This is a genomic window from Paraburkholderia sp. SECH2 (assembly GCF_030464795.1).
Lineage (GTDB): Bacteria > Pseudomonadota > Gammaproteobacteria > Burkholderiales > Burkholderiaceae > Paraburkholderia > Paraburkholderia aspalathi.
The window spans coordinates 227,535-281,751 of the sequence record NZ_JALPRH010000008.1; the positions used below are offsets into that span (position 1 = coordinate 227,535).

At 62.5% G+C, this 54,217-nt stretch carries 47 protein-coding genes and 1 tRNA gene; 23 read left to right on the top strand and 25 right to left on the bottom strand.

Annotated features, from left to right (window positions below):
* The first annotated feature begins 32 nt into the window (after positions 1 to 32).
* Positions 33 to 1,688, top strand: coding sequence for a Na+/H+ antiporter (locus M0D66_RS16755; protein ID WP_266211041.1), 1,656 nt, complete (start codon positions 33 to 35; stop codon positions 1,686 to 1,688).
* Between the two features lie 92 nt (positions 1,689 to 1,780).
* Here M0D66_RS16755 and M0D66_RS16760 read toward each other — a convergent pair whose 3' ends face one another.
* From M0D66_RS16760 to M0D66_RS16785, 6 genes are all read right to left on the bottom strand, one after another.
* Positions 1,781 to 3,088: a solute carrier family 23 protein gene (locus M0D66_RS16760; RefSeq protein WP_256455645.1), complete on the bottom strand. Its 1,308-nt coding sequence runs from the start codon at positions 3,086 to 3,088 to the stop codon at positions 1,781 to 1,783.
* 127 nt (positions 3,089 to 3,215) lie between these two features.
* A complete protein-coding gene (locus M0D66_RS16765; RefSeq protein ID WP_266211042.1) occupies positions 3,216 to 4,781 on the bottom strand; it encodes a methyl-accepting chemotaxis protein in 1,566 nt (521 codons plus the stop codon).
* Between the two features lie 465 nt (positions 4,782 to 5,246).
* The gene (locus tag M0D66_RS16770) at positions 5,247 to 6,758 is read right to left on the bottom strand and encodes a sensor domain-containing diguanylate cyclase (RefSeq protein ID WP_266211043.1); all 1,512 of its coding nucleotides are present in this window, start codon (positions 6,756 to 6,758) and stop codon (positions 5,247 to 5,249) included.
* Between the two features lie 207 nt (positions 6,759 to 6,965).
* Positions 6,966 to 7,667, bottom strand: coding sequence for an NAD(P)H-binding protein (locus M0D66_RS16775; protein ID WP_093644811.1), 702 nt, complete (start codon positions 7,665 to 7,667; stop codon positions 6,966 to 6,968).
* A gap of 134 nt (positions 7,668 to 7,801) precedes the next feature.
* The gene (locus tag M0D66_RS16780; protein ID WP_266211044.1) at positions 7,802 to 8,677 is read right to left on the bottom strand and encodes an SDR family NAD(P)-dependent oxidoreductase; all 876 of its coding nucleotides are present in this window, start codon (positions 8,675 to 8,677) and stop codon (positions 7,802 to 7,804) included.
* 56 nt (positions 8,678 to 8,733) lie between these two features.
* Positions 8,734 to 9,306, bottom strand: a complete 573-nt coding sequence (locus tag M0D66_RS16785) for a TetR/AcrR family transcriptional regulator (protein WP_093644815.1) — start codon at positions 9,304 to 9,306, stop codon at positions 8,734 to 8,736.
* A gap of 465 nt (positions 9,307 to 9,771) precedes the next feature.
* On the opposite strand from M0D66_RS16785, the gene M0D66_RS16790 reads away from it, so the two are divergent.
* A complete protein-coding gene (locus M0D66_RS16790) occupies positions 9,772 to 11,496 on the top strand; it encodes a methyl-accepting chemotaxis protein (RefSeq protein ID WP_266211045.1) in 1,725 nt (574 codons plus the stop codon).
* 84 nt (positions 11,497 to 11,580) lie between these two features.
* Here M0D66_RS16790 and M0D66_RS16795 read toward each other — a convergent pair whose 3' ends face one another.
* Both M0D66_RS16795 and M0D66_RS16800 read right to left on the bottom strand, forming a co-directional pair.
* Entirely contained in the window at positions 11,581 to 13,791 is a 2,211-nt protein-coding gene (locus M0D66_RS16795; RefSeq protein ID WP_266211046.1) for a xanthine dehydrogenase family protein molybdopterin-binding subunit, read from the bottom strand.
* Positions 13,792 to 13,793: 2 nt separating this feature from the next.
* Complete coding sequence (locus M0D66_RS16800) at positions 13,794 to 14,255, bottom strand: (2Fe-2S)-binding protein (protein WP_266211047.1); 462 nt, start codon at positions 14,253 to 14,255, stop codon at positions 13,794 to 13,796.
* 186 nt (positions 14,256 to 14,441) lie between these two features.
* On the opposite strand from M0D66_RS16800, the gene M0D66_RS16805 reads away from it, so the two are divergent.
* Positions 14,442 to 15,386, top strand: a complete 945-nt coding sequence (locus M0D66_RS16805) for an AraC family transcriptional regulator (protein WP_266211048.1) — start codon at positions 14,442 to 14,444, stop codon at positions 15,384 to 15,386.
* Between the two features lie 133 nt (positions 15,387 to 15,519).
* Here the strand turns inward: M0D66_RS16805 and M0D66_RS16810 are convergent.
* The 5 genes from M0D66_RS16810 to M0D66_RS16830 all read right to left on the bottom strand — a co-directional run bounded on the left by M0D66_RS16810 (position 15,520) and on the right by M0D66_RS16830 (position 18,150).
* A tRNA-Ala gene (locus M0D66_RS16810) sits at positions 15,520 to 15,595 on the bottom strand.
* Positions 15,596 to 15,683: 88 nt separating this feature from the next.
* Positions 15,684 to 16,034, bottom strand: a complete 351-nt coding sequence (locus M0D66_RS16815) for a c-type cytochrome (RefSeq protein WP_200651905.1) — start codon at positions 16,032 to 16,034, stop codon at positions 15,684 to 15,686.
* A complete protein-coding gene (locus M0D66_RS16820) occupies positions 16,031 to 16,825 on the bottom strand; it encodes a BON domain-containing protein (protein WP_266211049.1) in 795 nt (264 codons plus the stop codon). The genes M0D66_RS16815 and M0D66_RS16820 overlap by 4 nt, the downstream gene beginning before the upstream one ends.
* A 26-nt stretch (positions 16,826 to 16,851) precedes the next feature.
* Entirely contained in the window at positions 16,852 to 17,439 is a 588-nt protein-coding gene (locus M0D66_RS16825) for a phosphoheptose isomerase (protein WP_093644827.1), read from the bottom strand.
* A 228-nt stretch (positions 17,440 to 17,667) separates the two neighbouring features.
* Positions 17,668 to 18,150: a YraN family protein gene (locus M0D66_RS16830; protein ID WP_266211050.1), complete on the bottom strand. Its 483-nt coding sequence runs from the start codon at positions 18,148 to 18,150 to the stop codon at positions 17,668 to 17,670.
* Here M0D66_RS16830 and rsmI point away from each other — a divergent pair.
* Positions 18,149 to 19,027, top strand: coding sequence for a 16S rRNA (cytidine(1402)-2'-O)-methyltransferase (gene rsmI, locus M0D66_RS16835; protein WP_256455705.1), 879 nt, complete (start codon positions 18,149 to 18,151; stop codon positions 19,025 to 19,027). The genes M0D66_RS16830 and rsmI overlap by 2 nt on opposite strands.
* A gap of 210 nt (positions 19,028 to 19,237) precedes the next feature.
* Here rsmI and M0D66_RS16840 read toward each other — a convergent pair whose 3' ends face one another.
* Positions 19,238 to 19,858 carry a septal ring lytic transglycosylase RlpA family protein gene (locus tag M0D66_RS16840; protein WP_093644833.1) on the bottom strand — a complete coding sequence of 207 codons (621 nt, stop codon included), beginning with the start codon at positions 19,856 to 19,858 and terminating at the stop codon, positions 19,238 to 19,240.
* 608 nt (positions 19,859 to 20,466) lie between these two features.
* On the opposite strand from M0D66_RS16840, the gene M0D66_RS16845 reads away from it, so the two are divergent.
* From M0D66_RS16845 to M0D66_RS16855, 3 genes are all read left to right on the top strand, one after another.
* Positions 20,467 to 21,111, top strand: a complete 645-nt coding sequence (locus M0D66_RS16845) for an MBL fold metallo-hydrolase (protein ID WP_093644837.1) — start codon at positions 20,467 to 20,469, stop codon at positions 21,109 to 21,111.
* Positions 21,108 to 21,737, top strand: a complete 630-nt coding sequence (locus M0D66_RS16850; RefSeq protein ID WP_093644839.1) for an exonuclease — start codon at positions 21,108 to 21,110, stop codon at positions 21,735 to 21,737. Before M0D66_RS16845 ends, M0D66_RS16850 begins: the two co-directional genes overlap by 4 nt.
* 90 nt (positions 21,738 to 21,827) lie before the next feature.
* On the top strand, positions 21,828 to 22,286 hold the full coding sequence (locus tag M0D66_RS16855; protein WP_012431468.1) for an Lrp/AsnC family transcriptional regulator: 459 nt from the start codon (positions 21,828 to 21,830) through the stop codon (positions 22,284 to 22,286).
* Between the two features lie 14 nt (positions 22,287 to 22,300).
* On the opposite strand, the gene M0D66_RS16860 is transcribed toward M0D66_RS16855, so the two are convergent.
* From M0D66_RS16860 to M0D66_RS16870, 3 genes are all read right to left on the bottom strand, one after another.
* Positions 22,301 to 23,539, bottom strand: coding sequence for a cation diffusion facilitator family transporter (locus M0D66_RS16860; protein ID WP_266211051.1), 1,239 nt, complete (start codon positions 23,537 to 23,539; stop codon positions 22,301 to 22,303).
* Positions 23,540 to 23,797: 258 nt separating this feature from the next.
* The gene (locus M0D66_RS16865; RefSeq protein WP_054037926.1) at positions 23,798 to 24,100 is read right to left on the bottom strand and encodes an H-NS family nucleoid-associated regulatory protein; all 303 of its coding nucleotides are present in this window, start codon (positions 24,098 to 24,100) and stop codon (positions 23,798 to 23,800) included.
* Positions 24,101 to 24,495: 395 nt separating this feature from the next.
* Positions 24,496 to 25,158: a HugZ family protein gene (locus tag M0D66_RS16870; RefSeq protein ID WP_200651910.1), complete on the bottom strand. Its 663-nt coding sequence runs from the start codon at positions 25,156 to 25,158 to the stop codon at positions 24,496 to 24,498.
* 125 nt (positions 25,159 to 25,283) lie between these two features.
* On the opposite strand from M0D66_RS16870, the gene M0D66_RS16875 reads away from it, so the two are divergent.
* Both M0D66_RS16875 and M0D66_RS16880 read left to right on the top strand, forming a co-directional pair.
* Positions 25,284 to 26,495, top strand: a complete 1,212-nt coding sequence (locus M0D66_RS16875; protein ID WP_266211052.1) for an MFS transporter — start codon at positions 25,284 to 25,286, stop codon at positions 26,493 to 26,495.
* 257 nt (positions 26,496 to 26,752) lie between these two features.
* A complete protein-coding gene (locus M0D66_RS16880) occupies positions 26,753 to 28,333 on the top strand; it encodes a collagen-like triple helix repeat-containing protein (RefSeq protein WP_266211053.1) in 1,581 nt (526 codons plus the stop codon).
* Positions 28,334 to 28,424: 91 nt separating this feature from the next.
* Here M0D66_RS16880 and M0D66_RS16885 read toward each other — a convergent pair whose 3' ends face one another.
* The 3 genes from M0D66_RS16885 to M0D66_RS16895 form a co-directional block, all read right to left on the bottom strand.
* Positions 28,425 to 29,441: a cupin-like domain-containing protein gene (locus M0D66_RS16885; RefSeq protein ID WP_266211054.1), complete on the bottom strand. Its 1,017-nt coding sequence runs from the start codon at positions 29,439 to 29,441 to the stop codon at positions 28,425 to 28,427.
* A 141-nt stretch (positions 29,442 to 29,582) separates the two neighbouring features.
* Positions 29,583 to 30,728, bottom strand: coding sequence for a branched-chain amino acid ABC transporter substrate-binding protein (locus M0D66_RS16890; RefSeq protein ID WP_093644851.1), 1,146 nt, complete (start codon positions 30,726 to 30,728; stop codon positions 29,583 to 29,585).
* 432 nt (positions 30,729 to 31,160) lie between these two features.
* A complete protein-coding gene (locus M0D66_RS16895) occupies positions 31,161 to 32,264 on the bottom strand; it encodes a nitronate monooxygenase family protein (protein WP_266211055.1) in 1,104 nt (367 codons plus the stop codon).
* Between the two features lie 274 nt (positions 32,265 to 32,538).
* Between M0D66_RS16895 and M0D66_RS16900 the strand changes: the two genes are divergently transcribed.
* A complete protein-coding gene (locus M0D66_RS16900) occupies positions 32,539 to 33,237 on the top strand; it encodes a dienelactone hydrolase family protein (protein WP_093644855.1) in 699 nt (232 codons plus the stop codon).
* 232 nt (positions 33,238 to 33,469) lie between these two features.
* Positions 33,470 to 34,990, top strand: coding sequence for an amidase (locus tag M0D66_RS16905; RefSeq protein ID WP_266211056.1), 1,521 nt, complete (start codon positions 33,470 to 33,472; stop codon positions 34,988 to 34,990).
* Between the two features lie 27 nt (positions 34,991 to 35,017).
* Here M0D66_RS16905 and M0D66_RS16910 read toward each other — a convergent pair whose 3' ends face one another.
* From M0D66_RS16910 to M0D66_RS16925, 4 genes are all read right to left on the bottom strand, one after another.
* Positions 35,018 to 36,310, bottom strand: coding sequence for an MFS transporter (locus M0D66_RS16910; RefSeq protein ID WP_266211057.1), 1,293 nt, complete (start codon positions 36,308 to 36,310; stop codon positions 35,018 to 35,020).
* 275 nt (positions 36,311 to 36,585) lie between these two features.
* On the bottom strand, positions 36,586 to 36,897 hold the full coding sequence (locus M0D66_RS16915) for a high-potential iron-sulfur protein (RefSeq protein WP_054037945.1): 312 nt from the start codon (positions 36,895 to 36,897) through the stop codon (positions 36,586 to 36,588).
* 210 nt (positions 36,898 to 37,107) lie between these two features.
* A complete protein-coding gene (locus M0D66_RS16920) occupies positions 37,108 to 38,214 on the bottom strand; it encodes an NAD(P)/FAD-dependent oxidoreductase (RefSeq protein ID WP_093644861.1) in 1,107 nt (368 codons plus the stop codon).
* Between the two features lie 494 nt (positions 38,215 to 38,708).
* Entirely contained in the window at positions 38,709 to 39,686 is a 978-nt protein-coding gene (locus M0D66_RS16925) for an AAA family ATPase (RefSeq protein ID WP_093644863.1), read from the bottom strand.
* A 294-nt stretch (positions 39,687 to 39,980) separates the two neighbouring features.
* Here M0D66_RS16925 and M0D66_RS16930 point away from each other — a divergent pair, with 294 nt between their 5' ends.
* Together M0D66_RS16930 and M0D66_RS16935 are read left to right on the top strand one after the other, a co-directional pair.
* Entirely contained in the window at positions 39,981 to 40,475 is a 495-nt protein-coding gene (locus M0D66_RS16930) for a hypothetical protein (protein WP_093644865.1), read from the top strand.
* A 75-nt stretch (positions 40,476 to 40,550) separates the two neighbouring features.
* Positions 40,551 to 41,348: an endonuclease/exonuclease/phosphatase family protein gene (locus tag M0D66_RS16935; RefSeq protein ID WP_200651918.1), complete on the top strand. Its 798-nt coding sequence runs from the start codon at positions 40,551 to 40,553 to the stop codon at positions 41,346 to 41,348.
* 10 nt (positions 41,349 to 41,358) lie between these two features.
* On the opposite strand, the gene M0D66_RS16940 is transcribed toward M0D66_RS16935, so the two are convergent.
* Entirely contained in the window at positions 41,359 to 42,348 is a 990-nt protein-coding gene (locus tag M0D66_RS16940; protein ID WP_266211058.1) for an aldose 1-epimerase, read from the bottom strand.
* 339 nt (positions 42,349 to 42,687) lie between these two features.
* On the opposite strand from M0D66_RS16940, the gene M0D66_RS16945 reads away from it, so the two are divergent.
* The 10 genes from M0D66_RS16945 to M0D66_RS16990 all read left to right on the top strand — a co-directional run.
* Positions 42,688 to 43,740 (top strand): LacI family DNA-binding transcriptional regulator, encoded by a 1,053-nt coding sequence (locus M0D66_RS16945; RefSeq protein WP_175052178.1) that lies wholly within the window; start codon positions 42,688 to 42,690, stop codon positions 43,738 to 43,740.
* Positions 43,741 to 43,853: 113 nt separating this feature from the next.
* Positions 43,854 to 44,879 carry an ABC transporter substrate-binding protein gene (locus M0D66_RS16950; RefSeq protein WP_200651920.1) on the top strand — a complete coding sequence of 342 codons (1,026 nt, stop codon included), beginning with the start codon at positions 43,854 to 43,856 and terminating at the stop codon, positions 44,877 to 44,879.
* Between the two features lie 394 nt (positions 44,880 to 45,273).
* On the top strand, positions 45,274 to 46,839 hold the full coding sequence (locus M0D66_RS16955) for a sugar ABC transporter ATP-binding protein (protein ID WP_266211064.1): 1,566 nt from the start codon (positions 45,274 to 45,276) through the stop codon (positions 46,837 to 46,839).
* 40 nt (positions 46,840 to 46,879) lie between these two features.
* Entirely contained in the window at positions 46,880 to 47,857 is a 978-nt protein-coding gene (locus M0D66_RS16960) for an ABC transporter permease (protein ID WP_256456488.1), read from the top strand.
* A 29-nt stretch (positions 47,858 to 47,886) separates the two neighbouring features.
* Complete coding sequence (locus M0D66_RS16965; RefSeq protein ID WP_200621027.1) at positions 47,887 to 48,846, top strand: ABC transporter permease; 960 nt, start codon at positions 47,887 to 47,889, stop codon at positions 48,844 to 48,846.
* Positions 48,847 to 49,433: 587 nt separating this feature from the next.
* On the top strand, positions 49,434 to 50,204 hold the full coding sequence (locus M0D66_RS16970; protein ID WP_093644879.1) for a ferredoxin--NADP reductase: 771 nt from the start codon (positions 49,434 to 49,436) through the stop codon (positions 50,202 to 50,204).
* A 434-nt stretch (positions 50,205 to 50,638) separates the two neighbouring features.
* The gene (locus M0D66_RS16975; protein WP_200651922.1) at positions 50,639 to 51,475 is read left to right on the top strand and encodes a sensor histidine kinase; all 837 of its coding nucleotides are present in this window, start codon (positions 50,639 to 50,641) and stop codon (positions 51,473 to 51,475) included.
* A gap of 10 nt (positions 51,476 to 51,485) precedes the next feature.
* Positions 51,486 to 52,142, top strand: a complete 657-nt coding sequence (gene rqpR / locus M0D66_RS16980) for a response regulator transcription factor RqpR (protein ID WP_211706072.1) — start codon at positions 51,486 to 51,488, stop codon at positions 52,140 to 52,142.
* 286 nt (positions 52,143 to 52,428) lie between these two features.
* Positions 52,429 to 53,820 carry an amino acid permease gene (locus tag M0D66_RS16985; RefSeq protein ID WP_093644885.1) on the top strand — a complete coding sequence of 464 codons (1,392 nt, stop codon included), beginning with the start codon at positions 52,429 to 52,431 and terminating at the stop codon, positions 53,818 to 53,820.
* A gap of 196 nt (positions 53,821 to 54,016) precedes the next feature.
* Positions 54,017 to 54,217, top strand: a 201-nt coding sequence (locus tag M0D66_RS16990) for a transposase (protein WP_266211059.1), incomplete at its 3' end; no start/stop codon positions are given.

A 54,217-nucleotide genomic window follows, 5' to 3' on the forward strand; every position in this document is an offset into this window, starting at 1 on the left:
GGACGCACCGCTATATCTCCAGAAATAGACCGATGGATATTGTCTTTACCGTACTGATTCTTTTGCTCGCCGTCGCCGCGTCCGGCATCGTGACCCGGATGATGCGGGTCGCGTTGCCGCTGCCGCTGGTCCAGATCGCGATTGGCGCATTGCTCGCATGGCCGAAGCTAGGGCTGCACGTCACCTTCGATCCGGAAATTTTCATGATGCTGTTCATTCCGCCGTTGCTGTTCGCGGATGGATGGCGAATCCCTAAGCGCGAATTGTTCATGGCGCGCCGCTCCATTCTGATGCTCGCGCTCGGGCTGGTTTTCATGACGGTGCTGGCGGTCGGCTACTTCATCCACGCGCTGGTGCCGTCGATCTCGCTGCCGGTCGCGTTCGCGCTGGCCGCGGTGCTGTCGCCAACCGATGCGGTGGCGCTGAGCGGTATCGCCGGCAAGAGCAAGATTCCAGGGCGGCTGATGCATATCCTCGAAGGTGAGGCGTTGATGAATGACGCGTCGGGCCTTGTCGCGCTGAAGTTCGCGATTGCCGCGGCGCTGACGGGAGTGTTTTCGCTGCGCGACGCGTCGATCAGCTTCGTGATCATCGCGGTGGGCGGTCTCGCGACGGGCGCAGCGGTGAGCTGGCTGTTCAGCTTTGTGTCCGCGCATTTTCTGAGTCTTAACGAAGAAGGTGATCCGGCGCCCGGCGTAGTAATGACGCTGCTGATTCCGTTCGCCGCGTATCTGATCGCCGAGCGCTTCGAGTTCTCGGGCATTCTGGCCGCGGTCTCGGCCGGGATGATGATGAACTACGCGAACATTGCGAACGCCGGCCCGGTGTCGTCGCGCGTGCGTGGGAACAGCACGTGGACGATGATCGAATTCGTCTTCAACGGCATGGTGTTCATTCTGTTGGGGCTGCAGTTTCCGCACATTCTCGGCCGCGCGCTGCTCGACGCGCACGAGACCAGCGATGTTGAGGTGTGGCGCTTGATCGGCTACATCGCTGCGGTGGCGGCGGCGCTTTACGCAATGCGCTTCGTGTGGGTGTGGTTGCTGCGCTGGTTCGCGAGCCGTGGCGCTGCGAAGCACGGCATGGCGAGTGCCGTGCCGGGGTTGCGCACGGTCACGGTGACGACGGTGGCCGGCGTGCGTGGAGCGGTGACGCTGGCGGGCGTGTTGTCGTTGCCCGAGATGTTGCCGAACGGTACGCCGTTGCCGGGGCGAGACCTGGCGATCTTCATTGCCTCGGGCGTGATTCTGCTATCGCTGCTGGTGGCAGTCGTGGCGTTGCCGCTGTTGTTGAGCGGCTGGCGGCGGGGTAAGGATCCGCATGCCGCGGAGGAGGCGATGGCGCGCACGATGGCGGCACAAGCCGCGATTCGCGCGGTAGACGAGGTGCACGATAGAGATTGCGCGGATCTGGATGAGTCGGCCTCGGCATACGCGGCGGATGTCACCGCGCGAGTCATGGACATTTATCGACGACGGCTCGCCACGCTGGAAGACGAACAGGAGCCACGTGAAATGGCGCGCCGTGCCGATGCGCTGGAATTCCGGATGAAGTTGGCGGCGATGCGAGCCGAGCGGAAGGTGCTGCTTGCGCTGCGCAATAGTCAGGCAATCAATGACGAGACTTTGAACAAGCTCATGCGCGAAGTGGATCTGTCGGAGACGGCGCTGACCGTGCGGAAGCGATAGAGGTAGCGGTCAGCGTTACAACGTGGCGATGGCCTTTTTCTTGATCGCTTGAACTCTCAATCGCAAAAGAAAAAGACCGTCGCCCAGGCCAATCAGGCCACCGGCCCCTGCGCCGGCTTCCTTCTCAAAAGCGCGTACAAAATGATCGCGCCAAAGGTCGCGGTACCGATCCCGCCGAGTCCAAAACCACCGAGCTTCAACGAAAAATCACCGGCGCCCAGGACAAGCGTCACCGCCGCCACGATCAGATTCCGGTTGTCGGAGAAATCGACTTTATTCACGACCCAGATGCGCGCGCCAGTCACCGCGATCAGACCGAACACAACGATCGATACGCCGCCCAGCACCGGCCCCGGAATGGTCTGAATCACCGCGCCGAACTTTGGCGAAAAGCCCAAAACCAGCGCAATCACCGCGGCAATCACAAACACCAGCGTCGAATAGATTTTGGTCACGGCCATCACGCCGATGTTCTCTGCGTACGTCGTCACCCCGGTGCCGCCAGCGAAGCCAGACAGAATCGTTGCGAGTCCGTCGCCGATAAATGCACGGCCGACATAACGGTCGAGGTTCTGACCGGTCATCGCGCTCACCGCCTTGATGTGCCCAAGATTCTCAGCAACAAGAATCACCGCGATCGGCGCAAGCAGGGTCATCGCCTGCATGTTGAAAACCGGCGCCGTGAACTGCGGCATACCGAACCACGCAGCGTTCGCCACAATCGCAAAGTCGATCGGCTTGCCCATGCCGAGACCATTCGTCACGATCGCGTAAATCACGTATGCCATCAGCAAGCCGACCAGAATCAGCAAACGCTGCAGCATGCCGCGCGCAAACACCGCGACCGCGCCGACGCATAGCACCGTCACCAGCGCCATCCACGAGTCGAAGTTGCTGCCGCTCACGCCATGCACTGCGATCGGCGCGAGATTCAAGCCGATCACGCAGACGATCGCGCCTGTCACCACCGGCGGCATCAGCGTTTCAATCCATCGTGTGCCGACCGCCGACACGATCAGGCCAATGATCGCGTACACCACCCCGCACGCGATGATCCCGCCCAACGCCACCGGAATGTTCATGTTCGGACCGTGGCCGCCATACCCCGTCACCGCGATCACCAGACCGATGAACGCGAAGCTCGAACCGAGATAGCTCGGCACGCGCCCGCCCACGAGCACGAAGAACAACAGCGTGCCAATCCCGGACATGAAGATGCACAGGTTCGGATCGAAGCCCATCAACAACGGCGCAAGCACGGTCGAGCCGAACATCGCGACCACGTGCTGGATACCCATTGCAAACATCTGCGGCCACGCGAGACGCTCGTCAGTGCCGACAATGCGGCCCTCAGCAGCGTCTGGCTGGGCGCGCCAGCGTGGGAAATAGGAATCGGCCATGGCGGGGGTTCTCCTCTGTCGGCGTTTTAGTGGACGGCGCAGCGGAACTACGCCGTCTGGGAATTACGCGCGAGTGTACGGAGAGCCACCAGGCCTGGCAAGGGCGGTAAAACGCGTGTGAAGAGTGCTACGCGTGCCGCGCGTCCAACGAGAACACCGTGACCGCCGCTTGCAGTTGCCTCGCCTGGTCCGCCATCGACGCCGCCGCGGCCGCCGCCTGCTCGACCAGCGCCGCGTTCTGCTGGGTCACGTCGTCCATCTGTGCGACCGCGCGGTTCACCTCTTCGATGCCGGTGCTTTGCTCCTGCGACGCCGACGAAATCTCACCCATGATGTCGGTCACGCGTTTCACCGCATGTGTGACTTCCGCCATCGTCTGACCGGCCCGCTCGGCCAGTTCGGCGCCACTGCCCACACGCGCCGTCGAACTTTCGATCAGCTCCTTGATCTCCTTGGCGGACACCGCGCTGCGCTGCGCGAGCGAGCGCACTTCGCCCGCCACCACCGCAAAGCCACGGCCCTGCTCACCAGCGCGCGCCGCTTCTACGGCGGCGTTCAGCGCGAGAATATTGGTCTGGAACGCGATCCCTTCGATCACCGCGATGATGTCGGTCATGCGCTTCGAGCCAGCCGCCAACTCGCGCATCGTTTCAACCACATCGCCGACGAGGTGGCTACCGCGCGCCGCCACTTCCGACGCACCGTGCGCAACACCACCCGCCTGCTGCGCGTTCTCGGCATTCATCTTCACGGTCGACGTCAATTCCTGCATGCTCGATGCGGTCTCCTGCAACGCGGCCGCCTGCTCTTCGGTGCGTTGCGACAGATCGGTGTTGCCCTGCGCGATCTCGCCGGAAGCCATCAGGATCGATTCGCTCGACTCGCTGATGCCCGAGACAATGCCGGCCAACCGCTCACGCATGTTGCGTAGCGCGAACAGCATGCTTTGGGTATCGCCCGCACGGGTATCGACGCGCACGCTCAGATCGCCATCGGCGATACGGTTGGCGATGTGCATGGCGTAAGCGGGCTCGCCGCCGAGCTGACGCGCGAGGCGCCGTGCGATCACCGTCGCGAGCAACGTGCCCGCCGCGATCGCGCCTAACACCAGCGCGAGCATCGCGATGCGCATGTGCTGATAGTTGGCGCTCGCCTCCTGCTGGGCTTCGTTGGCTTGCTGACGGCGATAGTCGATCAACGCCGTGATGCGATCGCGCAGCGCCTCGCTCGACGCAATCGCGCGGCGCACGAGTTCGTTGTTGTCGACGCCGGCCGGAATCGGTTCGAGACCGATCTGCTGATGCACGATGCCCTCCCACACCGCCGACTTGCGCAGCACCTCGTCGAACATCTCCTGACCCTTGGCTGTAGCAATGGTCGCGCGATACTGATCGTAGGCGCCGTGCATCTCCTTGAGCGAGGCGACGATGCTGTCCTTCAACTTTTGACGGCCGGCGTCGTCAGCGGCGTAGCCGAGATTCGCGGCGCCAAGATCGGAATCGATCTTGTGGCGGTTCGCCTCTTCCATCCAGTAGAGGCCGTTCATGTGCTGGTCGCAGATGGCGTCGGTAATGGCGTGCATCGACGACAACGTCTTCAGCGAAGTCCCGCCGATCACGACGCAGAACCCGATCACAACGGCAAACGCCAACAGCAGCTTCCTGAATACGGTCATGCGGTCGAACCACTTCATCTCACCATCCTTCATAAGTCCTGAGGGGACGCTCGCGTCGCTGCGGCATGGCAAACCGTTTCGCCATTTTTCAGATACTTGGCGACGCTGCCACCTCTTTTACGGCGTGCGTAGCAGAGACTTGATGCGATAAATGGTGGGCATAACCGGGACAGGATGATGTAAGGAATGCCTGGCACACAGGGGCCAGATCGCTACGTCAACGTGCTTTGCCTGCCGGCGCGATGATTGGGATTTGTCTGATATTTGGGGATGAGCCGCGCTTTTAGACTTTGTTTGTTGCGTTCACCCCCCATGAGCGCACGCGAAGTTGATGTAACTCTCCGACTTACCGCTCACGCTCCCCGGCGTGAGCGGCTTTTTTTTGTCTGTACGTTTCGTTGGCCGGCGCACTCGCCGGTGCGTCCGATGCCAACCGAACTCGGCGCGATCCACGAACCCGCACACCTTCGAATTTGTGCTGCCTCACTGCGCCGGCGACGCCACGGCACTCCGCCGATCCGCCCGCGCCGCCACCGGATAGCAAAGCACCTGGTTGCGGCCGGCGTCCTTGGCCTCGTAGAGCGCCTCGTCCGCCGCGATGACAAGTGCGCGGCTCGTCGCGAATACGTGGCGGCTTGAGCACGCAATGCCAATGCTGACGGTCAGCACATGGTGCGAGCTCGCGACATGGCGAAGCTCGAGCGCCTGAACCGCGGCGCGAATTTTCTCGGCGATGGTCGCCGCCCCGGCTTCGTCGGTATCCGGCAGGAGCACGGCGAATTCTTCGCCGCCGTAGCGCGCGGCGGTATCGCCCGGACGCCGTACGCTCTGCCCGATGCAACGCGCCACGGCAATGAGCGCATCGTCGCCAGCCGAGTGGCCGTAGAGATCGTTGAAGCCCTTGAACGTATCGACATCGATCAGCAGCATCGACAACGGCCAGCCGTTACGCTGCGCACGGCGCCATTCCTCTTCCGCATGTTCTTCGAACGTGCGGCGATTGTTCAGGCCAGTCAAGCCGTCGGTACGTGCGAGCACGCGCAACTCTTCTTCGGCCGCGCGACGCTGCCGCAGTTGCTGCGAGAACAGGAGCGCAAGCGCAATGATCACCACGTCGAGCGCCGCAATCAGCGAGCCGATGAGCCACGCGCGATGCCGCCACTCCACGTAGATATCGCGCGTAGAGAGCGCCACGTCGAGAATCAACGGATACATATCGATATGGCGAAACGCGTACCAGCGCTCGACCCCGTCGATCGCCGCCGTGCCGAAGAAGTCCCCGCTCGGCTGCTGGAGGAAGCGCGAATAGTTCGAGGTGCCAGTCAGACTCCGGCCGATGATTTTCGGATCGTAGGGGCGCCGCATCAGCATCGTGCCGTCGTTCAGCATCAGCGCCATCGAGCCGCCCGAACCGAGATTCATGCCGGCGAAGAGATGCCTGAAGTAAGTAAGGCGCATCGTGCCGACCACCACGCCGCCGAAGCTGCCGTCCGGCCGCGAGATCCGGCGGCTCAACGCAATGCTCACGTCCTTGCCGGTCAGCTTGGGCATGAACGGCTGGCTAACGTACAGGCCGACATCGGGGGAATCGCGCTGAACCTTGAAATAGTCGCGCTCGGCGAGATTGACGGGACGCGGAGGCGAGGATTGCGAATCGAAGATGATGTTGCCGGCTGTGTCGAGTACGAAAATCGAACCCATGTCTTTCGCGCTGGCGGAGCCGTCGAACAGCACCATCTGGCGGATCTTCGGCGGCAGTTCCAGCACGCCGGGTTGTTTCAGCCCGTCGATTACCGCCCGCAGCGACAGATCGTAGATCTCGAGATTGCGTGACACGTCGCGCTCGACCAGCAGCGAGACGTTGAAGACCGAATCCTGGGCGCGCCGCAGCGCATCGTCGCGCATCTGTGCCAATACCCACACCGCGATCGCAAGGATCGCGCTGGCCAGCACGATACTGATGGCAATCACGATGTTCGGTCGGCGCGTCACCATGAACGTTTCATTCGAGCATGCGCTGACCTACGCGCGTGGAGAAGTTGGCGCGTCAGGAAGGCGCGTCTCGTGAAACGGTAGCCTACCAGACGCCGAGGCGCGTCGAATCAGGGAAAAGACAGGTTTTTGGCGGATTAAACGAATTTTTTCGACTAGGGGACGTCTCGGGCCGCGGCGCAGCGCGCGGACGTCACCCCGTCCGGGCGCTCAGCCCGCGTGCAGATCGAGCGCCGGCTCGGCTGCGGCGCGGCTGAGCGCCCTGATGTCCGCGACCTCGAGCACCGCTTTGGCGGCGCCATGGCGCGCGACCTCCAGCATCGCCTGGCCAATGTCTTCGGTGCTCAGAATGTGATTGGGAAAGAGCGCGCGCAGCGTCGACAGAAGCGGCCTCGCCACCGTATAGAACAAACGGTACGAGCGGGTTTTCGAAACGGCGCCGTTCAGCGGCTCGATCACGCCGGGGCGGAACAGATAGACGGCCTTGAACGGCAGCCGTAGCAGCGCATTCTCCGTCCGGCCCTTGACCCGCGCCCACATGGTGCGGCCGTGTTCAGTGCTATCGGTACCCGCGCCCGACACGTAGACGAAAGTCATTTGCGGATTGAGACGGGCCAGCGTCTGCGCGGCGGCCAGCGTCAGGTCGTAGGTAAGGCGCACATACTCGGCCTCCTGCAGACCTGCCGACGAGACGCCCAGACAGAAAAAGCACGCGTCGAAACCCGTCAGCGAGTCTTCCACCGTCCGGTAGTCCATCAAGTCCGGCTGAATCAGTTCGTTCAGACGCGGATCGAGTTGGCCGGTGCGGGTGCGGCCAACTGTCTGGACTACCTCGACGTCAGGCGCGCGCAGGCATTCGCGCAATACGCCCTGCCCGACCATGCCGGTCGCGCCGAAAATCAGAACCTTCATGATGCGTGCTCCATGATTGCGCCCGGCCAGCGCGCATTGGTCAAACCTTCAGATATGTCCCATAAGCGGGCGGCGACCGCTTTGTCCCGAGCGTGGCGGGCAATCTGGGCACCGCCCGGCGGCCGCATGCGTGCTCAGGCTTTCGCCGGTGCGCCCGGAAATTCCGGCAGCGGCGTCGGCGCGGAGAAATCGGTGGCCGCGCTGACCGCTCGCCACGCTTCGGCCGCTGCAGCGCGCGCCTTGTCGCCTTCGCCGGCGAAATGTAATGCGTCACTACCGAGCAGAAGATGCGCCGGCAACGAATCGTGATACGCGAGCTTCAGCACCACTTGCGCAACTTTTGCGGGATCGCCGGCTTCCTTGCCGACGTACTGGGACAGCATATCCGCGACGGCGCCAACCGACGGCACATAGTCCGGCAGCAATTCCGGCGCCTCACCCATCGCGCCCGTGCCCCATTCCGTTTTCATACCGCCCGGCTCGAGCGCAGTGACGTGGACGCCAAACGGCGCGAGTTCCTGGCTGATCACCTCAGTGAAGCCGCCGACCGCCCACTTTGCAGCCTGATACGCGCTCAAGCCGGCGATCCCGACACGGCCGCCCACCGACGAAATCTGGATCACGTGGCCGGATCGCTGTTTCCGAAGTACCGGAAGCGCCGCACGCGTGACGTTAACCACACCATAGAAGTTGGTGTCGATCTGCGCACGGAAATCGTCTTCGGTAGTTTGCTCGAACGGCGCCAGATGACCGAAGCCCGCGTTGTTGACGACCACATCGAGCCGGCCGAAAGCATCGACTGCAGCCTGCACGGCCGCGCGTGCCGCCGCCGGATCCGTGACATCTAGCGCGACCGCGCGAACCTGCTCACCGTAGCGTGTCACCAGATCCGCCAACTGCCGCGGATCGCGCGCCGTAGCCACCACCCGCTCACCGGCACGCAACGCCGTTTCGACGATATCGCGCCCAAGCCCGCGGGCGCTTCCCGTAACCAACCAGACCTTCGACATAATGCGCTCCTTTCGATTAATTGAGTGTGTGCGCGCTCATTAATAAGGTAAAAAAATTAGTTCTGGGCAATCGCGCGCCAGAACGCCTCAAAGCCGGCCTTGCGATAACGGTCGGCGTTAGCCGGTTCGCGAGCGATGAAATCCATGGTGGTTTCGGCCAATGCCGCCATGATTGCCGACAGGAAAGCCGGCGGATGATCACGCAAGGCGCCGCTCGCCACGCTTGCCTGAATCATTGTGTTGATGTCTGCGAAAGACTCCATGCCAGTTGCACGTGTACAGTCGGACAGACGCTCCGACACGGACAGTTGCGCCACGGCCCGGCGTTTTTGCGGCTGCGCCACGCCCCAGTCGACAAACCTGTTCCACACGTGCTGAATGCGCTCGCGCACGCTGGCTTGCTTCGGATAGGTCGTCATCATCACTTCGCGCAGCTCTGCCTTGATGTCCAGGTAGAGCTGGTTCAGCAGCTCGTCCTTATTGTCGAAATACGTGAACAACGTTCCTTCAGCCACGCCCGCGAGTTTTGCGATGCGCGCGGTGGGTGCGCTCAAACCCTGCTCGGCAATGACCTCCGTTGCGGCAGCAAGGATGGCGTTGCGTTTGTCTTCGCTTTTCGGACGGGCCATGCAGGTCGTTTCGACTACAAGTAATTAATGAGTGATTGCTCAATCATATCCATGTGTGGCCATTAGTTCAAGCCATTTTTTGTTGCCTGATGTTCGCCAGTAGGTTATTTGCCCGGACGCACGTCGGAAAATGAAATGAATATGTAAGTTTCATGCTTTCACCGCGCACCTAAATATATTCAAATCAACCGAAAACGATGCGTTCTTCGCGCATCGTGCGCAAGCTTTGTAGAGGAATACCCGGGATTTCTTAAGTCCGTAAGAATTCGATCCGATAACCAGTAAATGGGATACCCATTTATCGCCTGACGTTCGACGCACCTTCGGACGCGTCCTGCGAAAGGCACGAAGGGTAAACCGCGCGGGGCGGCCACGATGATCGGCTGCCAGATAGACGCTCCCATGCCCGGACCTGAGAGTCCACTGCGAACGCTTCAACGTTTCGTTATTGGAGAATAAAAAATCGTGACCCTCAAAAACCTCACCATCAAAACCAAACTCATCGCCGGTTTCGGCATGCTGTCTGTCGTTGTCGTCGCGGTTTCCGGCCTTTCCCTGAAGGCGCTGAGCGATTCGACCGATGGGTTTTCCAACTTCGTACACGGCATCAACGCACGCGCCGATATGGCGGTGCAGGTTCGAACCGCCGTGGATCGTAGAGCAATCGCGGCGCGCAACCTTGTGCTCGTGACCAAACCCCAGGACCTCGAAGTAGAGAAAGCTGACGTAACGCGTGCACACGAAGACGTGCAAATCGACCTGAAAAAGCTCAACGACATGATCGCCAGCGCGACCGACACGTCGGAGAAAGCACGCAGTCTCGTCGCAGAGATCAACCGGGTCGAAGCGGCTTATGGTCCGGTTGCCCTCAACATCGTCAATCTCGCGCTCACTAACAAGCGGGATGAAGCGATCGCCGAGATGGACGAGCATTGCCGGCCGCTGCTCGCCGCGCTGATTCGCGCGACCAACGCGTACGCTGACTACACGCGCTCACGCCAGGAACAACTGGTCAACGAGTACACGGCGCATTACGAAAGCCAGCGCAATCTGCTGATCGCGATCTGCCTTATCGCGCTGGGGCTCGCCGTCGGCGCATGCGTGGTGATCACGCGTGCCGTGACCGGACCGCTGCGTTTTGCGATCGACGTCGCGCGCACGGTGTCGGCAGGCGATCTGCGCACGCGCATCACGGTCGAGGGCCGCGACGAAACCAGCAAACTGCTGACCGCCCTGCGCGAGATGAATGAACGGCTGACGGTGACCGTTGGACGGGTGCGCGACAGCAGCACCAGCATCGCCGGCGCGGCACGTCAGATCGCAGCGGGCAATATGGACCTGAGCCAGCGTACCGAGCAACAGGCTGCTTCCTTGCAGGAAACGGCTTCCAGCATGGAAGAACTCACCTCCACGGTTAAGCAGAACGCCGACAACGCGCAGCAAGGCAGCATGCTGGCTGCGAATGCATCGTCGGTGGCGCAAAAGGGTAGCGAGGTCGTCGGTCAGGTGGTGAACACCATGCACGACATCAGCGACAGCTCGACGAAGATCGCGGACATCACGGGCATCATCGAAGGCATTGCGTTCCAGACGAACATCCTCGCGTTGAACGCGGCAGTTGAAGCCGCGCGTGCGGGCGAACAGGGGCGGGGTTTCGCGGTGGTGGCAAGCGAAGTCAGAAGCCTGGCTCAACGTTCATCGAGTGCGGCCAAGGAGATCAAGGATCTGATCGCCACTTCCGTGGACAAGATCCGTGACGGGTCCGCGCTTGCCGGCGAGGCGGGCAAGACGATGACCGAGGTGACTCAGGCAGTCGCACGAGTCACCGACATCATGTCGGAAATCGCGGCGGCATCGACCGAACAAAGCCGTGGCATCGAGCAGGTCAATCTTGCGATTACGCAGATGGACAACGTCACGCAGCAGAATGCGGCTTTGGTGGAAGAGGCGGCTGCGGCTTCGCGGTCGATGGAAGACCAGGGGGAACAACTGACTGACGCCGTGGCGTTTTTTCAGGTGAAGGATTCGGCGGCTGCGGTAGCGGCAGCTCCGGTTCCTGCTCGGCGGGAGGCGCAGCGACGCGAGGTTGCGGTTGCTGCTGCTCCTAAACGCGTTGCGCGGGCTACGGCCGCTGCGCCGGTTGCTGCGCTTGCTACTGCAACTGTAGATGAAGGGTGGGATAAGTTCTGATTCAGGAAAGCGCCGCGCTCCCGCATGACAAGCATGCGGGAGCGCAATCAATCACGACGCGGCGCGTCGTCTTAGGTCAGCCCGTCAGGCGGTCTTTTCCGAAGCGGCAGGAAACGGCAGCGAGTGAATCCGCCTGCCGGTGGCCGCGAAGATCGCGTTCGCGACCGCCGGCCCGACGGGTGCGACACCCGGCTCGCCGACGCCCGTCGGCGCTTCGCCCGATTGCACGATATGCACCTCGACCTTGGGCATCTCCGCGAACCGCAGCACCTGGTAGCCGTCGAAGTTGTTCTGCTCGACCTTGCCGTCCTTTAACGTGATCGCGCTGTGCAACGCCGCGCCGAGACCGAAGCCGATGCCGCCTTCCATCTGCGCGGCGATGACGTCCGGATTGATCGGCGTGCCGCAATCCACCGCACACACGACGCGCTCCACTTTCACGTTACCGTCCTTGTCGACGGAGACTTCCGCGACTTGCGCGACGAACGTCTTGAACGCCTCGGCTACCGCGATGCCGCGCCCGCGGCCTTTCGGCAACGGTTTGGCCGGGTCCCAGCCCGCTTTCTGCGCAGCGAGTTCGAGCACGCCCCGCATACGCGGTTCATGCGCGAGCAGATCGCGGCGGAAGACGAACGGGTCCTTGCGCGCGGCGTGCGCGGCTTCGTCCATGAACGCCTCGACCGCGAATGCCGTATGCGAGCTGCCGACCACCCGCCACCACAACACAGGTACGCCGGTCTGTGTGGTCGTCAGTTCGACCGAGAGGTTCGGAATCGCGTAGGCCACGTTAGCGGCGCCCTCGATGGACGTCCCGTCGATCCCGTTCTTGACCATCACGCTGGCGAACGGCGTGCCGGCAAGAATCGACTGACCGACGATGCGATGCCGCCAGCCGACGAGCTTGCCGTCGGCGCTCAGGCCCGCGTCGAGCTTGTGGAAGTACATCGGCCGGTAGAGGCCGCCGTGGATGTCGTCCTCACGGGTCCACTGCAGCTTGACCGGCGTGCCGTTCGCACCCAGCGCCTTCGCGATCGACACGGCCTCGACGATATAGTCCGACTGGGTGTTCGCGCGTCTGCCGAAACTGCCACCCGCATACAGCGTGTGGATCTTGACCTGCTGCGGATCGAGTCCCGCCGTATGTGCGGCGTTGGCCTGATCGACGGTCTGAAACTGGTCGCCGGCCCAGATTTCGCAACTGTCAGCGGTGAGTTTGACAACCGCGTCGAGCGGTTCCATCGGCGCGTGAGCGAGATACGGGAACGCATAGCTGGCGGAGATTTTCTTCACCGCGCCTGCGAGCGCCTTCGTCGCATCACCGTCTTTTCGGGCGGACATGCCTGGCTGCTCGGCGAGCTGCCGGTATTCAGCCATGATCGCGTCCGAGCTGCGCTTTTCGGCCTTTGAATCGTCCCATTCGACCTTCAACGCATCGCGGCCCTGCTTCGCCGCCCAGAAACCCTTTGCGACCACCGCGACGCCACCCGGCACCTGCACGACCGAGACGACGCCGGGCACTGCTTTCGCGGCCGACGCATCGAACGATTTGACCGTCGCGCCGAAGAGCGGCGGACGCTGCAGCAGCGCGACCAGCATGCCGGGGAACGTCACATCGAGCGTGAACTGCGCAGTGCCGTTGGTTTTCGGCGGCACGTCGACGCGCGGCAGCTGATGGCCGATCAAACGAAAATCCTTCGGCGACTTGAGCGTGACCGTATCCGGCACCGGCAAGCGGGCCGCGGCCGACGCGAGCGAACCGTAGGTCGCGGTCCGGTTCGTGGCCGCGTGATGAACGCTGCCGTCGAGCGTCGTCAGCTCGGATGCGGGCACCTGCCACTGCGCAGCGGCGGCGGAGACCAGCATCGCGCGCGCTTTCGCGCCGGCTTCGCGCAATTGCATCCACGAGTTGGCCATCGCCGAACTGCCGCCCGTGCCCTGGATCGTGCCGAACGCGAGATTCGCGTAGCGCTTTGCATCGGCGGGCGCGCTTTCGACACGCACGTCCTGCCAGTTCGCATCCAGCTCTTCCGCGACGATCGTCGCGATGCCGGTATACGCGCCCTGGCCCATCTCGACATGCTTCGCGATGACCGTGACGCTGTTGTCCGGCGCGACGCGCAGGAACGCGTTGGGTGCGAACGTCGCGTCGGGCATCGTGGCGGCGAGCGCGCGGCGGCCCGTGCCCGCCCATTCGAAGCCGATGGTGAGACCGACTGCCGCGAAGGCGCCGGCTGCTTTGAGAAAGGTTCGGCGCGACGGGCGTACCGCATCCTTGAGATCGAGATCGGTCGTCATGGTCAGGCCTTCAGGGTGGCAGCGGCTTCGTGGATGGCCGCGCGAATGCGGGTATAGGTCGCACAGCGGCAGATGTTGCCGTTCATCGCGGCATCGATGTCGGCGTCGATGGGCGTAGCGTTATGTTCGAGCAAGGCTGTCGCGGACATGATCTGTCCGGATTGACAGTACCCGCACTGCGGCACCTGCAGCTTGACCCATGCGGCCTGGATGGCTTTTGCGGGCCGGCTTTCGATGCCTTCGATAGTCGTGATGCGCTTACCCGCGATAGCCGCAAGCGGCAGCACGCACGAGCGGGTGGCCTCGCCTTCCAGATGAACCGTGCAGGCGCCGCATTGCGCCATGCCGCAGCCGAACTTCGTGCCGTGCAGGCCCGCGTCCTCGCGGATTGCCCAAAGGAGCGGCGTGGTGGGATCGGCGTCGAGCGTAACGTTCTTGCCGTTGAGGACAAACGATGTGGACATGGAACCTCTCCGTGGGGAAAGCCCGGACTTGGCGCCGGGTGTACGCGGCAGTGTGTACCGACTGCCTGCGGTTGCGCTTACACAATCCTGCAAATTTATTGAACAATGCTGCAAATCGAGCAGGCCAGCCGCGCTTGTCCGGCAGCGGTTGGGTATGCTCAATTCCGTTCACGGAGTTCCATGCGCATGAAACAGCATTCCTCCCGGCCCGATCCTTCGGCGGAACGCGAAACCGCGCGCCGGGAACTCGCCGCGCTCATCAGCCGCTTCGCGCCGACGGACGGTACCCATCAGACGGCGATCCCATCGCTCACGTTTTATCGCTACTCGCAGCCCGTGAATCTCGGCTGCGGCGTGACGAGCTCCGCATTCGTGTTCGCGGCGCAGGGCGCCAAGCGGGTCATGGTCGCGGGGCAGGCGTACGTCTACGATCATCTGCATTGCCTCGTGACATCCGTCGATCTGCCGGTGATGTCGCGGGTGACGCGGGCCTCACCCGACGCGCCTTATCTGTGTGTGAAGTTCACGCTCGATCCGCAGCGGATCGTCGAGCTGGCGACGCAGCTGCGCCTGCCAGAACCGGATGCCGCGTCGGCAGGCGAAGGCATCGCCGTGGCCACGCTGTCAGCACCGGTTTTCGATACCGCGCTGCGACTCGTACGATTGCTCGATACTCCGGGTGACATTCCCGTACTCGCACCGCTCATCGAAAAGGAATTGCTCTACCGGCTGATGACGAGCGAGCAAGGAAAAAGGCTGCGGCAGGTCGCGGTGAACGGGAGTCAGACGTACCGGATCGCGCGGGCAATCGAGTGGATCCAGAATCACTACACCGAGCTTTTGCGGATGGAGACGCTGGCACATGCGGTGAACATGAGCGTGTCGTCGCTCCATCATCACTTCAAGAACGTCACGACACTGACTCCGCTGCAGTATCAGAAGCAACTGCGGCTACACGAGGCGCGCAGATTACTGCTCAGGCATAGCGGAGATGTCGGGTCGGTCGCGGTCCGGGTCGGGTATGACAGCCCTTCGCAGTTCAGTCGCGAATATAGCCGGCACTTCGGCGCGCCGCCGCTTCGCGACATCGCGCAATTGAGGCGTTTGGATGGGGTGGAGTTTCGGGAGTGAGCGTAAGTCGCATTCGCGACATCTCCCTTTGGGGGAGATAAGGGCGATTGGATTTCGTTAGAAACAGAAAACCCCGCAAGCCTTTCGGCTGCGGGGTTTTCGGACAATCTCGGACAACTTTCGATGTGATCTTTGGTGGAGAGGAGGAGGATCGAACTCCCGACCTTCGCATTGCGAACGCGACGCTCTCCCAGCTGAGCTACCCCCCCAACGTGCAAACAATTCTAGCACAGGCATTTTGCGTTTTGCCAAGCCCCCGCGGGGGTAAAACCCGGAGGCAAAAGGGGCGGCAAAACATCACCTGGACGGCGCGCCAGCCAGCACCCAATCGACCACTGTGCGAATATCCGCATCGCTCATCGACTGATGCGCCGGCATCGGAATCATGCCCCATACGCCGGAGCCCCCGTCCTTCACCTTGCGCGACAATTTTGCCGGCGCTTGCGCATCGCCCTTGTACTTCGTAGCGATCTGCTGGAACGACGGGCCGACCAGTTTGCGGTCTACCGCGTGACATCCCATGCAGGCATTCGAGTTAGCAACGATCTGACCACGCGGGGCATCGGCCGCACGTGCTGAAGAGGTAAAAGCGCCGGCCAACGCGCCAGCCATCAACATCGCTACAGCGAAAGCAACGCCCCGCGTCATGGCGTCGTCGCCTTCGGATTGCCCGGATGCACGGCGTTCGAATTGGTGACCGGCGCCGGCGCTTGCTGCTCGAGCGGACGCGAACTCACCGATGAATCGGGGATCGCGCCGACAGTCGGCGTGCTCGCGTCCGGCTGCGAAGCGGCAACCGGTGCGGTCGCCGCTGCAGCGGCCGCCGCCGCGGCTTCCTGCGGCTGAATGTACTGGAACACCTTCACGACCTGCACCACGCCCGGCACGCGGCTCGCAACATCGGCGCCGCGATTGCCTTCGTCCATCGTGACAAGGCCCATCAGATACACCGAGCCGCGCTCGGCCACGACCTTGAAGTTGTTCGCCGAAATGTTCTTCTCGGCGATCAGCGCGGTCTTCACGCGCGTCTCGAGGTAAGTGTCATTCGTGCGCGACGAGAACGAGCTCGCCGGCATGATCGCCAGTTCGTTGACGATCGTGTTGACGTTGTTCAAGCCACGCACGATGGACTCCGCGCGCTGCTTCGAGACGTCACCCGCCACTTCGCCGGTCAGCAGCACGCGGCGGTTGAACACCGTCACGTTGACGTGCGCGTTGTCGGGCAAGTTCTGGCTGATCTGCGCCAGCGCCTTCACCTGCATCTCGCGATCCTCGGTCTGCGCGCCGAGCGTGCGCCGGTCGGTCGCCACCAGCGCGCCGCCGCCCGCCGCGCCGGCAACGGCGAGAAAGCAACCCTGCAACGTCGCGGACAGTCCCGCGGCGAACCCGACCACCAGCACGGTTCTCACCAGTGTCTTCTTGACGCGGAATACGCTCATCAACTAGCTCTCCTTCGGAATCAATCTCAGTCTTCGCCCAGCAACATGGCATCGATGCCGTCGCACAGACAATGGATGGTCAGCAAATGCACTTCCTGAATACGCGCGGTGCGATCGGACGGCACACAAATGTGGATATCGGTATCGCCCAGCACTTCCTGCATACGGCCGCCGCCCTTGCCGGTCAGCGCGACCACGATCATTTCGCGCTCATGCGCGGCCTCGATCGCGGCCAGCACATTGGCGGAATTGCCGGACGTGGTGACGGCCAGCAGCACATCGCCGGGCTGGCCGAGGGCCCAAACCTGCTTCGAAAAAATCTGCTCGAACGAGTAGTCGTTGGCGATGGCGGTGAGCACGGAGGTGTCGGTGGTCAGCGCAATCGCCGGCAAGCCCGGGCGCTCACGCTCGAAGCGGCCGATCAGTTCGGCGGCGAAATGTTGCGCGTCGGCCGCTGAGCCGCCGTTGCCGCACGCAAGAATGCGGCTGCCGTTGGCAAGCGCGGCGAACATCGTGTCGATCGCTGCGGCGATCGGCATCGACAGGGATTCGAGGGCTTCGAGTTTGACTGCCGCGCTGTCGCGGAAGTGTTGTTGAATGCGTTCGACTGACATCGAGTCTCTAGTTTCTACCGCGAATAGACCGCAGTACGCGGCCGTGTTGTGAAGTCGTATTGCGAAGTCGTGCCGCTCTGATGAACCGTGCCGGCAACACAGTGTAGATGCGCAAAAACATCGCGAAATGCGCTATCCCGTCGCTGCTTTCCATACACCGGTGTGGTTCACGAGGTCCGCACGCGAGCGCAAGTTTATCGCACTCACGCCTGTTCTCCCCGCACTGCATCAGACTTCGTCGGCGCGAAACGCATCGCGCAGCCACACGAGCCGACCGGCTTCGAACGCAATTACGTCGAAACGGCACGCGGGCTCATCATGCGAACGCCTGCTGCGGGTTGCCAGGTAATGCCGCGCGGCACGCACGATCCGCTGCTTCTTTTGCCAGCCGATGCTGGCTGCCGCGCCGCCATAATGCTGCTGGGCACGCGCGCGAACTTCGACGAACACCAGCGCGCCGTCACGGTCGCGCATCACCAGATCGATCTCGCCGCCCCGGCACAGCACGTTGCGCGCGACGAAACGCAAACGCTGCCGCTGCAAAAACTCCATCGCACGCGCCTCGAAAGCCGCGCCGACGAGTTTGGACCCGGTTGGTCTCGAAAAGTTGTGGCCGACGGCCCGTGCCCTCACCTGCCAACCATCCGGTTCACGCGCCGCTGCGTGGCACAATGGCGGCCTCGTTCTGTCTGTCTGCGTCTTCTGCCTCATGACTCCTCTCTCCGAACTCGCGCAAGGGCAGCAGTACCCTGCCGCCGCGCTCTATGTGGTGGCCACGCCGATCGGCAATATCGCCGACGTCACGCTGCGCGCGTTGCATGTGCTCGGACTGGTGGACCGCATTGCCGCCGAAGACACCCGCAACACCGGCCAACTGCTCGCGCGTTACGGCATCTCGAAGCCGCTCGTCGCGGTTCATCAGCACAACGAGCGGGCCGCGGCGCTGCGCCTGATCGAGCATCTGCAAGCGGGCGAACGCGTGGCCTACGTATCCGATGCGGGCACGCCCGGCATCTCGGATCCCGGCGCGAAACTCGTCGACGCGGTGCGCGAAGCCGGCTTCCCGGTCATTCCGCTACCCGGCGCAAGCGCGCTCGCCACCGCCTTGAGCGCGGCCGGCGACTGGGTCGCGACGTTCTCGTTCCTCGGCTTCCTGCCGCCGAAGGCAAAAGCACGCGCCGCGGCACTGCAAGCGCTCGCGAACCATCCGCACGCGATGGTGTTCTACGAAGCGCCGCACCGGATCGTCGAAACGGTGCAGGCCATGGCGGACGCATTCGGCGGCGAACGCAAACTGCTGATCGCACGGGAATTGACGAAGTTACATGAAGCGCTGCACCGCGGCACCCTGGCCGAAGGGCCAACGTGGCTCGCAGCCGATCCGAACCGGCAACGCGGTGAGTTCGTCCTGGTGGTGGAAGGCGCGCAGCCGGAAGCCGCGGGCGAACACGATCACGACGCGTTGCTGGGCATCCTGCTGGAAGAATTGACGGTGAGCAGCGCGGCAAAAGTTGCCGCGACCCTCACCGGCGCGTCGCGCAATGCGCTCTACACGCGCGCTTTGGCGTTGAAGAAAGACGAGGAATAAGGCGGACGAGAAGGGAGGTCCGCCAGCGGATCAGGCTCGCAGCACAAGCCAGGACCGAAAGGGATGAGCGGCTGCGTGCAGCCACGGTGGATGAGTAAAAGAAAAGGGCCGCGCGAAGCGGCCCTCTGTCTTTTGGCGAACAACGGCGCGAGTAAGCGCCACGTTGCCCGGCGTCACAAGCGCGTCAGAGACGCGCCCGCGGCCATTTCATTACTTCTCTGAGTTCGACGCCAGCGTTTCATTCATCTCAGCGCGTGCTTCCTGTCGCGTCAATCCTTCGATCTGAACACGCGCGGTACCGGCGTGGCGCATGTCGAGCGCGGCGGCGGCGGCCATTGACAGATCGATGATCCGGCCACGCGCATACGGGCCACGATCGTTGATGCGCACGACAACCGAGCGCGAGGTGGCCGGATTGGTCACGCGAACATACGAGCCGAGCGGCAACGTGCGATGTGCCGCAGTCAGCGCGTGCATGTCGAAACGTTCACCGTTGGCGGTACGGCGGCCATGGAACCCGCGGCCGTACCACGAGGCGCGACCGATCTGATGAAAGTCCGAGACGCCGGAATTGTCGTCAGTAAGCGGCTGCGCATCGGCCAGCGACGAGCCTTTGGCGGCTGCGCCGGATGCCGGCGCGCTACCGAAAGCTTGCGGGCCGAAGGAACCTGCCTGCGCATTCTTCGTGCTCAGCGGCGCGCCGCTGTCAGACGTGCTGCTCGCGCCCGGAGGCGTGGCACAGCCGGCCAGCACAAAAAAGGCAAAAAGAGTCCCCAGACCACGGGATAACCGAGTTTTCATAAGACGTGCAATCAAATTGTCGAGCCGCATCACGCGAAAAGTTGAGCGTGTTGCCTGCGACTCCGGCGGCAATGGACGACAACGCGCCGCGCAGAAAAGCGCAGTACGTCAAAGCCCGGATGCGGCTACCCAGCCGCTACCGCACGGTTAATTTTCACGTCTGGCGCAACCTGTCCCCGGCAGCCTGACCAGACCCCACATGCCGCCATCGAACGTGGCAAACACGTTCTTGCGCGCGGAACTCAGCGCGCAGGAACAGCGGCGTAGGCCCCACCCAGCGTCACGGCATTTAAGTCCGTTGCAGGCGCGCGGCGCCTGGCTGGGTAAGACGTGTGCATCGAATGCATCGATACCTGATGGCCGCCCAAAACCGCGACAGCCCATACTTGAGTGGCAATCCGCGTGCCCATTTTTGATGGGGACGCATCGCCGTGTGGCATGCACAATTCCTTGTGCATGGAGGCCATTATACCCAAAAGAAAATTTTGGGATGGCAAGCGACTGAAAACCTTGATGAATTTTCACTCTTGCTGCAAAAATGGGCAGCTCAAAGCCCGCTGCAGCGGGGCCTCAGCGCCCTCGACGAGCGTCGACGAGACGCCGGTACAATCAACGTTTTTCCAGCGGCGCCGTCATCCATGAAAGTCACCTTGATCCCCGTTACGCCGTTCCAGCAGAACAGCTCGCTGCTCGTTTGCGAGGCAACCGGGCGCGCGGCCGTTGTCGATCCAGGCGGCGACCTCGATGTCATCCAGGGTGAAATCGCGCGCCAGAATGTGACGGTCGAAAAAGTATTCCTCACGCATGGCCACATCGATCACTGCGCCGGCGCGAAGACGCTCGCCACGCACTACGGCGTACCGATCGAAGGTCCGCATCCCGACGAAAGTTTCTGGCTCGACAAGCTGCCGGACCAAAGCACGCGCTTCGGCTTTCCTGCTGCCGAAGCGTTCGAGCCGGACCGTTGGCTGCAAGACGGCGAGACCGTGCAATTCGGCGACGAAACCCTCGAGGTCTATCACTGCCCCGGCCACACGCCCGGCCACGTGGTGTTCTTCAGCCGCGCGCATCGGCTCGCATTGGTGGGCGACGTGCTGTTCGCCGGCTCGATCGGCCGCACGGATTTTCCGCGCGGCAATCACGCCGACCTGGTACACGCGATCCGCGAAAAACTCTGGCCGCTCGGCGACGACGTCACCTTCGTTCCGGGCCACGGCCCCACCTCCACGTTCGGCGCCGAACGCCGCACCAATCCGTATGTCGCCGACGGAGTCAAAGCATGAGCAGCGAAATCTACGTGAGCACCGATGTCGAAGCGGACGGCCCGATTCCCGGTCCGCATTCGATGCTCAGTTTCGCCTCCGCCGCGTACACGGAAGACAAGCAGCTGATCGCCACCTTCTCCGCGAATCTTGAATTGCTCGACGGCGCCACGCCGCATCCGGTGCAGGAAGCATGGTGGAAGACGCAGCCGGAGGCGTGGGAAGCCTGCCGCAAGAATTTGCAGGATCCGCAGGCCGCGCTGACCGCCTATGTCGAATGGGTCGAGGCGTTGCCGGGCAAGCCGGTGTTCGTGGCGATGCCGGCCGGTTTCGACTTCACCTATATGTTCTGGTACATGATGCGATTTGTCGGCCGCTGCCCGTTTTCGTGGTCGGCGCTCGATATCAAAACGCTGGCCTTCGCACTAACCGGCCTGCCGTACCGCAAGAACATCAAGCCACGTTTCCCGAAGCACTGGTTCGACGAACATCCCCACACGCATGTCGCGCTGGACGACGCGATCGAACAGGGCGCGCTTTTCTGCAACATGCTCAAGGATCTGCGCGCCGTTCAGGCGGCCACGCTGACGGCCGCTAAAGATGGGGACGGCTCAGGACAAAACGCCGCTGAGGAACCGGCAAATTAGGTAATCTCCCTCGCTGAAGCCGTTTTACATTGCGTTTCGTTTTCGAGACCTCTACCATGCGTTGATAGGGCGACGCCAACGGAGGCGCAGTTGACACTCGATACGTTCTCTCAAAAAATCCTGCGCCTGTTGCAGCTCGACGCACGCCGGTCCGTGCAAGAGATTTCCGACCAGGTCGGCCTGTCGAGCACCCCGTGCTGGCGCCGTATCAAGGATATGGAGCAATCAGGGGTGATCCAGCGCTACACGGCATTGCTGGATCGCGAAAAGCTGGGGCTACACGTCTGCGCGCTCGCGCATATCCATCTCACGCGCCACACCGAGGGCGGGGTCGAACAGTTCGAGCGGGAAATCGCGACCTGCCCGGAGGTCACCGAGTGCTACAGCACGACCGGCGAATCCGATTACATCCTCAAGATCGTCGCGCCGGACATCAAGGCGTACGACAGCTTTCTGCACGAACGCATCTTCAAGATTCCTGCCGTCGCGCAAGTGCGCACGAGCGTCGTGCTGCGCGAGATCAAATTCGATACGCAATTGCCGCTGTGAGACTGTAGCCGCGCTCACGTGGCGCTATGCGGCTGCTCAGCCTTGGCGCTGGCGTCGCCGGCCCCTGCTTCCGTCGAAACGCTGCTTTCGGCCTGCGGAGCGTCCACTCCCTGCAGCACGTTCAGCTTGCGGGCACCGAGGCGGCGCCTGAGCGCGTCCAGATCGACGCGAGCAAGGCACGGCTCATCACTTTCTGCCGTACGCGAGCCCGGCGTCGGCAGAACCACTTCGACATCGAGCCCAGTGCTCAAGTAATGCATATTGACCGACGCGGCCTTCACGCCACCCGCGGCGAGCGCCGCGTTGACTTCGGCGACGACCCGCTCCCGGGTCGGCAGATTGACGGGCGGTCGCGCCATCGCGTCGTTTTCCGGGTCGACATGGATCAGCGCGTCGAGCACGCGGTTGTCGGCCAGCACACGCAAGCGTGCCGATTCGGCGATGTAGTGCCCTTCCGATACCGAGATCAGCGGGTCGACCAGAATGTGCGCATCGACCAGCGCGAAGTCGCCCATCTTGCGGGTGCGCATTTCATGCACGTCGCGTACGCCGGGCGTCGCGAGCAATAGCGCGCGCATGTCGGCGGAGGCGGCTTCGTCGAGCGCGCGGTCGGAAAGATCTTGCAGCGCGTCCCAGCCGAACATCCAGCCCATGCGCGCCACCATGAAGCCGACAATCGCCGCGGCGATCGGATCGAGCAGACGCACGCCTGCGAGGCTGCCGATGATGCCAATCGCGACCACCAATGACGAAGCGGCGTCCGAACGTGCATGCCATGCGTTCGCAATCAACATGGCCGAACGCACGCGTTGCGCTTCGCGCAGCATGTAGCGAAACAGGCTTTCTTTGGAAATCAGCACCAGCACAGCGACCGCGAGCGCGCTCATATGCACGGCGGGGATGCTTTGCAAATCGGCGAGACGTGTGCCGGCGCGCCACAACATACCAACGCCGACAACAATCAGCAGCGCGCCCAAAAACAATGACGCGACCGTTTCATAGCGGCTATGTCCGTAATTGTGATCCGCGTCAGGCTTGGCGCCGCTGTGCCGATTAGCGATTAGCACGACAAAATCGGAAATCAGATCGGCTAACGAATGGATACCGTCGGCGACCAGCGCCTGCGAATGAGCAAACACGCCGATGACGATTTGCAGCGTCATAAGCACCGTATTGAGCGCAATACTGACAAAGGTACTTTTGCGCGCAACGCGATGTTTCTCGACGGACTGGACGGCGGCGGAGGAAGGCATCGCTGAAACAAAGGGGAGAGTTCAATACCTGCATTCTACCCGGCGCATCTCAATATGCGCTGGATAAACCACAAAAAAACCTTTTAAATCAGACGCTTATCTAAACGAAAAGCATTCGCGTTCCAGTTTCATGGAGCGCGTGCGACAAAGAGTCACGGCAATTTGCCGCGGAAATAAAAAAACCGCGCCCTTGACGGTACGCGGTTTTTTTCTGGCAACAGCGGGCGCTATAGGCGCCACTGATTGACCGTAAAACTATTACTTCTGGATCAGAAATTTCTCACGGTCCAGACCTGCGATCCAGCGCGGGGGCTTGCCGCGGCCCGACCACGTGCTGCCGCTATCCGGGTCACGATACTTCGGCGCGACGCCTGCACGCGGACGACCGGCTTTAGCAGCCTTGGCACCACGGCCGCCACCGAGTTCAGTCAGCGAAATGCCGTAATCGGCCATTTTCTGCTTGATCTCATTCAACACTTCTGCATATTCACGCGACTTTGCTTCTTCGATCTGCTTTTCGAGCTTCTCGCGCTGTGCGAGTAGTTCCTTGTAGGAAGACATAGGTTCCCTTATGGATTGGATAAATGACTGCCAGTCTTAAGCCGGCTTGCCCTTTGAAGTGATCATGCCTCGGAATTTGATGGCGAGATTAACACAAAATAGAAAAACTACAAAAGCGGCGCCGTAAAATTAATCTCAATTCGTTTCAAAAAATTTCACGCCGACGCGGTGTTACGCGGACCCTTTCAAATAGGTAATTTTCGCATTCCGCTGAAAAACAGCTTCGCACATCAGACATTAATGAATTAACTATCAAAAAATGAAATTTAAGATAAGGAAATTGTCCCAACATTTCATGCGATGAAAGCTTTAACATGAAACGTCGGAACATATTACGAGCCACGCTCTCCCTTGTTATTGCGGCATGAGTGTTTTCCCCAAACAGCAATCGAAACTTAATTAGCGTGGCGCTGGATGCAATCTTCGAGCGCCGCATGCAAGGTTTCGGTATTGCGTTTCGCATCGTCGAAGACAAAACGGGTACGCACGCCGTCCAGCTTCAGATCAGCGCCATAGCGATCGACGCCGAGCAATTGAACTCCACTGGCGCCCTGGGAATGAGCGGCGAAATATTCGATCAGCGCGTTTTCTTCGTCGAAGCCGAGTGGCGGCAGTGGATCGAGGTCGGCGCCGGCGAGCCAGCCCATCGCGCCGAAGCCGCCGATGTAGCGCAGCCGTTCGAGCTTCATCGCCCAGAACGTGAAATCGCCGAGAACCAGGTACCGTTCGGCGTCCGGGTGATAGCGCAGATAGCGCTGTACGACTTCGGGGGTCGAGTCGACCGGTTCGAACGTGCCGAGCAAGGTGACGCGCTGGCCGCTCAGCACGTCGCCGTCCGGTGCATCGACGACCAGAAAGCCGGCGCGCGGGTCAGCGTGCAGGTTGTGCGTATGCTCGGCGAGCCGGCTCACGAGGATCGTCGGACGATGCTGCGGGTCCGGCGCGAACGGTAACACCGAAGGATAAGGAAAACCTTCCGGCTGACGCGCGTGTGTAGCGAGCGTACCGATAGCGGCGATATGAAGCAGATGCAGCGGAGCGTGAGCGGGAATGTTCAAGTGCGCGTTCCTCGATGGCCAGGCTTCGGATCAATTCGCTCCAAGCATAAGACAGCGCGCTTCGTTAGAATCGGAAATTCGCTTTCAACGCGCTTTCTCGCGCGTTCTCCCTCCTTGAGATTTCCGTGTCCGACCGCTCCTCCGAATTCGTCACCCTCCCCGCTGCTCATCGCGATCTCTCCGGCACCGCGCGGCAGCGCGCCCGTGTCGCCACGATGGCGTTGTTCTTCATCGCCGGCATGATGTACGCGTCGTGGGGGGTGCACGTGCCGACAGTGCGCGACCGCTTCCATCTGAACGCGGCGATGCTCTCGTACGCACTGCTGGCTCTCGCCGGTGGCTCGATCGGCGCCATGGCGGCGAATGCGTCCTGGATTGCGCGGGTCGGTACGCGCCGGGCCTGTTTGACGGGCGGTCTGGTGATGTCGGCATGTGCGGCGCTGATCCTGATCGTGCCGGCTTACTGGATGTTGCTGATCGTGCTGGCCGTCTTCGGCGCGGGCATGGCCACGCTCGACGTCGCGATGAACGCGGAAGCCAGCGCTGTGGAGAAAGCGCTCGGCCGGCCGATCATGTCGGCGCTGCACGGCATGTTCAGCGTCGGCGGGATGGCCGGCGCAGCGGTAGGCGGTCTCCTGTTGTCGCGTGGCATGGCGCCGGCTGTGCATCTCACGCTTGCCGCGGCGATCAGCGCGCTGGTGCTGATTGCAGCCTGTCCTTCCGTACTGCCGCACGTACCCCACGCCGACCATCCCGACGCCGCCACGCCGCGCGCCAACCGCTGGCGCTCGCCGGCCTTATGGGCGCTCGGCGTCATGGCGCTGGTCGCGCTGATCGCCGAAGGGGCGATGTACGACTGGGCGACCGTCTACATGCGCGACGTCGTGCTATCAACGCCGGCCCTCGCGAGCGCCGCCTACGCGGCGTTTTCGGGCGGCATGGCAGCGGCGCGGTTCGCCGGCGACGCCGTGCGCGCCCGCTTCGGCGCGCCGCAACTGGTGATGGCGAGCGCGTCGCTGGCCTGCGCGGGGATGATTGGCGCACTGCTGCTGCCGAATCCGGTCGTCGCCCTCGTCGGCTTCACGCTGATGGGTCTCGGCCTCGCTAACATGATGCCCGTGCTGTTTGCGGCAGCGGCGAGCGTCAAAGGCATTCACGCGGCCGAAGGACTCGCGCATGTCGCCGGGCTGGCGTACTTCGGGCTGCTGCTCGGACCGGTAATCATCGGCGCGGTGACGCAGGCGACCAACCTGCCGATCGGGTTGTCAGTGGTGGCCGTGTGTTCGGCTCTGATCGCGGTCGCCGGTCCGAAGGTGCTGCGGCGTTTGAAGATCTGACGCAGACGCGCGCTGCTGTTGCATCGGCGGGCGTCACGCGATATGAAAACCGGCGTTCTTACGTTACGTTACGCGAGGCCTACACGCTGATGTGTTCCCCGCCACATCGGTGACATCGGAACCTTCCCCGCTTCGCGCGCAGGCTCGCAACCTATTGATCTGTATGATTTTATTCTCTGCATTGAGCATGCAAACATAAATGGCATAGGCCTTGCAGTTAGCTCCCCAGCAATTTTCAAATTACGGGGGAGCAGACCATGAATCGCAATTTCAAACTGTCGGCGATCGCCATGTGCGTGACGTCGATGATCTTACTGACCGGATGCGGAAGCACGTTGGTCAGACCTGGCGTCTCGAGCGGATCGGGTAGTGGTTCCGGCAGCGGCTCGGGGAACGGAGGCGGAACGCCTACGCCCACACCGACTCCGACGCCCACACCGACGCCGACGCCGACGCCGACGCCTACACCTACGCCCACGCCCACGCCAACTCCGACGCCCACGCCAACCAGCGCCAATCCGATCGGCGTCGTCGTCCAGAACACCGGCAACGTGGTGACCGCGACCGGCCAAACCGTGTCTGCGATCGGCAACCAGATCGGCCTCACGCCGATCCCCGGCTCGAACCCGGCCACCTCGACCGCGCTCGGCAACGTCGTCTCGAATCTCGGCGCCGGTGTCACCGCAGTCGGCACGGGTGCAGTGAACGGCCTCGGCCAGCTCGGCAATTCCACCGATCCGCTCGGTACAACGCTGGCGAGCAGCGGCGGCCTGGTTTATAACGCCGGCCAGGCCGTCAACAGCGCCGGCCAGCTCGTGACGAGTCTCGGCAGCGGTCCCACCGCACCGCTCAGTCCGCTGACCACGCCGCTCGGCAGCACGGTCTCGACGCTCGGTATTGCTGTCAGCGGCCTTGGCACGCAACTGACCTCGCAGCTGACGAACGGTCCGATCCAGCAAGTGACGCAGACCGTCAGCACCGCGATCACGCCGATCACCGCCACGCTCGCGCAAACGACTCAAACCGTCGGCGATACGACCGGACTCGGCGCACCACTGAACGGTTTGCTGTCGACCATCGGTCACGGCCTCGACACCGCGGGCAGCCAGGTCAGCAACGCGACCAACAACCCGATCGGTCAGAACCTCGGCAATGTCGTGACCAAGCTTGGCGACACGGTCACGTCCGCCGGCGGCCTGCTGACCGCAGGCAGCACGAGCAGCGGCAACCCGCTGGGCGGCCTCACCGGCATCCTGAATCCGGGCGGAAGCGGCGGCACGACGGGCAATCCGCTGGCGCCGTTGACCAGCATTCTCACCGCGTTGCCCAGCACCTTGAGCGGCGGCCTGACCGGCGGCAGCGGTTCGGGCAGCCCGCTTGCGCCGATTACCAGCGTCCTTAGCACGGTGACCGGCAGTCTCGGTGGCCTCGGCGGCAGTTCAGGCAGCAGCCCGCTGGCACCGCTGACCAGCGTCCTCAGCACGGTGACCGGCAGTCTCGGCGGCCTCGGCGGTAGCTCAGGCAGCAGCCCGCTGGCACCGCTGACCGGTGTGCTGAACTCGGTCACGGGCGCATTGAGCGGCGCGACCGGTGGCAGCGGCGGCAGCGGCGGCAGCAGCCCGCTGGCACCGGTGACGTCGGCGGTGTCGTCGCTGACAGGCGCGCTCGGGTCGGCCGCGGGTTCGGGCGGCACGGGCAGCACCAGCAACCCGCTTGCGCCGATCACTGGTCTGCTGGGCACTGTCACCGGCGCATTGACCGGTTCGGGGACTTCGACCGGCGGCACCACGGGCGGCGGCTTGCTCGGCGGTCTGGGTGGCCTGACGAGCAAGAAGTAACGAATACGAATAACGACAGTCAATAAAGACGCGAAAAAAACAAGCGTCGAAGGGGGAGCGGCGAGCCGGGTCAACCGGCTCGCCGTTTTTTTCACAGTTCGTGATACGTAACGTAGTCGCGCGAGAAGTCGTTACGCTGCAGAAAGTTGGTGAACGTCATCGTCACCGATGCATCGAGTCCTTCCACGTAATGCCACCAGCCGATCGGCAAAAACAGCAATTCGCCGGGTTCGAGCGTGAATTCCATCAAATGCGCATTGCGCATCGACGGGAAACGCTCGTAGTCGATCGCCCCGCCGTCCACCTCCGAATAACAATGCAGCATGTTCGCCATATGCGGTGTATCGGACAACGGCACCAGCTTGATCTGTTTGCGGCCGATCACCTGCGCCATGAAGTTATTGGTCAGATCATGGTGAAACGGCGTCTTCGTTCCCGCCGGCCCCATCCAGAAAAAACCCGTATCGGGCGACTCGGCGTCGAGATATTCGCGGATAGCCGGCACGTCTGGCCATAACGCCGCGAGGGCCGCGCGATTGTGCGAGGTGTTATTGGCGGTCATGTAGAAATCGTTAGTCGGGCCGCTGCGTTCGACGAGATCGACATAATCGGCAAAGCGCATCATGCGCTTGAGCTTCGGCTGATTGATTTCGTAATTTGAATCCGACTCGCGGCCGAACTGCACTTCGACTTCACACTCGCCACACCGCTCGCGAAAGTAGTCGAAACTCCACTGCGTGCGCGCCGGCCAGAAATCGAAAGCGCCGGTGATGATGACCGGCCGGTTCTGAAAGTAGTACTGCTCAAAGAACTCGTCACGCGATAAGCGCTCGCGCCGCTCGATCAAACCGCTTCCGGCGCGCATACGATTGAGCGTGCCGTACACCGACAATATCCATTCGCGCTTGCGCAAACGATTGCGCAAACGCACGGCACCCTCAAAGTAAGGATTCGCGAGCGCCGTCTCGATTTCGCGCGCGGCTTCGGCCGGGTCGAAACCATGTCCGACCAGCGCACCGTGCAGCGCGGGCGGCGGTGCGTCGAGCAGCAGATTCTCGGCAATCCAGCGGCGCCAGCCGTTGTCGATCGAACGGATCTCAGTGGTCACGGCATTCTCCCAAACGATGTTCCCAAACTCGTTAGCCTCGCACGCAAACGCTCAAAAGAAAAGGCACGCGAGCCTTGCGGCGCGCGTGCCTTTTAACTGCTTGACCGAAGACAAACAAAGCTGTCTTCGGTCATGCGGCTCTTACATCTTCACTACGTCGAGCAGCGTCTTCTTGCCTGCCTTGTAGTTGTACAGCGAGATCACGCCGTGTTGAAGGTCGCCCTTCGAGTCGAACGTGGTTTCGCCGATCACACCCTTGTAGTCGGTCGCCGGCATTGCTGCCAGGATCTTCGCCGGATCGGTCGAGTTCGCACGCTTCATAGCGTCGACGATGATGTACACAGCGTCATACGTGAACGGAGCGTAGATCTGGATCGGCTGACCGAAACGCTTCTGATACTTGGCGAGGAACGCTGCGCCGCCAGCCATCTTCTCGAGCGCCATACCGGCTTCCGAGCAGACGATGTTGTCGGTTGCGTCGCCAGCCAGGTCCGACAGCTTGTCGGTACACACGCCGTCGCCTGCCAGCACCTTCGCACGCAGGCCGAGCTGCTTGGCTTGCTTGGCGAACGGGCCGCCGGTTGCGTCCATACCGCCGTACATGATCGCGTCCGGGTTTTCGCCCTTGATCTTCGTCAGAATCGCGCGGAAGTCGACAGCCTTGTCGTTCGTCGCGTCATGCGACATCACGTTCAGGCCCAGCGACTTGGCGGTCTTTTCGAATTCGTTGGCGAGACCTTGACCGTAAGCGGTCGAGTCGTCGACGATCGCGACGCTCTTCACTTTCAGACCCTTGGCTGCGTAGTTAGCCAGTGCCGGACCTTGTTGCGCATCGGTCGCCACGACGCGGTACGTCGTCTTGAAACCTTGTTGCGTGTAGGCCGGGTTCGTTGCCGACGGCGAGATCTGCACGATGCCAGCGTCGCTATAGATCTTCGAAGCCGGGATCGACGTGCCCGAGTTCAAGTGGCCGACCACTGCGACGACCTTATCGTCAACCAGCTTCTGCGCAACTTGCGTAGCCGTACGCGGGTCAGCTGCGTCGTCTTGTGCGTCGAGTTGCAGCGTGACTTTCTGGCCGCCGATCGTCAGGCCCTTGGCGTTGATTTCTTCAACAGCCAGACGCGCGCCGTTTTCGTTGTCTTTACCCAGGTGAGCGATACCGCCGGTCAACGGTGCAACGTGGCCGATCTTGACGACCTCGTCCGCCACCGCGCCCGTAGCCAATGACGCAAACAACATGGCCGCAGCGCTGATCGGCAAAAGCTTTTGAATCTTGATGTTCATGTAAGTCTCCAGTTTCGGTCCCAAAAACAACGTAATCGCCCTGTGCCCCCGCTTCCCTACACGTGTCGCTCAGTCCCGTGGACGACCACGCCGGTTGCATCGTTCATGCACTTGGCCAGCACGTTCACCGGACTGTTTGTGGCAGACGGCAAACCGTACTTGCGCGCAAGTGTAGGCCATCAAATTAAATTGTGGGACTTTTTTGAGGAAGTGGGATGAACACTAATAGCGTTTATCCAACAAGAGCCGATTCCGGCTGGAAAGACAGGCCGGAGAGCACCAGCCCATGCGGGTTTCCGCTAGGTACGCCTATCGTCTAACAGCACGGCCTAAAGCTTTTCGCGTGTTAAACCGTTAATGTTTCGAATAGGCTTTTTGCGTAAAAACAAAGCGCGCCGCAGTTGCCGCGACGCGCGTCTGAGCCATGCCGAATCAACGCTCGAGCGCACCGATCCGTGCTGCCACAGCATGCCATTCCTGCTCGAGTTGCCCAACCAGTTCGGCAGCGCCAAGGCCTTCCCGGCGCTTGCGGCCAAGCGGGGCGCCCTGGCCTGACCATAGAGACAGATAGTCGCCGTTATCCGCGCGGCTCGCGGTTTGCCGCAACTCCTGCGTCAAGGCGTTTTGCACCGGATAAGGCGCGACCTTATGCGCCGACTCGCTTAAGCGCTGCATCAGCGGATTGCGTATGCCGCGCGCATGGCGGCCGGTGATCGCGCGCGTCACGGAGGTCGATGTATCCGACATCGAGCGCACTCGGGTTTTCCATGCCTGCGGTATCGCACTCTCCAGACAAGTGAGGAACGCTGTACCCATCACCGCCGCTTGCGCGCCGAGCGCGAGTGCGGCGACGATGCCGCGTCCGTCCATGATGCCGCCCGCGGCCAGCACTGGCAGGCCGGTCGCATCGACGAGTTGCGGCACGAGCGCCATCGTGCCGACCAGCGCCTCCTCGAATGCGCCGATGAAGGTGCCGCGATGCGCGCCCGCCTCCGCGCCTTGCGCGGCGATTGCATCTGCGCCCGCGTCGCGCCAGGCGACACCCTCGGCAACATGCGTCGCGGTGCCTATTACATATAGGCCGTTTGCATGCAGACGGGCGACGTCCGCGGCTGAGAGCAATCCGAATGTGAAACTCGCCACCGGCACGCGCAATTCAATCAGCGTTTCCAGTTGCGCGCGGAAATCCGGCGCATAGCGTTCGAGCGGTTGACCCGGCGGCAAACCGAGGTCCGTGCGTAATGGATCGATGGCTTCGAGCGCGCGGCGCACGGTGGCTTCGTCCGGCGCGGCCGGCTCCAGTACAAACAGATTCACGCCGAAGGGGCGATCCGTCAGCGCGCGAATCGCCGCAACCTCGCTCGCGATTTTCTCGGGCGACAGTGCCGCCGCCGCGAGGAAGCCGAGACCGCCGGCATTCGATACCGCCGCCACCATCGCAGGCGTCGTCGCGCCGCCGGCCATCGGTGCCTGCACGACCGGCACCCGCAACTCGAAACGTGCCGCAAACGGCGTCACAAAACTGCCTTCATTCATGATCGATTCTCTCTCCGGCAAAGCGCTCGTCGCATCGACGAGCCAGGACTTTCGACTCTACCGAGCCATGCGCGCGCGGAGAAATGAATTATCGAGAATGTTTCAATCGCCTTACGAGATCATCGCCGTGCGGCGGGCGTTGTCAGGCCGCGCGCAGCCTCACTGCAAGCCGTTTCTTTTGATGGCAAACTGACCGCCCGTCTCAGGCATTCAGGCCTCGGGCATTCATTCAGACCGACCCTGCGCATCAACGCACGAGTAAATGGAGAGCAATATGAGCACGACTTCCCGCTGGATCGACATTCCCGCCGGCAACGACAGTTTCGGCGGCTATCTGGCACTGCCCAAAGGCGGCAAGGGACCGGCCGTCATCATCATTCAGGAAATCTTCGGCGTGAACAGCCATATCCGCTCGGTCGCGGATCAGTACGCGCAAGACGGCTACGTCGCGCTCGCACCGGACATTTTCTGGCGCGTGCAGCCGCGCGTCGAATTGACGTATGACGGCGCGGATCGCGAGAAAGGCATCGAGCTGATGCAGAAGACCAATGTCGACCAGGCGGTGGCCGACATCGGCGCAGCCGCCGCGGCGCTGCGCGCGATGCCGGAAGTGACCGGCAAGATTGCGGCGATCGGCTTCTGCTTCGGCGGCCAGCTCGCGTATCTGGCAGCTGCGCAAGGCACGCTCGACGGCGCGGTGGCGTACTACGGCGGCGGCATCCAGAACAAGCTCGATCAGGCCGCGAAGATCAAAGTGCCGATGCAATTCCACTACGGCGAACTCGACGCGCATATTCCGCTGTCGGCTGTCGGCCAGATTCAGGAGCGCTTCGCCGGCCGTGCCGATGCGGAATTCAATATTTATCCGAATGCCGATCACGGCTTCAACTGCTCGGACCGCGCATCGTATAACCAGCCCGCAGCAGCGCTCGCGCATGGCCGCACGCTGACGTTCCTCGGTGAGCGGTTGTAACTTCGCGGCTTTAACTCACGTTGTAACCGGCGCCTGTCACTCACGGCTTTGATCGGCGCCTATAACTCGCACCTGTACCTGGGTTACTCTCTCGAAGACGACGTGCCATCGGCGCGTCGTCTTCTTCCATGCGCGCCGATGAACCAGGAACAGCCTAACGTCCAGCCAGGCCGTTCATCACGCGCATAGGCAACCGGCAGATTCAACACTCGATAGCGAGGGTCCCTCCGTCGTGCAATCAGACTATCTCGCCCATGACGCCATCGGCCTCGCCGAACTGATTCGAAGCCGCGAAGCAAGCGCGCGCGAGTTGCTGGACATCGCGATTTCCCGCACCGAGGCCGTTAATCCCGCAATCAATGCGATTGTCCTGAAGGACTACGACGCCGCGCGTCAGCGTGCCTCGCGTGATGATGCGAATCGAGCGAATGGCGCGAACCAAACCAATGACGGAAGCACCCAAGCAGCGCTCGCAGGCGTGCCCTATCTGATCAAGGATCTGGGCGCAGCGGTCGCCGGGCTGCGCATGTCGATGGGCAGCCGTCACTACCGCCATTTCATTCCTACCGAGGACGCACCGGTCGTCGCGCTGGCAAAGGCGGCCGGCCTCAACATCTTCGCCAAGACCAGCACCTCCGAACTCGGCCAGATGCCTTATACGGAGCCCGAATTGTTCGGCGCATGCCGCAATCCGTGGAATCTCGACCACACGCCTGGCGGCTCGAGCGGCGGTGCAGCCGCGGCGGTCGCCGCGGGCATCGTGCCGCTCGCACATGCATCGGATGGCGGCGGCTCGATCCGCATTCCCGCTTCGTGTTGCGGACTGTTCGGCCTCAAGCCTTCCCGCGGACGTGTGCCACGCGCGACACCGACTCCCGCCGTCGGTGAACTCGGCATCGATCACGCGGTATCGCGCAGCGTGCGTGACAGCGCGTTGCTGCTCGATCTGCTGGGCGGCAACGCGGACAGACCGCTCGGCGCACCGGGCACTTTCCTTGGCGCGAGCCGCGAGCCATGCAAGCCGCTGAACATTGCCTACGTCACCGATTCGATGCTGGCGCCCTCACTTTCCGCCGATTCGCGCGCCGCACTCGAAGACGCCGCGCAACTCGCCAGTTCGCTCGGCCATAACATCGAACCGGTGTCGCTCGGCATCGATTTCGCGTCAGTCCGCCATGCGTTCCTGATGCTCTGGTCCGTGACAGCGGAAGAGATGGTGCTGCACGCCGATCGCATCACCGGCCGCAAGCCGCAGCGCGACGAATTCGAAATCTCGACGTGGGCAATGGCGCACGTCGGCCGCAAACTCGGCGAGCGCGGCTTGCCTAGCGCGCTCGAAGAACAGCGTCGCATCACAGAACGTCTCACCGATTTGCTGAGCCGCTACGACGTGCTTCTGTGCGCGACGCTCGCCGGCGCACCGATCAAGATCGGCGAAATGCACCCCACCCCCGCGGAGCGCATGCAGATGCGCGCCGTCACGACGATGCCGCTCGAAGCCCTGATGAAGAAGCTGCTGACCGAAGCGTCGAACAAGGCGTTCGCGTGGGCGGGATGCACGGAGTTGTTCAATCTGAGCGGACAACCGGCGATGTCCGTGCCGCTCTACTGGAACGCGCGCGGGCTGCCTATCGGTGTGCAGTTCGCCACGCGCGTCGGCGGCGAAGCAACGCTGCTGCGACTGGCCGCGCAACTCGAAGCAGCGCGGCCGTGGTTCGACAAACGGCCGCCGTTGATACCGGCGCGCAGCTAGACGAGCGGGCGTCGGAGGACTAAACCCTCAAGCCGGTTTGCGCCGCGCGTCGAGATCCGCGTGACGCTTGCCGGGAATGCACGCCACTGCCACGATCGACAACGCCAATCCGCCCATCACGTAATAAGTCGGCGCGAGCGGCGAACCCGTAGTGTTGATGAGCCACGTCACGACGAACGGCCCGAAGCCGCCGAACAGCATCACCGCGACGTTGTACGCGAGCGATAAGCCGATCGAGCGCACGTTCGCCGGAAACAGTTCGGCGATCAACGCGCCGAACGGCCCGTAGTATCCGGAGAGCGCAATCGACAGTAGCGCCTGCACGAGAATCAGTTTGGACACGCTCGGCTCCGCCGCGAGCCACGCAAACAGCGGATAGATGATCACGAGCGTCAGCACCAGCGACCACAGAGAAAGCCCCTTGCGTCCGATCCTGTCCGACCATGCACCCGTCAACGGTGAGAGCACGGTGAGCAGCAGATTGCCGACGATCACCGCGTTAAAAGATTGCGCATAAGGCAGCTTTAGTTGCTTGACCGCGAAGGTCGGCAGATAGCTGATCAACACGTAGATCGTCACGGTGAGCGCGATCACCGCGCCGAGTCCGCACAGCACGTCGCGGCTATGGCTCCTGAACACTTCGCCGAGCGTTGCGCGCCGGGCCGTCTTTTGCGCAAGCAGAAAAGCTTCCGAATCGGAGAGATGCCGGCGGATATAAAAGCCGATCGGCCCGATGATCAAGCCCAGAATGAACGGCACGCGCCAACCCCATGACTTCAGCGCCTCGGGCGAAAGGCCGTGCGTGATCAACGCGCCAACCACGGCACCGAGCAGAAGCGCCGCCGCCTGGCTCGCCATCTGCCAGCTGCCGTAGAAGCCGCGCTTCGAGAACGGCGCCGCCTCGATCAGCAAGGCCGTAGAACTGCCGAATTCACCACCGGCGGAAAAGCCCTGCAGCAAACGCCCGAGCACGATCATCAAAGGCGCACCGATGCCGATCGCCGAATACGGCGGGGCAATCGCCAGCAGCAGAATGCCGAGCGTCATTAGCGCAATGACGAGCGATAGCGCCGCCTTACGTCCCGCGCGATCCGCGTAAAGTCCGAGCACGATGCCACCGATCGGCCGCATGACGAATGCGACGCCGAAGGTTGCGGTAGTCAGCAGCATCGACGAATAGTCGTTTCCTGCCGGAAAGAACAATTGGGCGATCACCACCGTGAGGAAACCGAACACGGTGAAGTCGTACCATTCGAGTGCGTTGCCGATCACAGCCGCCACGACGGCGCGCGTGTTGAGGCTCCGTGACGCTGGTGCCATTCGAATCTCCAGCCTGCGAAAAATGTCGCGTGGTACGGCGTCTCAGCGTAGATGTGCTTCAGCGTGCGCGAGTGCACCCTGGCGCGAGCAGGAAAAAATAATGCCCGCCGCAGCAATCGCCTTGGAGTGTAAAGAGCGCGCAAGCTGTTTTCAAGCAACAAAAAGGCGTCTGTCGCGCAGGGCGGCAGACGCCTCGATGATCGGACCGCAGTCCGGCGCCGCAATGTTGCGGCGCACTTACCGTGACACTGAATGCGTGTGCGGTTGAAACGGAATCAGGCCTTCTTGTTATATGCGCTGCACCAACCCTTGCTCGCGACTTGCTTGCCCGCGAACATCGGGCAGCCGGCGTAGGCGTCGGTCGGCTTGCCTTGGTAGAAGCTGCAGTTGCCGCAGTCCTGGCCCGCTGCGTATTTCGCGAACTTGGCCTTGTCGACTTTGCTCGCGTCAGCCTTGTAGCCGAGCGCTTGTGCGGTCGGGTCGGTCTCGGCGACCTGCGGTGCGTCGGCGAAAGCCTGGCGCGACAGGGCGAACGTGGATGCCACACCAATGCTGGTGATCAAAAACGTACGACGGGAAGATTTCATGGGGGACTCACTCCATTTATATTGAACTGATCGCCGTTCTGATGACAGCGGTCCCCAAGGATAGCAATGAAGCCGTCGCGCGTGACAGCCCAAATGATAGAGATAACCGAATTGGTACTACTCCGCGCGCACGTTACGCACTCGGAATGCCGGTTGATCGCATGAAGTGGGCAGCAGGGTGTCGGGATGAGAACGTGAGGGGTGCGACAATTAAGCGCGCCCGCTCAGTTCACAGACACGCTGAGCGATCGCGAGCGACGCCGTCAATCCAGGCGACTCAATCCCGAACAGATTGACGAGCCCGCGCACGCCATGCGCGGCCGGACCTTGAATCACGAAATCGGCGGCGGGCTCGCCTGGCCCGGAAAGCTTCGGACGAATCCCCGCATAAGCGGGCTGCAACGCATCGTCGGGAAGCGCGGGCCAGTACGCGCGAATCGCCGCGTAAAAGGAATCCGCACGATGCGGATCGACGTCGTAATTAATCGCATCGACCCATTCGACGTCCGGACCGAAACGCGCCTGGCCACCGAGATCAATGGTCAGATGCACGCCGAGGCCGGCTTCGTTCGGCATCGGATAGATCAGACGGCTGAACGGCGCGCGCCCCGAGATGCTGAAGTAGTTGCCGCGCGCAAGATAGAGCGGCGGCACATGCCGCGCGTCGAGTCCGCGAATCGTGCGCGCCAGCGCATTTGCGTACAAGCCGGCGCTGTTGATCACGCAGGCGGCGCTGATCGTGGTCGGCGCGGCGCCGCCCACCTTGATGATGAAGCGGCCGTTACTCGCTTCGATCGCCTTGACCGGTGCATGGAACGCACACACCGCGCCGTCGCGCTCGGCGTCGCCCTGAATCGCCAGCATCAACTGGTGACTATCGACGATGCCCGTCTGCGGCGAGAACACCGCTTCCACACATTCGAGCGCAGGTTCGAGCGCTTGCGCCTGGTCGCCGTTGATTCGCATCAGGTCGAGCACGCCGTTTTCACGGCCCTTCGCCATGATGCTTTCGAGCTGAGGAATCTGATTGCGCGAGGTGGCGACCAGCAGTTTGCCGCAACGCGAATGCGGCACGTTGTGCTCGACGCAGTAGTCGTAGAGCATCTCGCGGCCGCGCACACAAAGCGCCGCTTTCAACGAACCGCGTGGATAGTAGATCCCCGCGTGAATCACTTCGCTATTGCGCGAGCTGGTGCCCACGCCAATCGCTTCGGCCGCTTCCAGCACGATCACCTCGCGCCCGCGCGCCGCCAATGCGCGCGCCACGGCAAGACCGACGACGCCAGCGCCGATCACTACACATTCGATCTGATCCATGTCCCTTGACGCGGCTAACCTCGCCGCGCGCTGCCTCGTTCACCCGATATTCATGAAGACAGGGTACGGCTATCGAGGACCGCACACCGCTCGCTGTCGAACGCACCTGGCCTTACGCAACCGCTATACAAAATTGTACGACGCCGCACAGACAGAAATGCCCGCAGTCGGACGACTGCGGGCATTCGGTCTTGAGCAGGGCTTAAACGTATGGGCCGGACAAGATCAGTGTACGCCGTCGACGATTGTCGCGCTCAATTCTTCATGCGCGCGATGGCATCGCCCTGCGTCCTCGGAGCGCTGCCGGCCATGCTGGCCACCTTGCCGCCGGGCGCCTGTCAAGGCGGGAGACCGACCGATGAAAACCCTTCGAAATCGCGAAACTCGCAACAATTGCTGCGACATTCATCCTGTTTTAAGTGTCGAATCGCCTGTTTCGTGTTCGCAGAAAGCCGTCCGAAGACGGTTTTCTGCCAAAAACAGAGCAAAAACGCTCAAAAACCGATCGGTTTCCTCCGATTTCCGTAATCCAGGCGGATGTCGCCGGCTCCGATCCGATCTCGCCCGTCGATGCGCGCCGCGCCGAAGCCGTTCAGGATCGCGCGCCGCATTTCACGCGGCGAGGCCAGCTTCAGCGCATCGAGCGCGGCGTCGCCGAGCGTTTCGGGAAAACGCAGGCCCCAGTTATGCGCCGAGCGAATCTCATCGTAGATCGATTGAGCGATACGGCGTGCGCCGTCACGATCCGGCGGCGGAATCTCATACACGTTCATCCGGTTCAAAATCGGCTCCGGGATCGAGCGCTCGTCGTTCGCGGTCGCGATCCAGATCACGTGGCCGGCATTGATCGGAATCTCCGCGAATTCGTCGATGAACGTCTGCGCCGTGTCGTGTTCGAGCAGCGCGTAAAGCGCGCCGAGGGGATCGTATTGCGAGTCGCCAGTGGCCTTGTCGATTTCGTCGACGGCAATCACGGGGTTTGCGTAGCTGCCGTTCACGAGCGCATCGAACACCTTGCCCGGCTTCGCGTTCTTCCATTGCGACGATGCGCCCGACAGAATCCACCCCGCCGTTAGCGAACTCATCGCCACGTATTGGTACGCGGTGCCGAGCATGCGCGCCAGTTGCTTGGCAAAGTGCGTCTTGCCGATGCCCGGGTCACCGAGCAACAGGATCGGCATCAGTTCGAGCCGGTCCTCAGTCTCGAGACACAAGGCGACCTGCTTGCGGATGTCGTCGAGCGGTTCCGAGAAGTTGGGCAACGCGTCGATCAGATCGTCGATCGACGGCATCCGGTTCGGCTTGACGCAGAAGCGCAGATTGCCGGTTTTGAGCATCTTTTCGTACGTGGCGCGCAGCGCCTCGTTCGCCCCTTCGCTGAGCTCGTTCAGCGCGGTCTCGACCTGATCGAGGTCGTACACCCTGCTGAAAGATGCCACGGCGATTTCCTGTTTGACCATTGCTGTTGTCATCGCTCACCCCGTCTGGCTGGTCTTGCTGCTGCGGCGCCTGATGGGCACCGTTTCAGATCCAGTGTAACGAGGACATATTCGCGTGCAAGCCAGCAGTCATGCGGGTCTGCTGCTAACAAGGGCTTGTTTCCTGCGAGGCCCCGGAGGAAGTCCCTTTGAGGATTCACCTTCTCATCGGAAATGGTGTTTTGCTGAACCCGGTCCCGTTTGAGGTGTCAGAAAGGCGTTCAGCCCATCAGGCGTAAGATGGCCTTCTGTCTACTCTGCCGGATGCAGTGACCGGAGAAACCTTCTATGTGGAAAACCAGTATCGTCGCTGTGCTGTTCGGCACTTCGCTGCTTGCGAACGCGCAACAAGGGGCGACGCAACAGGCCGTGCAATGGCAGTTGCAGGTCATGCGCGACGGCCAGCAGATCGATTCGTTCGACGGCACCACCACCGTCGGCCAGGCGCGCACGGACACGCATCACAAGATGGTCCAGCATAACGTCGGCTGTAAAGACCAGCCCGGCGGCAGCATCGACCTGGCGCGCACGCTGACGATCTCGCCGCTGCAAGCGGATGCGAGCGCCGTCACACTGTCGATCGAAGCCCAGGAAACCTTCGAAGAAGACGCCGCGCGACAAACCGACACCGGTTGCAAGTTGCCGCCGCAACCGCGTCAGGTAAGCGCGAGCCATCCGGGCCTGAAGGTGCCGCCGGGTCAGTGGGTCAGCTGGACGATCGTCGACAAGAATCCGAACCTGGTCTATCGCGTGCGTGCGAGCCTTGCGAACAGCGCGAACTAGTGCAGCGCGCAATGCGAACGGCACGAACTGAAACGAACAACCGAAGCCCCCAACAGAACACGTGGACAACGCGGCATGCGAAACCCAGAAGAATTGATCCGCGAGAGCGCAGCGCCCAAGGATTTCATTGCGGTCAGCTGGAATCTGCACAAGGGCCGCACACCGCTCGGCTTTCAGGCCTGGCAGGCGATGCAGCGCTGGGTTCAGTCGACCCATGCGGACGCGTATTTTTTGCAGGAAGCGATGGCGCGGCGCATGCCCTCGCCGATATTGGCCAGTAGTTTCGGCTCGCCGCTCGCCGATCCGTTGAGCGACGTCTGGCACTGTCAGGCCACCGAGATCGCACGCGCGGCCGAACTCGAAATCGCGCTTGGTCCGAATGTCTTCAAGCCGTCGTGGCGGCATGGCAATGCGATTCTGTCGCCGCATCCGCTCGATCTCGGCGGGCGCTGGGATATCTCCGCGCATCGCTTCGAAAAGCGCGGACTGCTGGTGGCGCGCGCGACCTTCGGCGGCCACTCGGTCACGCTGCTGTGCGCGCATCTCGCGCTCACGCGCTCGGCGCGCTTGCGGCAAATGAACTGGATCGCGCACTGGATCGCGAAGGAAGCGCCGGAAGGTCCGCTGGTGCTGGCCGGCGACTTCAACGACTGGCGCAACGACTCGGTGCCGCTCTTTGCCGAACACGGCCTGCAGGAAGTGGCGACGCTGCTCGGCGAAGCGGGCCGCACGTTTCCGGCCTTCTCGCCGGCGCTCGCGCTCGACAAGATGTTCGTGCGCGGCATGCAGCCGGTTGAATGGATCCAGCCGACGCAGGAAACCGCGTGGCTGTCGGATCATTTGCCGTATATGGCGCGGTTGCGAGTCGAGTGAAGTACGGGCACTAACCTCTTCGGGGCGTCCAGTTCAGCGCCGCCGCAATCTCCTCACCCGGCTGCAACACGCAGCCGCCCACCTGTTCCCGCATGCCCACCGCGTTGAAGCAATCGGTCGTGTTGGTCACCGGTTCAACGCACAGTTGCGCATCGTTGGCGGGCGCGAATACCACCATGTGATCGAAGGGCGCATCGGCGGTCATCGTCAGTTGACGGTGTTCGTCGGGCCACGCAATCGTCGCCTCGCGCGACCAGTTGGCGAAGTTGTTGTCGAGTGCGAACGCGTCCGGCGACATGCCGTGGCGCAACGCCTCGACTGCAGGGTGCGGACCGAGATGCGTGGGCAGCACGTCGGCGTCGGCATGCCACATGGCTTGCACCTCGGCGTAGACGCGGGTCTGCGCGGTGCGCGGATAGTACGGGTGATGGCCCATGCCGAAGGGCATCGGCCGGTCACCGAGATTCTGCGCGGACAGCGTGATGCACAACGCGCCGCCGATCAATTCGATGCGCTGCCGCGCGCGATAACGGAACGGCCAGTCGCCGGGCAGCCGCGAGTCCGGTTCGTGTGCGAAGTGCAATTCCACGGAGCTCTCCGTGCGCGCCCCCACCTGCCATGGATGCCGCCACGCGTTGCCATGCAGCGCGTGCGTAAAACGCAGGTCATTGCCGTTCAGATCGACTGTGCCGCCGTCGAACTCGAAACGCGCGTCGCGAATCCGGTTGCAATAGGGAAAGAGCGGAAAGCTCGCCATGCGCAGCGGATCGCGTTGATCGAACGCTGCTTGCGTGGCTGGCCGCAGCCAGTGCAGCGGGCCTTCTGGCGTCGACTCGTAGTAAGCCGCGAGTGCACCGCCGACTTCAGGCGCGACCACCACATGCATGGCGCCGGCCGTCAGCGTGACAAGCGACTTCTCGATCGCGGGGTCGTCGAGCCACGTAAGTCCGTTGATTTCAGAGACGAGCGGCCGGATCGGATTCAAGGAAACGTCGCGCATGGTCAGAAAAGGCGGGGCCTCAGGCGGATGGCGGCATGAACGCCCATCGATCTCTCCTATGACGTGCCGCGCACAGCGCGCGGCCGGCGGAACCCTCAGGGTCCGCGCGACCGAGAATCGCACGCCAAAGCGCATCGGTCAATATTATTAGTAATAAATTAGCCAAAACCAACCGATTCTTGCCTTACCAAATCTCCCACATGGCGGGTTAGCGCGCGTTGCCGCACGCATATTATTAGTGGTACCGTCAGCATCACGAATGCCACCGGCATGCTCCTGCTTTAGCGCCGCTGCAGCGCGGCCCGCACAATGAAAAAATCGACTCAACGCCGCCCGACCATGACCGACATCGCCAAGCTCACCGGCGTGTCGCAATCCACTGTCTCGCTCGTGCTGAACAACGCGACCGGCGCGAAATTCTCCGAGACCACCCGCAACAAGGTGTTAAAGGCCGCGCACGACCTCGGCTACCGGCTGTCGCTGCGCGAACCGGTATCGGTTTCGGCTGATGAACGCAACCTGATCGTCTATCTGGCCGACGAGATTTCCACCAGTCCGCATCCGGTCGTCAACGTCGACGGCGCGCGCGATGCGGCCTATGCGAGCGGCAAGATGCTCGCCGTCTACTCGACGCACGGCAACGCCGACATCGAAAAGCAGGTGCTCGACGCGACGCTGTCGAACCCGCACGTATTCGGCGTGATCTACGCGACCGTCTACACCCGCAAGGTCACCTTGCCGGCAGCGCTATCGCAGGTGCCCACCGTGCTGCTGAACTGCTACACGAGCGAAGGCGGGTTGTCGTCCGTGGTGCCGGCCGAGGTCGCAGGCGGCCATCTGGCGACTGACTATCTGCTGCAGTCGGGGCATCGGCGGATCGGCTATATCAACGGCGAACCGTGGCAGGACGCCTCGAAAGACCGCCTCAAGGGTTATCGCACGGCACTCGCCACCGCCGACCTCCCATACGCGCCCGAACTGGTGCGCGACGGCGACTGGAGCTCGGGAGTCGGCTTTGAAATGACGCTCTCCCTGATGCGCGAGGCGCATCCGCCAACCGCCATTTTCTGCGCCAACGATCTGACCGCGCTGGGCGCGATCGAGGCCCTGAAGCAACTCGGCCTGCGCGTGCCCGAAGACGTTTCCGTGCTCGGCTACGACGACCAGGAAATTGCCCGCCACACGCATCCGCCGTTGTCGACCGTGGTGCTGCCGAACTACGAACTGGGACGCTGGGCCGTCGAAACCCTGCTGCAGGAAGAACACAACCGCGCAGCGGGCGCACCGGTGCGGCATCGCCTCGTCAAACTCGACGGACCGCTCGTCGAACGCGGCTCGGTCAGGGTAATTACCGAGGCAGAAAAGCCAATAATTAATATTATTAGTGATTGACCGATAATAATTCCCGGTGGAATAATCGGCACGTCCGGTCAGGGTGAATCAGCTCGGCCGACAGGAGAAACACTAAAAAGCAAATACACCTCACCAGGTACTGGAGGAAGACAATGGCGTCGCTCAACACGCAGTCGCGCAAGCACGCGCGCAGGCAGCAGATCCGTCCGCTGGCAGGTTCGCTGCTGGCTCTGGCCATCGGTTTCGGCGTCGCCACGGCGACGGCGTACGCCGACGACGCGCTGCCGAAGTTGCCTACCAAGACTCCGCTGAAGGTCGGCTTCGCGCAGACCGAAAGCAACAATCCGTGGCGTCTCGCGGAAACCAAGAGCTTCAAGGACATCGCCGCGAAGTGCGGCTGGCAGTTGGTCATGACCGACGCCAATAGTTCGAACTCCAAGCAGGTCTCGGACATCCAGAACATGATCGCGCAGCACGTCGATCTGCTGGTGTTCCCGCCGCGCGAAGAAAAGCCGCTTGCACCGGTCGTGCTGCAAGCCAAAAAGGCCGGCATTCCGGTGATCCTGGTCGACCGTGACGTCGATCAGTCGGTGGCCAAGGCGGGCCGCGACTACATCACCTTCATCGGCTCCGACTTCATCGATCAGGGCCATCGCGCCGCTGACTGGCTCGTCAAGGCGACCGGCGGCAAGGCGAAGATCATCGAACTCGAAGGCACCACGGGCGCGTCCGCAGCGAACGACCGCAAGAAGGGCTTCGACGAAATCATCGCGAAGAACCCGGGCATGACGATCATCGCCTCGCAAAGCGGCGACTTCGCGCGCGACAAGGGCCGTCAGGTGATGGAAACGCTGTTGCAGGCGCACCCGGAAGTGACCGCCGTCTACGCGCATAACGACGAAATGGCGCTCGGCGCGATCGCCGCGATCAAGGCCGCCGGCAAGCAGCCTGGCAAGGACATCCAGATCGTCACGATCGACGGCACCAAGGGCGGCATGGACGCGATCGCCGCCGGCGAACTCGGCGCGAGCGTGCAGTCGAGCCCGTTCTTCGGCCCGCTCGCCTGCGACGTCGCCCAACGTTACGCGAAGGGCGAAAAGATCCCGACGTGGGTCAAGGTCTCGGACCGCTTCTACGACAAGAGCAACGTGCAGCAGAGCATGCAGTACGGCTATTGATCGACAGCCGCCGTCGTACACGCGGTTGTGTAGCTTGAGGGCAGCGCCTTAGCGGAGTGTCCAGGCGCTCCGCACCTCGGAGAGAGCTTCTTCGAGGGCTGTGCCCGCAGGACGTCTCCGCCCCGAATCAATCTCCTCGGGGGACGAGTGACGGGAAGGGTTCGGAGCGACGCGTTCGTGGCAGCACGGACCGTCGCTTCGCTTTTATGCGGCGTAACATGGTTCGACGACAGCGCCTGCATGGAGCCCGAACGAACGGCCACAGCGGCTCGCACTGCCGAGCGTATGCAATGCATGCAGCACGTGAAGCAGCACACGCATCAGGAGGACACCCGTGACGGAATCCGGCACGCAGACACCGCACTCTCCCCTTACCCGTTCGCCGCTGCTGGAGATGCAGGACATCGGCATCAGCTTCGGCGGCGTCCCCGCGTTGCGCAGCGCCAATCTGAGCGTGGCAGCCGGCGAAGTGCACGCGCTGATCGGCCAGAACGGCGCCGGCAAATCGACCATGATCAAGATCCTGACCGGCGCGTATCGGCGCGGCTCGGGCAGCGTGCGCTTCGAAGGCCGGGAAGTCGATTTCCGCACCCCGAAGCAGGCGCGTGAAGCCGGCATCAGCACGATCTATCAGGAGATCAACCTCGTGCCGTTCCGCTCCGTGGCGGAGAACATTTTCCTCGGCCGCGAGCCACGCCGCTTCGGCCTGATCGACTGGCGCGCGGTGCAGCAACGCGCCGCCGCCCTGCTCGATTCGTTCGGTTTGCAGATCGATGTGAAGAAACCCGTCGGCCGCTATTCGACCGCGATTCAGCAGATGGTGGCGCTGGCGCGCGCCGTCTCGTCAGACGCGAAGATGGTCATCATGGACGAGTCCACCTCGTCGCTCGATGAGCGGGAAGTGGAATTGCTCTTCACCGTGGTGCGCAAACTGCGCGACGACGGCCGCGCGGTGATCTTCGTCTCGCACCGGCTCGACGAACTCTATGCGCTATGCGACCGCGTCACCGTGATGCGCGATGGTCAAACAGTCGCGGAAAGCACGATGGCGGAGATGGACAAGCTGCAACTCGTCACGACGATGCTCGGCCGCACGCTCGCCGCCGTCGTGCACGAAGACGCCGCTGCGCGTGAAGCGAACCTCGCGCGGCGCGGCAAGCAGGCGATCGCTGCGACGCAGCTGAGCGCGCATCCGAAAGTGAGCGACGTATCGCTTGAAGTGCACGCGGGCGAAGCAGTGGGTCTCGCGGGCCTGCTCGGCTCGGGCCGCACCGAAACCATGCGCCTGATGTTCGGCGCCGATCCGCTCGAACACGGTTCATTGTCGATCGGCGGAGAAACGGTGGCGCTGAAGTCGCCGCAGGACGCAATTGCGCGTGGCCTGGCTTACCTCACGGAGGACCGCAAAGCCGAAGGCATCGTCCCCGAACTCTCGGTGCGCGACAACCTCACGCTCGTCTGCTTGCGCACGCTGGCGAAGAATGGCGTGGTGGATGTGAAGAAACAGCAGGTGATCGTCGACCGTTTCATTGCGTCGCTCGGCATCAAGCTGCGCTCGGCCGATCAGCCGATTCGCGAACTCTCGGGCGGCAATCAACAGAAGGTCCTGCTCGCGCGTTGGCTCGCTGCCGAACCTTCGCTGCTGCTGCTCGACGAACCGACGCGCGGCATCGATGTCGGCGCGAAAGCCGACGTGGCGAAGATCGTGCGTGAACTGCGCGACGCCGGCCTCGCCGTGCTGCTGTCCGCATCCGAACTCGAAGAACTGACGGCGGTGGCCGACCGCGCGGTGGTGATCCGCGACGGCCGCACCGTCGCCGAACTGAACGGCGCCGACATGAGCGAGACCGCCATCATGGACGCCATCGCCTACGGCGGCGAAGGCCAATCGCAACTGGTCGAAGCCGCCCAGACCGCACATATCGAAGACGCGTTGGAGGGCGACCGTCATGGCGCTTAAGTTGCACACCGAGTCGTTACACACCCAAGCCACGCCGCCTATGCCGGACGCTGCCACATCACGCGCCACGGCCGCATCGACGGTGAAGAAATGGCGGCACCTGGCCATGCAACGCGAAGTGATCGTGTTGCTCGCCATGGTGCTCTTCAACCTGATCTTCACCCCGCACTTCTGGTCGCTGCAAACCTTCAACGTCAACATGACGCAGGTGGTGACGATCGTGATCGTCGGCATCGGCATGACGCTGGTGGTGGCGACGGGCGGCATCGATCTGTCCGTGGGCGCATCGATGGCGATCTCGGGGGCGCTCGCGCCGATGCTGTTCCTGAATATTCCAGGACCAGGCGGTATCGCGCTCGCGTTCGTGCTGCCGGTGCTGGCCGCCGCCGCGTGCGGCGTCTTCAACGGCTTGCTGGTGACGAGGCTATCCGTCCAGCCGATTGTCGCGACGCTGGTGCTGTTCATCGCCGGGCGCGGCATCGCCCAGGTCGTCACTGATGGCAGCCTGCAGGCGTTCAACACGCCCGCATTCCAGTGGATCGCCTTGGGCAAGGTCGCCGGCGTGCCGTTCCAGGTGCTGCTGATGCTTGCGCTAGTCGTACTGTTCACGTGGGTCGTGCGCAAAACGCTGTTCGGCCAGTATCTGCTGATCACCGGCGGCAACGAAAAGGCCGCCTATCTGTGCGGTGTGCCGACAGCCACCGTCAAGCTGATCGCTTACACGTTGTGCGCCGCACTCGCGGGACTCGCGGGGCTGATCTCGATCTCGGTGAATTCGTCCTCGGATGCGAACGTAGTGGGACTCGGCGTGGAACTCGATGCGATCGCCGCGGTGGCGGTTGGCGGCACGGCGTTGACGGGCGGCAAGGCGTATATCGGCGGCACGCTGATCGGCGCGCTGATCATCCAGTTGCTGCGCTATACGCTGCTCGCGCACGGCATTCCCGACGCGGCGGCCCTGGTCGTGAAGGCCGGCATCATCGTCGCGGCGGTTTATGTGCAGCGGCGCTCGCGCTAACGCCTCCAGGACACTTCGGATTCGATGCGATGAAAAAGAACCTTCCCATCCTGCTTGCTCTGGTCGCGCTCATCGTGCTCGGACTCGTGCGCTATGACCACTTCGGCTCGGCCTACAACATCACCTCGTTCTGGCGCTACAACTCGATGTTCGCGCTGATCTCGATCGGCATGGCCTTCGTGATCATCACGGGCGGCATTGATCTGTCGGTCGGCACGGTGGCAGCTCTTGCGAGCGTCGTCGCTGCGTTGACCAGCGTGTACGGCGGCTGGGTCGCGGTCGTTGCCGGTTGCGCGGCCGGCATGGCCGTCGGCGTGCTCAACGGCCTGATCATCACGCGACTGAAAATCCTGCCCTTCATCGTGACGCTCGCGACCAGCCTCGGCGCGCACGGCGTCGCGCTGCTGCTCGGCAAGAACGATGCGGTGTCGATCGCCGCCGACTCGAACTTCGGCAACTTCGGTCAAGGCGATCTGTTCGGCCTGCCGATCCCGGGGATCGTCGCGGCGGTCGCCGCAATCGCCGGCTGGCTCGCGCTGCGCAGCACGCGCTTCGGGCGGCATTCGCTGGCCATCGGCGGCAGCGAGGAAGCGGCGCGGCTGATGGGCCTGAACGTCGACCGCACGCTGGTGATGGCTTATGCCGTAAGCGGGCTGCTCGCCGGCATGGCGGGCGTGATCCTCGCCGCGCAGTTCGGCGCCGGTCAGCCGAACGAAGGCGTCGGCTGGGAGCTGTTCGCGATCTCGGCGGTGGTGCTCGGCGGCACCTTGCTCACCGGCGGCGAAGGCTCGATTGCGATGACGATCGCCGGCGTGCTGTTGCTCGGCTTGGTGTTCAATCTGCTGAACTTCGAAAACGGTTTGGGGTTCATCAGCCTGTCGGCGTACTGGCAATCGGTGATTCGCGGGGTGTTCCTGTTGCTGGTGATCGTGCTGCAAGCGAGAGTGCTGAAGCAGCGCGGCAAGAAGCGCGTGGCGGCTCCGGCGTAATCAAAACGGGAAACGCTGGAATCTTTATTTCATAAGGGATTCCAGCTCCTCGCCCGAGCGACAATCAACCTTTGTGTACCAACCCAGCAAGACCAGGCAGCGCGACCAGAAGTGCGCGCGCTCGCCCCGCGCGTCTCGCCTTTACGGCCCAATTTCCTCACCTTTCGTCCCGACCTCCCGCCCATTTGCCAGTTTTATTAGCAGGGTCAATGCTGCGGTGCACGGCGGGTTTCGGTATCATCCTGAAAATGTTGCCCGCGCGGGACGCCTATCCGGCGCATGCCGGACAGCCGATGGCAGCCGCCCTGCGCGGTTTTCGCCCATCGCCGTACCCTTGCTGAAGCGCGGCTGCAACCACGCCAACGTACTTCGCGGTGCCGATCGTCACAACCATCGGCGCCGACGCTTCCGGGTCCGGTAACCCGCTTTACCACGCTCAACCGCCGCGCCAGAGCCCTCGGGCAGCGGGCGCGGTAAAATAGCGGATTGCGCGTGATTCCCGATCTCGGGTTAGCGCAGCATCGCCCTTGCCGTGCCGGCCGGCTAAAACGACTGGCCGCCTTTGTTTTCGCACTATCCAAGAAGCCATGAGCAACCTGAATTCACAAACAGTCCTGAGCGTCCATCACTGGACCGATACGCTTTTCAGCTTCACCTGCACGCGCGATCCGTCGTTCCGTTTCGAAAACGGCCAGTTCACGATGGTGGGCCTCGAAGTCGACGGCAAGCCGCTGATCCGCGCCTATAGCCTTGCGAGTGCGAACTATGAAGAGCACCTCGAATTCCTGAGCATCAAGGTGCAGGACGGCCCGCTCACGTCGCGTTTGCAGCATTTGAAGGTCGGCGACGAAGTCCTGATCGGCAAGAAACCGGTCGGCACGCTGATGGCCGACAACCTGCTGCCTGGCAAGACGCTGTGGCTGCTGTCCACCGGCACGGGTCTCGCGCCGTTCATGTCGATCATTAAAGATCCGGACATTTACGAGCGTTACGAGCGCGTGGTCCTGACGCACACCTGCCGTTTCGTCGACGAACTCGCGTACAAGGAATACATCACCGATCACCTGCCGGCGCACGAGCACCTAGGCGAACTGGTACAGGAAAAGCTGCTGTACTACCCGACGGTGACGCGCGAAGCGTTCCAGAACCGCGGCCGTATCACCGAACTGATCGAAACCGAAAAGCTGTTCGCCGATCTCGGCGTGCCGGGCTTCTCGCTGGAAGACGACCGCGTGATGCTGTGCGGCAGCCCGCACATGCTGCGCGACACGCGCAAGCTGCTCGACGACCTCGGCTTCGAGGAAGGCAGCAACAATGCGCCGGGTCACTACGTGGTCGAAAAGGCGTTCGTCGGCTAAGCAGACACGCAAATTGAGCCGCGCGCGCCGCGCAATCAACAGAAAGGAGCCTTCGGGCTCCTTTTTTTGTTGCGCAGTTACAATTGCCGCCATTGCCCTGACATTTGATGTCAGCATTCTTCCTACAATACTCAGCGCCGCAGCACATCAAGCATTGCGTCAAATGTAGGCGCTAACCCTTGGTGCACCTGCATTTTTTTCTTTTTTTGAGATATCATCGCGGCGCACGATTAGTCGGATTAATATGACGCCATCGTACGGTCGACTTGTTACTGAATGTAAATTTCGTTACGCCGCACCGTAGCAATTTGTCCATCTCGCACAACGCGTAACGGACGTCACTGGAGGCCAGAGACTCGCATGCGTTCTTTCGTCTTCGCGCCGCCGATGCGCACCCGCTTCGCCGTTTGCACTGCTTCCTGAGAGGGAAAGTCATGGATACGTCGACCGTCGTCCCGTTTAGCGCCCACATTTCGCCTTCACTTGCACACGCCGCGCCGCCCTCCGCGGCTGAGCACGAACTCGCGCAACTGCGCGCCCGCGTGCGCCAGCTGTCGGCCGAGCTCGTTCAGGCGCAGGAAGCTGCCTGCCGCCATGTGGCGCGCGAGCTGCACGACGGCGTCGGCGCCGAGTTGACCGCGACGCGTTTCGCCCTTGCCGGCGTCGAAACCTGGCTGCCGGCCGATGCGCCGCCGCAGTGCGCGGCAGCGCTCGCCGTTGCGAATCGCTCGCTCGACGCCGTGTGCGCCGCCAGCCGCCAGGCCGTCGCGGAACTGCATGCGCCGTCGCTCGAAGCGGGCATTGTCGGCGCGCTGGCGCAATGGACCGGCGACTTCGCCGCGCGCACGAACCTGCGTACGAGCTTCGTCTGCGCCGCTGACGTGCGGCTCACGCGCCTGCCCACCGACGCCGCGCTGGCCGTGTTCCGGGTCGCCCAGGAAGCACTGAACAATATTGCCAAGCACGCGCGCGCCGAATCCGCCGACGTACGGATCGAGGCCGGCCGGCGCCACCTGAGCTTGATCATCACCGACGACGGCATCGGCTTGACGCGCACCGCCCGCAGCCGTCGCGGCCATTTCGGGCTGAGCGGCATGCAGGCGCGCTGCGCCGCCTTCGACGGCACGCTGCGGATCAGCGCCCGGCGCATCGGCTCAGGCCGTGGCGACAGCAGCGCTGCGTCGCGCGGCACGCTCGTGCAGGCGCGCTTTGCGTGGGATGCGATGCTGGCGAGCGCACCGGGCGCCGAGCGTCGCGCGCTGCAATCGTGAGCACGCCATCATGAGCCTGCGCATCCTCCTCGCCGACGACCATGCGGTGGTCCGCCAGGGCGTCCGCCAGTTGCTGCTCGACCGCGGCGTGGCGCGCGAAGTCACCGAGGCGGAAACCGGCGCCGAAGCGCTCGAAGCCGTTGCCCAACGCAACTATGACGTGGTGCTGCTCGACATTTCGCTGCCGGACATGAATGGCGTCGAAGTGCTCAAGCGTTTGAAGCGCAAGGCGCCGCGCGTGGCCGTACTGATGTTCTCGATGTACCGCGAGGACCAGTACGCCGTGCGCGCGCTGAAAGCGGGCGCCGCCGGCTACCTGTCGAAGACGGTCGACGCCGCGCAGATGATCTGCGCGATCCAGCAGGTCGCGGCGGGCCGCAAATACGTCAGCCCGGCCATGGCCGAAGCGCTGGCGGACTATGTCTCCTTCGACGGCGAACAATTGCCGCACGAAAAGCTCTCGGATCGCGAATACCAGACGCTATGCATGCTCGCGTCCGGCAAGCGGCTGACGGATATCGCCATAACGTTATCGCTGTCGGTGAAGACGGTCAGCGTGTATCGCACCCGGCTGCTCGAAAAGATGAAGCTGCGCAATAACGCCGAGCTGACCTTCTATGTGATGAGCAACCGTCTCGTCGATTTGAATCCGGCGATGGCCGGTTGAAGCTTTCTTCCCCAGATAGCTAAATAGCGTCCAACCAGCGCCAGTGTTCGATCGCACGAGCGCGATTTCACCCGATGGGGCATGCAGCGCGCGAAAGCCTTCCCACCACGCGATGTGCTCAGACAAACGGCACGCCTAAATCGCTTTCATCAGGCATTTTTAGCCTCCCCTTCAAACGCTAAAAACACCGTCCCAAAATGGTGCAAAGGCGCGCATCCGCTAAAATCGCGGGTTTCCCCTGACATTCGGCGCGCAAGATGCGTGCACTACTGGAGACCCACCGCCAATGTCCCTGTTTCGTAAAAAGAGCGTCGAGCACATGATCGCCGCGAGCGCTCAGAACGCCGGCCTGAAGAAGGCGCTCGGCGCGCTCGATCTGACTTTCCTCGGCGTCGGCGCCATTATCGGCACCGGCATTTTCGTGCTGACCGGCACGGGCGCGGTTCAAGCTGGCCCGGCGCTGATGGTGTCGTTCCTGATCGCGGCGATTGCCTGCGGGTTCGCCGCGCTCGCCTATGCCGAGTTCGCCTCGACGATTCCGGTTGCGGGGTCCATCTACACGTATTCGTACGCCACGCTTGGCGAACTGGCCGCGTGGATCATCGGCTGGGACTTGATGCTCGAGTATGGGCTGGCAACGTCGGCGGTATCGGTCGGCTGGTCGGGCTATCTGCAATCGCTGCTGTCGGGCTTCGGCGTGAGCTTGCCGGTTGCGCTGACGGCGGCGCCGGGCGCTTTGCCGGGGCACGAGACATGGTTCAACCTGCCCGCTTTCCTCGTGATGATGGCGATCACGGCGCTGTTGTCGCTTGGCGTGCGTGAATCCGCGCGGATCAACAACATCATGGTGGCGATCAAGGTGATCGTGGTGCTGCTGGTGATCGGCGTAGGCGTTTTCCACGTGACGCCGGCGAACTGGCATCCGTTCATGCCGAACGGATGGAACGGCGTGTTCGGTGCGGCGGCGGTGATGTTCTTCGCGTTCATCGGGTTCGATTCGGTGTCTTCCGCGGCGGAGGAAGTGAAGGATCCGAAGCGAGATTTGCCGATCGGGATCATTGCATCGCTGGGCGTGTGCGCGGTGCTGTACGTCGCGGTGGCGGCGGTGGTCACGGGTATCGTGCCGTCGGCGCAGTTCGCGAACATTTCGCATCCGGTGTCGTACGCGTTGCAGGTGGCCGGTCAGAAGTGGGTAGCGGGCTTTATCGACCTTGGCGCCGTGCTGGGCATGCTGACGGTGATTCTGGTGATGGCGTATGGCCAGACGCGCGTGATTTTCGCGATGTCGCGGGATGGGTTGTTGCCGGCGCGGCTTTCCCGGGTGCATCCGAAGTATGCGACGCCGTTCTTTACGACATGGCTCGTGGGGATTTTCTTCGGGTTGATTGGCGCGCTGGTGCCGTTGAATGTGCTGGCTGAGCTGATCAATATCGGCACGTTGGCTGCGTTTTCGATGGTGTCGATTGCGGTGCTGGTTTTGCGGAAGACGCATCCTGAGTTGCCGCGGGCATTCCGGTGTCCTGGTGTACCGGTGGTGCCGGTGTTGGCTGTCGCTTCTTGTTTGTTTTTGATGGTGAATCTCCAGGCTGTTACCTGGGTGGCGTTTGTGGTTTGGTTGTTGATTGGGATGGTTATTTATTTTGGTTATTCGCGGCGGCATTCCAAGTTGGCGAAATAAAGGTTTTGAGGTTTTTTGCCTGCGCGGCGCTTTTTGGCCGTGTTCTTAGGGCTTTGGCTTCTCCTTGATCTGGCTTTGGTGCCTTTCCTTGAATTGTTAGTGGTCTATTAGCGTTGCCCCTGTGCGGGGCGGCACTGTAGTGGTTCAATGAACCTGGACACCTCTAAAGGGGATAATTCTCCAACTGAGGTGAGAAATGAGCAGACGGAACATTCCTGAAGAATTCAAGGCAGAAGCAGTCCAGCTGGTGGTCAGCAAGGGCTATTCATACTCGCGGGCCTGCGAAGCGCTGGGCGTTGGCGACACGGCGTTGCGTCGCTGGGTCGCGCGGTGGCGCGAGGAGCAGGCCAAACCGCCGCGCACAGCGATAGAGATCGAGACCGACGCGCGTCGCATT

What these genes read in the sequence shown, in the direction of transcription:
- M0D66_RS16755 (WP_266211041.1), top strand. Translation starts at nt 33, where the DNA reads ATGGATATTGTCTTTACCGTACTGATTCTTTTGCTCGCCGTCGCCGCG.
- M0D66_RS16760 (WP_256455645.1), bottom strand. Translation starts at nt 3,088, where the DNA reads ATGGCCGATTCCTATTTCCCACGCTGGCGCGCCCAGCCAGACGCTGCT.
- M0D66_RS16765 (WP_266211042.1), bottom strand. Translation starts at nt 4,781, where the DNA reads ATGAAGTGGTTCGACCGCATGACCGTATTCAGGAAGCTGCTGTTGGCG.
- M0D66_RS16770 (WP_266211043.1), bottom strand. Translation starts at nt 6,758, where the DNA reads ATGGTGACGCGCCGACCGAACATCGTGATTGCCATCAGTATCGTGCTG.
- M0D66_RS16775 (WP_093644811.1), bottom strand. Translation starts at nt 7,667, where the DNA reads ATGAAGGTTCTGATTTTCGGCGCGACCGGCATGGTCGGGCAGGGCGTA.
- M0D66_RS16780 (WP_266211044.1), bottom strand. Translation starts at nt 8,677, where the DNA reads ATGTCGAAGGTCTGGTTGGTTACGGGAAGCGCCCGCGGGCTTGGGCGC.
- M0D66_RS16785 (WP_093644815.1), bottom strand. Translation starts at nt 9,306, where the DNA reads ATGGCCCGTCCGAAAAGCGAAGACAAACGCAACGCCATCCTTGCTGCC.
- M0D66_RS16795 (WP_266211046.1), bottom strand. Translation starts at nt 13,791, where the DNA reads ATGACGACCGATCTCGATCTCAAGGATGCGGTACGCCCGTCGCGCCGA.
- M0D66_RS16800 (WP_266211047.1), bottom strand. Translation starts at nt 14,255, where the DNA reads ATGTCCACATCGTTTGTCCTCAACGGCAAGAACGTTACGCTCGACGCC.
- M0D66_RS16805 (WP_266211048.1), top strand. Translation starts at nt 14,442, where the DNA reads ATGAAACAGCATTCCTCCCGGCCCGATCCTTCGGCGGAACGCGAAACC.
- M0D66_RS16815 (WP_200651905.1), bottom strand. Translation starts at nt 16,034, where the DNA reads ATGACGCGGGGCGTTGCTTTCGCTGTAGCGATGTTGATGGCTGGCGCG.
- M0D66_RS16820 (WP_266211049.1), bottom strand. Translation starts at nt 16,825, where the DNA reads ATGAGCGTATTCCGCGTCAAGAAGACACTGGTGAGAACCGTGCTGGTG.
- M0D66_RS16825 (WP_093644827.1), bottom strand. Translation starts at nt 17,439, where the DNA reads ATGTCAGTCGAACGCATTCAACAACACTTCCGCGACAGCGCGGCAGTC.
- rsmI (WP_256455705.1), top strand. Translation starts at nt 18,149, where the DNA reads ATGACTCCTCTCTCCGAACTCGCGCAAGGGCAGCAGTACCCTGCCGCC.
- M0D66_RS16830 (WP_266211050.1), bottom strand. Translation starts at nt 18,150, where the DNA reads ATGAGGCAGAAGACGCAGACAGACAGAACGAGGCCGCCATTGTGCCAC.
- M0D66_RS16840 (WP_093644833.1), bottom strand. Translation starts at nt 19,858, where the DNA reads ATGCGGCTCGACAATTTGATTGCACGTCTTATGAAAACTCGGTTATCC.
- M0D66_RS16845 (WP_093644837.1), top strand. Translation starts at nt 20,467, where the DNA reads ATGAAAGTCACCTTGATCCCCGTTACGCCGTTCCAGCAGAACAGCTCG.
- M0D66_RS16850 (WP_093644839.1), top strand. Translation starts at nt 21,108, where the DNA reads ATGAGCAGCGAAATCTACGTGAGCACCGATGTCGAAGCGGACGGCCCG.
- M0D66_RS16860 (WP_266211051.1), bottom strand. Translation starts at nt 23,539, where the DNA reads ATGCCTTCCTCCGCCGCCGTCCAGTCCGTCGAGAAACATCGCGTTGCG.
- M0D66_RS16865 (WP_054037926.1), bottom strand. Translation starts at nt 24,100, where the DNA reads ATGTCTTCCTACAAGGAACTACTCGCACAGCGCGAGAAGCTCGAAAAG.
- M0D66_RS16880 (WP_266211053.1), top strand. Translation starts at nt 26,753, where the DNA reads ATGAATCGCAATTTCAAACTGTCGGCGATCGCCATGTGCGTGACGTCG.
- M0D66_RS16890 (WP_093644851.1), bottom strand. Translation starts at nt 30,728, where the DNA reads ATGAACATCAAGATTCAAAAGCTTTTGCCGATCAGCGCTGCGGCCATG.
- M0D66_RS16895 (WP_266211055.1), bottom strand. Translation starts at nt 32,264, where the DNA reads ATGAATGAAGGCAGTTTTGTGACGCCGTTTGCGGCACGTTTCGAGTTG.
- M0D66_RS16900 (WP_093644855.1), top strand. Translation starts at nt 32,539, where the DNA reads ATGAGCACGACTTCCCGCTGGATCGACATTCCCGCCGGCAACGACAGT.
- M0D66_RS16910 (WP_266211057.1), bottom strand. Translation starts at nt 36,310, where the DNA reads ATGGCACCAGCGTCACGGAGCCTCAACACGCGCGCCGTCGTGGCGGCT.
- M0D66_RS16915 (WP_054037945.1), bottom strand. Translation starts at nt 36,897, where the DNA reads ATGAAATCTTCCCGTCGTACGTTTTTGATCACCAGCATTGGTGTGGCA.
- M0D66_RS16920 (WP_093644861.1), bottom strand. Translation starts at nt 38,214, where the DNA reads ATGGATCAGATCGAATGTGTAGTGATCGGCGCTGGCGTCGTCGGTCTT.
- M0D66_RS16925 (WP_093644863.1), bottom strand. Translation starts at nt 39,686, where the DNA reads ATGACAACAGCAATGGTCAAACAGGAAATCGCCGTGGCATCTTTCAGC.
- M0D66_RS16930 (WP_093644865.1), top strand. Translation starts at nt 39,981, where the DNA reads ATGTGGAAAACCAGTATCGTCGCTGTGCTGTTCGGCACTTCGCTGCTT.
- M0D66_RS16935 (WP_200651918.1), top strand. Translation starts at nt 40,551, where the DNA reads ATGCGAAACCCAGAAGAATTGATCCGCGAGAGCGCAGCGCCCAAGGAT.
- M0D66_RS16940 (WP_266211058.1), bottom strand. Translation starts at nt 42,348, where the DNA reads ATGCGCGACGTTTCCTTGAATCCGATCCGGCCGCTCGTCTCTGAAATC.
- M0D66_RS16945 (WP_175052178.1), top strand. Translation starts at nt 42,688, where the DNA reads ATGACCGACATCGCCAAGCTCACCGGCGTGTCGCAATCCACTGTCTCG.
- M0D66_RS16950 (WP_200651920.1), top strand. Translation starts at nt 43,854, where the DNA reads ATGGCGTCGCTCAACACGCAGTCGCGCAAGCACGCGCGCAGGCAGCAG.
- M0D66_RS16955 (WP_266211064.1), top strand. Translation starts at nt 45,274, where the DNA reads ATGCAGGACATCGGCATCAGCTTCGGCGGCGTCCCCGCGTTGCGCAGC.
- M0D66_RS16960 (WP_256456488.1), top strand. Translation starts at nt 46,880, where the DNA reads ATGCCGGACGCTGCCACATCACGCGCCACGGCCGCATCGACGGTGAAG.
- M0D66_RS16965 (WP_200621027.1), top strand. Translation starts at nt 47,887, where the DNA reads ATGAAAAAGAACCTTCCCATCCTGCTTGCTCTGGTCGCGCTCATCGTG.
- M0D66_RS16970 (WP_093644879.1), top strand. Translation starts at nt 49,434, where the DNA reads ATGAGCAACCTGAATTCACAAACAGTCCTGAGCGTCCATCACTGGACC.
- M0D66_RS16975 (WP_200651922.1), top strand. Translation starts at nt 50,639, where the DNA reads ATGGATACGTCGACCGTCGTCCCGTTTAGCGCCCACATTTCGCCTTCA.
- rqpR (WP_211706072.1), top strand. Translation starts at nt 51,486, where the DNA reads ATGAGCCTGCGCATCCTCCTCGCCGACGACCATGCGGTGGTCCGCCAG.
- M0D66_RS16985 (WP_093644885.1), top strand. Translation starts at nt 52,429, where the DNA reads ATGTCCCTGTTTCGTAAAAAGAGCGTCGAGCACATGATCGCCGCGAGC.